The organism is Streptomyces atroolivaceus, from assembly GCF_000717025.1.
GTDB lineage: Bacteria > Actinomycetota > Actinomycetes > Streptomycetales > Streptomycetaceae > Streptomyces > Streptomyces atroolivaceus.
Window position 1 is genome coordinate 276,570 of sequence record NZ_JNXG01000002.1, and the last position, 56,249, is coordinate 332,818.

Here is a 56,249-nt window from a genome sequence, read left to right on the forward strand (position 1 = left end):
CCAGGCCGTCCACACCCTGGGCGGAAACGGCCTCACCCGCGAGTACGGGCTCGCCTCCCTGATCACGGCCGCGCGTGTCTCCCGTATCGCACCGGTCAGCCGGGAAATGATCCTGAACTACGTCTCCCACCAGACCCTCGGCCTGCCGAAGTCGTACTGACACCTTCGGTCACGTCCCGGGTCTCCCCATCCGCCCCCGCAGGGGCGATTCTGGCTCTCCACCCGCGTCGAAGGGGACCGCCATGGTGTTCCACAGCGAGTACGCAGACGTCCAGCCCCTCGAAACACCCATCCACGAAGCCGTCCTCGGTAACGCCGCGGACTTCGGTGACACCCCGGCCCTGATCGACGGGACCAACGGGATGAGCGTCACGTACGGCCAGCTCGACACCTTCCACCGGCGCATCGCCGCCCACCTCGCCGCGGCGGGCCTGCGCAAGGGCGACGTCCTCGCCCTGCACAGCCCCAACACGATCGCCTATCCGCCCGTCTTCTACGGGGCTACCCGGGCCGGTGCCACCGTCACCACGATCCACCCGCTCGCCACCGCCGAGGAGTTCGCCAAACAGCTCAAGGACTCGGACGCCCGCTGGATCGTCACCGTGTCCCTGCTCCTCGACGTCGCCCGCCGGGCCGCCGAGATCGCGGGCGGCATCGAGGAGATCTACGTCTGCGACCAGGCCGAGGGCCACACCTCCGTACTCGACATGCTGGGCTCCACCGCCCCCGAACCCGACATCGCCTTCGACCCGGCCGAGGACATCGCCGTCCTCCCGTACTCCTCGGGCACCACCGGCACCCCCAAGGGCGTCATGCTCACCCACCGCTCCATCGCCACCAACCTGGAGCAGCTGCGGCCCTTCGTCCCCCTCGGCGAGAGCGACCGCATCCTGGCAGTTCTTCCCTTCTTCCACATCTACGGGCTGACCGCCCTCATGAACGGGCCGCTCCGCTACGGGGCCACGGTCGTCGTCCTGCCCCGCTTCGACCTCGCCCAGTTCCTCGAGACGATCCAGACCCACCGCATCACGGGCCTTTACGTCGCCCCGCCCATCGTCCTGGCCCTCGCCAAGCACCCGCTCGTCGGCGACTACGACCTCTCGTCGCTGGAGTACGTCGTCAGCGCCGCCGCACCGCTGGACGCCGAACTCGCGGCCGCGTGCTCCGCCCGGCTCGGCGTACCCGCCGTGCGGCAGGCCTACGGGATGACGGAGCTCTCGCCCGGCACCCATGTCGTGCCCCTCGACGTGGAGGACCCGCCGCCCGGCACCGTCGGAAAGCTGCTGCCCGGCACGGAGATGCGGATCGTCTCGCTCACCGACCCCGGCATCGACGTCGGCACCGGCACGGACGGTGAGATCCTCATCCGCGGCCCTCAGGTGATGAAGGGCTACCTGGGCCGCCCCGAGGCCACCGACGCCATGATCGACGAGGACGGCTGGCTGCACACCGGGGACGTCGGCCGGGTCGACACGGACGGCTGGCTGTACGTCGTCGACCGGGTGAAGGAACTCATCAAGTACAAGGGCTACCAGGTCGCCCCCGCCGACCTGGAGGCCCTCCTCCTCACCCACCCCGAGATCGCCGACGCAGCCGTCATCGGTGTGTACGACGCCGACGGCAACGAGGTCCCCAAGGCCTACGTGGTCCGGGGCCCCGGCGCGGGGGACCTCACGGAGGAGGACGTCATCGCCTACGTCGCCGACCGCGTCTCCCCGTACAAGAAGGTCAGACAGGCCGAGTTCATCGAAGCCGTACCGCGCGCGGTGTCCGGCAAGATCCTGCGGCGCGAGCTGCGCGACCGGGAGAAGCCGCGATGACCCTCGCACCCCCCGCCCACGAGCGGGGCGTCACCACCCTCACCCTCGACTCCCCGGCCAACCGCAACGCCCTGAGCGCACGGCTCGTGGGGGAACTCGCGGAGTCCCTCGACGCCTGTGCGGCCGACGACTCCGTGCGGGCCGTCGTCCTCACCCACACCGGCAACACGTTCTGCGCGGGCGCCGACCTCACCGCGCCGCCCGATCCGCACGACCTCGTCGCCCTCATGCGGAGCGTCATCGCCCTGCCCAAGCCCGTCGTCGCCCGGGTCACCGGGCACGTGCGGGCCGGCGGCCTCGGCCTGCTCGGGGCCTGCGACATCTCCGTCGCGGGACCCGAGTCCTCGTTCGCCCTCACCGAGTCCCGCCTGGGCCTCGCCCCCGCCGTGATCTCCCTGCCCCTGCTGCCCCGCCTCGATCCGCGCGCCGCAGCCCGCTACTACCTCACGGGGGAACGCTTCGACGCGGCGGAAGCGGCGCGGATCGGCCTCGTGAGCGTCGCCGCCGACGATGCGGACAAGGCGCTCGAACCGGTACTGGACGGACTGCGCAGAGCGTCACCACAGGGGCTGGCGGCATCGAAGGAGCTGGTCACGGCTACTGTGCTGCGGAGCTTCGACCAGTACGCCGAAGACCTCATCGCCCGCTCCGCGGCGCTCTTCGCCTCCGACGCAGCACGGGAGGGGATGACGGCCTTCCTGGAACGACGGGATCCCGCATGGGTGCTGTGACGCCCCCGAAGCAGGACAGGAGCCGCGCCACCCGGCAGCGGCTCCTGGCATCGGCGGTCGCCTGCCTCGCCGAACGCGGCTGGGCGGGCTCCACCGTCTCCGTCGTCGCCGAACACGCCGGGGTCTCGCGGGGCGCCGCCCAGCACCACTTCCCGACCCGGGAGGACCTGTTCACCGGCGCCGTCGAGTACGTCGCCGAGGAGCGCTCCGCCGCCCTGCGCGCCCTGCCCGTCCAGGGCCGCGCGGAGGTCGTCGCGGCGCTCGTCGACCTGTACACCGGACCGCTCTTCCGTGCGGCGCTCCAGCTCTGGGTCGCCGCGTCCAACGAGGCCCAGCTCCGGCCCCGCGTCACCGAACTCGAAGCGCGGGTGGGCCGCGAGACCCACCGCATCGCCGTGGAACTCCTGCGTGCCGACGAGACCCGGCCCGGGGTGCGCGAGACGGTGCAGGGCCTCCTCGACATGGCCCGGGGGCTCGGTCTCGCCAACCTGCTGACCGACGACACGGCCCGCCGGGGCAGGGTCGTGGAGCAGTGGGCGGCCCTCCTCGACGACGTACTGGACTGACCGGACCGGTCGGCTCAGCGTCCGGGCGGGGTGAACTCGGGCTGGTCGAGCACCCGCAGCCAGCTGCCGTCGGGCCGGCGCCGGACCACCTGGGCGCGGGCTCCCGACCCGTCCTTCGGCGGGGTCGAGGTCAGGGCGATGTCGCCGCTGACCAGAGTCGGCAGGGGCTGCTCCTGTTCGAAGTGCGGGCGGTCGGCCAGCACCTTCTCCCACAGCGCACGGATCGCCTCCCGTCCGACCGTCACCTCGCCCGGCGGGAAGGCCAGCACCGCCTCCTCCTCGTACAGTGCGGCCACCCCGGCCGCGTCGCCGGCGTTGGACCGCTCGACGAACAGGCGGGTGATGTCCTCGGGGCGCAGAGCCTTCTCGTACTCGGGCATGACTTCCTCGCTTCCTTGTGGGTCCGGTTCCTGTGTCTCCAGCGTGGACAGGGGCCTTCCAGAAGTCCAACAGATGGTTCTGATGGAAACTAGAATCTCCGGTCATGGAACTGAGACAGCTCGAGTACTTCGTCGCCGTCGCCGAGGAGCGCAACTTCACCCGGGCCGCCGAGCGGGTGCACATCAGCCAGTCCGGTGTCAGCGCCCAGATCCGCCGGCTGGAACGGGAGCTCGGCGCCGAGCTGTTCGACCGCTCGTCGCGCACCGCCGCCCTCACCGTCGCCGGGGAGGCCGCGCTCGTACACGCCCGTGCCGCGCTGGCGGCGGCCGATTCGGTGGGGCGGGCGGTGGGTGAGGTGACCGAGCTGATCCGGGGCCGGCTCACCGTCGGGATGGTCACCGGCTGCACCGTCACCCCGCTGTTCGACGCCCTCGCCGCGTTCCACCGGGCCCACCCCGGGGTCGAGATCTCGCTGCTGGAGGACACCTCCGACCGGCTCGTGGAGGGGGTGCGCACCGGCGCCGTCGACGTGGCCCTGATCGGGACCGCCGCGCCGGCCCCGGAAGGGCTGGAGGCCCTGACGATCATCAGCGAGCGGCTCGTCGCCGCCGTCCCGGAGGGGGACCCGCTGGCCCGTCGGTACCGGGTGACACTGCGCGACCTGGTGGCCCGGCGCCTCATCTGCATGCCGCCCGGCACCGGGCTGCGCACACTGCTCGACCGCGCCTGCGCCGCCCAGGGCCTCCAGCCCGTGATCGCGCTGCAGGCCGGCGCCGCGGACGCCATCGCGGACCTCGCCGCCCGTGGGCTCGGGGTCGCCGTCCTCAGCGCGTCGATGGCCGCGAGCTACGACGACCGGCTCACCGCCCGCACCATCGACGACGTCGAGACGCCGGCGCTCCTCGCGCTGGTGTGGAGGAGCACGGACAACCCCGCACTGCGCGAGCTGCTCGTGCACAGCCGGCAGGCTTTCGCCGTGCCCCCAGGGGGCGAGGAGGGCGTACCGGCGGCCGGCGTGTGAGCGGAGTTGTCGTCACCGGCTGCTAGAACAAGGGGAGTTGTAGCCGTTACACCACCTGAGGACGAATGTGATCGACCATGTGCAGCACCTCAACGGCCTGCCCGCCCTTACCTTCCCGCAGTTCACCCACAGCGCCCGCCTGCCCGCCGCCGGTGCCGCGGCCTGGCGGATCGAGCTCGAGGACAGAGACGGTGACGAGGCCTCCGACGTCTACTGGGAGCGTTTCCTCACGGCCATGCCGGCCGAGGACGTACGCGCGCTGATCATCGGCTACCCGTGGTACACGGAGCACGGCCTGGGCAGCATGACCGAGGAGATCACCGAGGCGAGCTCCCGGCTCGTCAACCTGGAGGCCCTGTTCCTCGGCGACATCGTCTCCGAACAGTCCGAGCTCTCCTGGATGGAGCAGTCCGACGTCGCCCCCGTCCTCGAGGCGTACCCACGGCTGCGGGAGCTCGCGGTGCGGGGCAGCTCCGGCCTGGCGTTCCCGGCCGTCCGTCACGAGGCCCTGCGCACCCTGCGCTTCGAGTGCGGTGGACTGCCCGCCGAGGTGGTGCGCGGTGTCCTGGACTCCGACCTGCCGGCCCTGGAGCACCTGGAGCTGTGGCTGGGCGACGAGTACTACGGCTGCGACACGACCCTGGAGGACCTCGCACCGCTGCTGGACGGCACGCGCTTCCCCGCGCTGCGGCATCTGGGGCTGCAGAACAGCACCTTCCAGGACGACATAGCCGCCGCCGTGGCGCACGCACCCGTCGTCGCCCGGCTGGAGTCGCTCAGCCTGTCGTTGGGGACGCTCGGTGACACCGGGGCGGAGGCGCTGCTGAACGGCCAGCCGCTCACCCACCTGCGCTCGCTCGACCTGCACCACCACTTCCTGAGCGACGCCATGATGCTGCGGATCTGGGAGGCCCTCGAACCCGCGGGAGTACGGGTCGACCTGTCCGGCCGGGAGGACGCCGACGAGGACGAGGACGACGACGGCGGGCGCTACGTCGCCGCCGCCGAATGACCTCCCTCCCCGGACACCGCACCCGTGAAAGGCTCCCCGTGCCGCACACCTCCGACGCCTACGACCCCGACGCGAAGCTCCTCACCAGCGCCCACCTGGACCGCCGTGCACCCTGGCTGGCCCCTGGCGAACCCGTGCCGCCGTACCACCTCCTGCAAGCGGCCGTCACCACCGGCCGCACCGCCGCCGAGGTCAGGGACCGGTTCGCCGAACTCGGCCACCAGGTGCCCTCGGCCGAGGAACTGGCCGCGCTCCCGGCCGACGCCATGAAGCTGGTCAGCTGCAACCTCGACGGGGTCTCCCCCTGGATGCGGCCGCACTTCGCTCCCAGGATGCGGGCCCACATCCTCTGGGCGGCCGCACAGCTGAAACGTTCCCCTGCCGAGCTCGCGAGCGAGTACGCCGCCCTCGGCCTCCCGGTGCGAGACCCCGGCCGCTTCCCCGCCTCGGTGGACGAGGACGACCTGATCCTGGTCAGCGACAGGCTGTCCGGCGAGTGGCCCTGGTACGAGGAGACCGACCCCGCCACGATGCGGGGCCGCATCCTCCGGACCGCCGAACGGCTGGAGGTGCCGCCCGCGGAGGTCGCGGCCCGGTACGCCGGGCTGGGCTACCGGACGCCCGCCCTGGGAAGCGCGCCGGAGCGCGTACGACGCCGCGAACTCCGCCTGGCCAGCGACCGCGTGGACGGCAGCGCACCCTGGCTCGCCGACGACGCCCCCGTGCCGCTCCGACAGATACTGCTGATCGTCGACCGCACCGAGGACGACACGAAGGACTTGGAGAGGACGACGGCCGCGGCCGTCCTGGCATGCCGGGACCTCACCGCCCTCGGCTACCGGATCGAGCCCGGCGTCGCGGGGCTCATCACCGAGGACCTCCTGCTCGTCAGCCAGGAGATGAACGGCGTTCCACCCTGGCTGGACGAGGCCGCCCCCGTGCCGGTCGATCACGTCCTGCGCTTCGCGGAGAAGCACGGCCGCAACCCCAACGCGCTCGTCATCCGGCTCACCCGCCTCGGATACCGGGAGGTGCCCACAGGCTCACTGGCCGACCGGGTGGACGCCGCGGAACTGTCCCTGGCCGCGACCACCCGCATGGACCGGCCGGACGACCTCACGCAGCGATGGCTCCGGCAGGACGACCCCCACTGGCTGTCCCACGTCCTGAAGGTCGCCGTCCGGACCGGGAGACCTCCGGCCGAGGTCATGGCCCGCCTGCGGGCGCTCGGCTTCCGTATCCCCGGAGCGGCGCTGCCCGCCACCGTGTCCGCCGAGGACGTACGCCTGGTCAGCAGGTCCCTCGACGGCGACGCGCCCTGGCTCGATCCCACGGCGCCGGTGTCGGTCGCCCACGTCCTGCGGGCCGCGCACACCACGGGCGCGTCCGTCCGGGAGGTCCTGGCCCGGCTGGAGGAGCTGGGTCTCACCCGGCTGCCCGCCGTCCCGGACCGGGCCGTCACCGAGGAGGACCTCCAGCTCGTCAGCGTGGACGGACGGGCACGGACCTCCGGCAGGTGGCTGGGCAGCACCGTGCCGTACGGGCGTGTCCTGTACGCGGCCGCCACCACGGGAAGGGGTGTCCAGGAGATCGCGGACCGGTACCGGGAGCTCGGCCACACCGACCTCGCCCTCCCGGAGACCCCGCTGCCCGAGTCGGTGTCCGAGGACGACCTCTCCCTGTTCCGGCTCGGGTCCCACACCTGGGCACCCGACTGGCCGGGCCTGGACGAGGAGATCCCGCTCCCGCACATCCTCCTGCGGGCGAGTGCCGAGGGCGTCGCCCCCGCCGAGATCGGCCGTAGGCTGCGCACCTTGGGCTTCCGCGGCCTTCCCGCCCCGCTGCCCGACACCCCCTTCCCCGGCGACCCCGTCCTGATCAGTGGCGCGCAACGCCCCACGGCCCCCTGGCTCGCCCCGCACACCACCGTGTCGACGGATCATGTCTGGGCGGCAGCCCGGGCGTCGGGCGTCAGCCCGTACGACGTCGCGAACCGGCTCCTCGCCCTGGGCTTCGGGCTCCCGTTCACCCTGCGGCCCGAGGACCGCCTGATCGTCGGTCCCGACGCCGACGGCGGCGCGCCCAGGTCGCGGTACGCCGGCCTCGGACCCGTCCTGCTCGCCGCGAAGACCCTCGGCCGGACCCCCACCGAGATCGCCACCCGCAGGGCCGAGCTGGGCTGCGCCTGGCAGGACCTGCCGGAGACGGCGGGCCCCGACGACGAGGACATCCTCGTGCTCAGCGAGAACCTCGACTCCCGGGCACCCTGGCTCGAGCGGAACAGCACCCCGTCGCTGCTCCACGTGCTGCGCGCGGCACGGGCGACCGGCCGCACTCCCCAGGAGACCGCCGGCAGACTGACCCGGCTCGGTCACGACGTCACCCTGCCCGGACCGGTCGGCCCGGAGGACATCCCCCTGCTGGAGGCCGTGGGCCGGATCCGGCAGGTCACGGAGGTCGAGCACGTCCTGACCGTCGCGAGCAGAACCGGCCGGAGCCCCGCCGAGGTGGCCGCGAGCCTGTCCGCGCTGGGCTTCGACGTGCGGGCCGCCGCCTATCCGGCCCGACGCCCCGCTCCCGGCCGGCCGCGCAGGCCCTGACCGTGTGCCGGGGCCTGGGAGCTGCCTCCCGGGCCCCGGCCCGCCCCGTCAGTTCCCCAGGTCCGCCAGCTGGTCGTACCCCTCGATCGAGCGGGGGTCGCGCGAGCCCGGGCCGACGTACGTCGCCGAGGGGCGCACCAGGCGGCCGGTCCGCTTCTGCTCCAGGATGTGCGCCGACCAGCCGGCCGTGCGGGCGCAGCTGAACATCGAGGTGAACATGTGCGCCGGGACCTCGGCGAAGTCCAGGACGATCGCCGCCCAGAACTCGACGTTCGTCGCCAGGACGCGGTCCGGACGGCGGGCGTGGAGCTCCTCCAGGGCCGCCTTCTCCAGGGCCTCCGCCACCTCGAAGCGCGGGGCGGCCAGCTCGCGGGCGGTGCGTCGCAGGACGCGGGCCCGGGGGTCCTCGGCGCGGTAGACGCGGTGGCCGAAGCCCATCAGGCGCTCGCCCTTGTCCAGCGCCTGCTTCACGTACGCCCTGGCGTCGCCCGTCCGCTCGATCTCCTCGATCATGCCGAGCACGCGGGACGGTGCCCCGCCGTGCAGGGGACCGGACATGGCGCCCACCGCCCCGGACAGCGCCGCCGAGACGTCGGCGCCGGTCGACGCGATGACGCGGGCGGTGAACGTCGAGGCGTTCATGCCGTGTTCGGCGGCCGACGTCCAGTAGGCGTCGACGGCCTTGACGTGCCTCGGGTCGGGCTCACCACGCCAGCGGATCATGAACCGCTCCACCACGGACTCCGCCTTGTCGATCTCGCTCTGCGGAACCATCGGCAGGCCCTGGCCACGGGCCGACTGGGCGACGTACGACAGGGCCATCACGGCGGCCCGCGCCAGGTCGTCGCGCGCGGTCTCCTCGTCGATGTCGAGCAGCGGTTTCAGGCCCCACACCGGCGCCAGCATGGCGAGCGCGGACTGCACGTCGACGCGGATGTCGCCCGAGTGCACGGGGATCGGGAACGGTTCGGCGGGCGGCAGGCCGGGGTTGAACGCCCCGTCCACCAGCAGACCCCAGACGTTGCCGAACGACACATGGCCGACGAGGTCCTCGATGTCGACGCCGCGGTAACGGAGCGAGCCGCCTTCCTTGTCGGGCTCGGCGATCTCCGTCTCGAACGCGACGACTCCTTCAAGTCCGGGTACGAAGTCGGACATCGGGCGGCTCCCTCGGCTCGGCGGCTGTGTGACGGCCACGAAGGCCTGTCCACGAATACTGGCGGGTTACCACGACGCGGGGAAGGGTGACGTCCGGCACAGCCTCCCGGCTCGCGGACCGGCGGTAGCGCCCCTCCCGGCGGGGAACCGGCCCGCTGCGGCAGGATGGCCCCGTGCCCACAGCAGATGCCACTCCGACTTCCGCTTCCGCCTCCTCTCGCGTCCCGTCATCCGATTGCACCACCGATCCGGCGGCGATGCGCGAGCAGTACCGCTCCGAGGACTTCACCGAGAAGGATCTCGCCGCGGACCCCATGGACCAGTTCGCCCACTGGTTCCGCCAGGTCGCCGGGGGCGGCGCCCTCCACGAGCCCAACGCGATGGTGGTCTCCACCGCCGACTCACGGGGCCGGCCGTCCTCCCGGACGGTGCTGCTGAAGCACTACGACGACCGCGGCTTCGTCTTCTTCACCAACTACGGCTCCCGCAAGGGCCGCGAGCTGACGGCCAACCCGTACGTCTCGCTGCTCTTCCCCTGGCACCCGCTCGCCCGCCAGGTCGTCGTCACCGGCACCGCGGCCCGCGTCGGGCGTGAGGAGACGGTCGCGTACTTCCGTACCCGCCCCCACGGCTCCCAGCTGGGTGCCTGGGCCAGCGACCAGTCGACGGTGGTCGGCTCCCGTGAGGAGCTGACCACCCGCTACGAGGAGCTCGCCGCCCGCTATCCGGAGGGCGAGAAGGTCCCCGCGCCCCCGCAGTGGGGCGGCTTCCGCGTCGTGCCGGACGCGATCGAGTTCTGGCAGGGCCGTGAGAACCGGCTGCACGACAGGCTGCGATACGTCCGGGAGAGCCCGGCCGCCCCCTGGCGGGTGGAGCGGCTCTGCCCGTGACCCGTCAGCCCGCCTCCCCGGCGGACGGCCCGGGAGGCGGCGGCAGGAGACGTACGAGATCGAGGAGATCGTCCTCGGTGGTCTCCTGCCCCAGGAACACGGTCCGGTAGACGAGGTAGCCGACCCAGCTGTCCACGACCGCCTCCACCGGCACGCTTCGGGGCAGCCGGCCCCGCGCCACGCCGGCCCGCAGCAGCTGCGCGGCCGGTCCGGCCTGCGCCTTGAGCAGGTCCCGCAGCTCGGCGCGCCCCGGCTCCCCGCGCTCGGTCAGGGCACCCGTCACCACACTGGGGTCGCCGAGCAGGGTCAGGGTCCGCACCAGCCCGCGCAGCCACAGCAGCGCGTACGCCACGGTCATCCCGATCGACGGCGGCCAGTCCGAGCAGCACTGACGGCGACGGGCGCCCGGCCCGGACACGCAGAAACCCGCAGGCTCTGGTTCCTCCTCACGGAGGAGCCGGCCGGACTTACCGGCGAGCCTGCGGGCGGTGACTGCTTGGGATTGGCCGGCGACCGGCCTGCACTGCAAAGAGCGCGACGACGGGCGTCAGCCCGCAGTCACCTCACGAGTCCGAAAAGAAATCACTTCCGGAACACCTCCTTTCGCGTGTGGTTCCACCATAGGAACCCGTCCGGGACGGGACAAGCGATTTATCCGTGAGAGGAAGAACGGCCCGGACGGGAACAGGCCGCCACGGTCAGCCGGAGAGCTCCAGCGTCTCGGAGCCCCGTCACCGAAGAAGGGGACGCGCAGGTCACTGATGCCGGCCGGGAAGGCGGAGTCCAGCCCGGCGCGGAAGCGGAGGGCGCGTTCCGCACCCTCGGCGAGGGAACCCCGGGCCGGCTCCGCCGTGTATCCGGTGCCGTCGGCACGGCCCACCGGCTTCCACCCACCGGCTTCGTACACGGACACCTGGATGTCCCCCGGAGAGTTCTCCGGGACGTGTGTGACGGGTGGTCGGAGGCTGTTCCCCGTCCGTCCTGCGGGGCCCTCCCGTGGTCCGCGGCCCCGATTTCCGGAAAGGGGCTGTGCTCTCCGTCGGGTTCGAGTTGAATGGGGGCCTGACGTGCGAAGACGTGCGGGGGTACGGGATGAGTCCTTCCAGCAGCAGCGGGACCACTGTCCCCGGCGGTCCGGGCGGGCCCGAGGGCGCGGAGCTGCTCGCCGCGCTGCTCGACGGCATGGACGCCGCGCTCTGCGCGTTCGACGCGCGCGGCACCATCACCCACTGGAACCGCGAGGCCGAACGGATCCTCGGCTGGACCGCCGCAGAGGCCGTGGGGCGGCGCGGCTTCGCTGGGTGGGCCGTGCGGAGCGCGGACGCGGAGGACGTGCAGGGGCGGCTGCTCGCCGCCATGGACGCACCGGGCAGGCAGGTCCACGAGTTCGCGCTGCTGCGCAAGGACGGCGGGCGCGTCCTGGTCAGGACCCAGTCGTCGGGGGTGCGCGGTGAGGACGGGAAGCCCGCGGGGGTGTACTGCGCGTTCAGCGAGGTGCACGCGCAGATCGATCTGGAGCGGTCCATCGCGCTCAGCGAGGCCCTCTTCGAGGACGCGTCCTGGGGTGTGGTCGCCGTAGACGTCGATCTGCGCCCGACGGTGGTCAACGCCTACGCGGCCCGGGCGCTGGGCGGCGGGCGCACCACGCTGCTGGGCCGGCCGCTGGGCGAGCTGATCGTCCAGGGCGTCGAGGATCTCGAGGGCGCGCTGCAGCACGTCCTCGCCGAGGGCGCGCCGCCCGCCCCGGCCGAGCTGTGGGTGACCCTGCGGACCGCCGACGGCGACCGGCGGCGCTGCTGGCGCAGCGGGTTCCTGAGGCTTTTCTCGCCGCTGGCGCAGGAACCGGTGCCGCTCGGGGTCGGCTGGCTGTTCCGGGACGTCACCGTGGCGAAGCTCGCGGAGCAGGAGGCCGACCGGGTGCGGTTCCGCGCGAACCAGCTGCACCGTGCCGCCCGGCAGGCTGCCGAGTGCGAGGACCCCATGGAGGCGGTGACCACGTCGCTGGACTACGCCCTGGCCGGATTCGCCGACCACGTGGTCGTCGACCTGATGGCGGACCTGGCGGCGGGGGAGCGGCTGGTGCGTGCGGCGGCCACTCCCTCGGACGCGCCGGGTCCGTGCCTGCCGGTCTCCGGTGGCCCGCTCCCCGCACGGTACGCGCCGGGGCACCCGGCTCTGCAGGCGGTGGAGCGTACGGATTCCGTCCGTGCCGCCGCGCCGGCGGGTGCGGGCGAGGCGTGGGCGGTGGAGCACCGGTGGCCCGGTGACTCGGTGCACGCCCTGTGCGCGGTGCTGCGCAGCCGGGGGCGGACGCTGGGCGTGGTGACGTTCCTGCGGGCGTCGCACCGCAGGGCGTTCGAACGTCCCGACGTGACGTACGCGGAAAGTGTGGCTGTCAGGGTCGCCTCGGCGGTCGACCTGGCCCGGCTGACGGCCGATCCGGGGGTCTGAGCCCGCTCCCGGCCCGTTCGCCGTGCGCGCGTGCGGGCCGGGAGCGGGGGGCCTCCCTCCGACGCGTCGCACCCGTCGGCGTGACGCCTGCCCGCGCGACGTCCGCGATCGTCGCCCGGACCGGATCCGCGGGGCCGCCGCGTCACGGGCGCCGGGCGGTGCCCGGGACGCCGCTCAGTGCCGGTAGAAGATGCGGTCGCCGTACTCACGCATCACGCGTCCGTTCCACTCGTGCCCGCCGTCCACGTTGCCCGAGCGCAGCAGCGGCGGTTCGGTCCCCCGGGCGGCGAGCTCCTCCGCCGCGGCGGCCATCATGGCCTGCATCAACGCGCTGGTGACGACCGTCGACGCGGGCGCGAACGGGGCGTCGACGCCCTCCGTCCTCAGCTCCGCGTCGCCGATCGCGATCTTGCTGTCGAGCACGATGTCGCAGTGGTCCCGGAGGAATCCGCCCGAGGCGTGCCGGGACCTGGTGCCCTTCGTGTACGCGACCGAGGTGACCCCGACGACCGTCAGACCGAGCGCCCGCGCGTTCTGCGCCATCTCCACGGGCAGGGCGTTGCGCCCGGAGAGGGAGATGATCACGAGGAGGTCGCCTGCGCGTGCCGGGCTGGAGTCGAGCACGGCACTCGCGAGGCCGTCCACCCGCTCCAGCGCGGAGCCGAGCGTCGCCGGCATGACGTCGACGCCGACGGTGCCGGGCACCGCGAGCAGGTTCATCAAGGCGAGACCGCCCGCCCGGTAGACGACGTCCTGTGCGGCGAGCGAGGAGTGCCCGGCGCCGAAGGCGAAGAGCCGGCCGCCCGCGGAGACGGTGTCCGCGATCGCGGCCCCCGCGGCGGCGATCGCTCCGGACTCCTCGTCGCGCACCCGCTCCAGCAGGCCGATCGCTGCGTCGAAGAACTGACCGGCGAGCTTGCTGTCGCTCATCGAGGAGGCCTTTCCTGCGGGGGCGGGGACCCGTGCGGTGCCCGTGTCGCGGATCACGTTGCGGTCTGGACCAGTGGGCTGTCAATAGCGCTCGGGGCGGGCCGTCGGCACGGACTCCCGACGGCGGGGCACGGTTGCCGGTGGTATGCGTCAGAATTGGTGGAGGGCCATCGCACGACGATTTCATGTCACAGCATCGAGGGGCACGTATGTCCGGACTGATCGACACAACGGAGATGTATCTCCGCACCATCCTCGAGCTCGAAGAGGAAGGCGTGGTCCCCATGCGCGCCCGGATCGCCGAACGGCTGGACCAGAGTGGTCCGACGGTCAGCCAGACGGTGGCGCGCATGGAGCGGGACGGGCTGGTCCAGGTCGCGGGCGACCGCCACCTGGAGCTGACCGAGGAGGGGCGCCGCCTGGCGACACGGGTGATGCGCAAGCACCGGCTCGCCGAGTGTCTGCTCGTCGACGTCATCGGCCTGGAGTGGGAGCAGGTCCACGCCGAGGCCTGTCGCTGGGAACACGTGATGAGCGAGGCCGTGGAGCGCCGGGTGCTGGAGCTGCTGCGGCACCCGACGGAGTCTCCGTACGGCAATCCGATCCCGGGCCTGGAGGAGCTGGGCGAGAAGTCCGAGGCGGACCCGTTCCTGGACGAGGGCATGGTGAGCCTGGCCGAGCTCGACCCGGGTGCGGAGGGCAAGACCGTGGTGGTGCGCCGGATCGGAGAGCCCATCCAGACCGACGCCCAGCTGATGTACACGTTGCGGCGGGCCGGCGTGCAGCCCGGTTCCGTCGTCAGTGTGACGGAGTCGGCCGGCGGGGTGCTGGTCGGTTCCAGCGGGGAGGCGGCCGAACTGGACGCCGATGTGGCCTCGCACGTGTTCGTCGCGAAGCGCTGAGCAGCGCGTTCTTGTGCACCGGTGCCTGGCCGCAAGTGCAGGCGCCGGTGCGGATGCACGTGCAGATGTGAACCGGTAAAGCCCGCTTTTTGTTTTCCGCCCGGAATCGCAGCGCCCGGGCGAAACGCGTGCCAGGCTGTGGCCAGGCATATGACCTGAGGGGCGCCGGCAGAGCCTGCCGGGCGGTCGGGAGGGAGCAGGGATTGCGCCCGTCGCACTGGCACGAGCAGCGTGAGGCCGCTGCTGGGCTGTCCCGCGCCTTCACGCCTTCCGGCGCCTCCGTGAACCGCCGGGGTGTTCGAATCGCGGCACCAGGTCCGCGCGCGGCCCGGGTGGTCCGTGGGGCGGCCCCGTCCGGTCGGGGAGCGGCCCGGGTGGGTGTGTCCACCGCCCCGCCGTCGGCCGGCCGGACGACGTCCGCGGTCCGCCGTGAGCGCGGACCCATGTGTTCCGTAACAGGGGACGGCCCCGGCGCCCGAAGGCGCCGGGGCCGGTCCTCCCCTGCGCTGACCCGGAGCCCCGAGCTCTCGAGGTCAGTCCCCGCGGACCCCTGTCCCCGAGTGGTCCGCTTCCCGGAGAAGGTCTCCCCTGAGAGGCCGTCATCAATCCTGAACCGCTGTCACTCAAACGTGGGATGTTGCGAGGCGGAAGCGCGTTTTCGAATACAAGTTCGATAGTCTGGGCTCGCACGAACACACGGTGATCGAGGACCAGAAGGGGGTGCCAGAACCTATGGTGCGGCGCATCGATGTGACCGGGTCGGAGGGCGTACGCCTCGCGGCCTGGGAGTTCGCGGATCCGCCCAAAGGGCGTGCGGAGGCCGGGCAGGCCCCTGGGATTTTACTGCTCCACGGGCTGATGGGCCGGGCCGCGCACTGGGCCTCCACCGCCCGCTGGCTCTCCGAGCGCCACCGCCCGGTCGGCCTCGACCAGCGTGGCCACGGGCGCAGCGAGAAACCGGCCGAGGGCCCCTACACCCGCGACGCCTACGTCGCGGACGCCGAGGCCGCGATCGAACAGCTCGACCTCGGCCCCGTCACCCTCATCGGACACTCGATGGGCGCGCTCACCGCATGGCAGCTGGCCGCGAAGCGCCCCGATCTGGTCAAGGCGCTGATCATCTGCGACATGCGGGCCTCCGCTCTGGGGGCGGCTTCGCAGCGCGAGTGGGAGGACTGGTTCAGGACCTGGCCGCTCCCTTTCGCGACGCTCGCGGAGGTGCGGAAGTGGTTCGGTGAGGACGACCCCTGGGTCGAGCGGCCCAATCCCTCCCGCGGGGAGTTCTTCGCGGAGGTGATGGCCGAGAGCTCCGACGGATGGCGGCCCGTCTTCTCCCAGGAGCAGATGCTGACCTCCCGGGCCACCTGGGTCTACGACGCCCACTGGGAAGAGCTGGCGCAGGTGCGCTGCCCCACCCTGGTCCTGCGCGGCATCGACGGAGAGCTGGGCAGGGCCGAGGCCCAGGAGATGGTCCGCGTCCTGCCGCGCGGGCAGTACGCAGAGGTCGAGGACGCCGGCCACCTCGTCCACTACGACCGTCCGGAGGGGTGGCGCAGGGCGGTGGAGCCCTTCCTGGAGCAACTCGCCGAGGACTTCCGGGGCGACAGGGAGCCCGTCAGCCCCTGATACCGGACACCCCGTCCCCGTCAGCACCTGATACCGCACGCCCCGTCCCCGTCGGCCCTGGAGCCCGCACGCTCCGTACCCTCAGCCCTGGAGCCCGCACGCCGCGCAGGCCCCACAGGCGGCCCCCTCCTGATCCGGCCTCAGCCCTTGCTGACCGCGGCCAGGATCTCCGGGAGCCGGTCCGCGGTGAGCGGCGCCGCCAGCCGTACGCCCAGCCACGCGAGGAACGTCCCGTACGCCGCTCCCGCCGGCAACAGCAGCCACAGCTGGTCCTGGTGGCCCGCCATGTGCAGCCAGACGGTCAGCCCGATCACGGGGCCGCTCAGCACCGCGGCCGCCACCATGCCGCCGAGGAGGGAGATCCAGGCGAGCCCGGCCTGCCCTGGCACGACGTTCTTGAACGCCCCGTCCTGCGGAATCGAGTACGGGAACATCGCAGAGGCCAGGGCGCCCGTCGCCAGCATCGCGCCGAGCAGGGCGAAGGACAGCCCCATGACGCCCGGCAGGGCCGCCCAGTCCCCGAGCACCGCCGCGGTCACCACCGTCACCAGGACCGTGTAGGGCAGGGTGATCAGCAGCAACGCCAGCGCCCGCGCACGCAGTTCGACATAGGCGTCCCGGGCCGACGAGACCGACAGCGCCACCATCCAGAAGGCGGAGGTGTCCTGTCCGAACTGGTTGTACATCTGCATGCCGAGCATTCCGGCCGCGAAGCACGCGAAGTAGATGGACCCGGACCCCTGCGCTGCGTTGAGCACCGGCACGATCAGGCCGATCGCCAGCGCGGTCACCCAGGACGCCTTGGTCTTCGGATCCCGCACGACATACCGCAGACTCCGCTCCATCACCGTGCCCGTCCTCCCCTCCGGGAGCAGTGAGAAGAGCCCGGAGCGGTCCCCTCCCGACCGGTCGGCCGACCGGTCGGCGGCGGCGATCGTGGAGCCGTCCGGAGACGTCATCAGCTTCACCAGGCTCCGCTGCCACAGCCACATCAGTGCGCCCAGCGCGAGCGCCGAGATCACGAGCTGCCCGAGCGCGGTCCCGTAGGAACCCTCGGAGGCGGACCCCACCGCCCCGAGAGCGGAGGCGGGCGGCAGCCAGCGCACCACGTCCGCGACCGGTTCGAGCGACGACAGCCCGCCGGCCCGGCCGAGGTGCTGGGCGCCGAAGCTGACGAACTGGACGCCCACCGCGATCACCAGCCCGCTGAGCACCGCGAGGTCGCGGCCCTTGCGCGAGGTCAGCAGCCGGATGTTGGCGGTGACCACGGACCGTGCCAGCGCCACGCAGACCAGCAGGGTCAGCGGCACCGCGATCACACCGACCGCCACCGCGGCCGCACCGTGCGCCACCGCGATCACCGATCCCAGGGCCAGTGCGAGCGTGAAGAGCGGCCCGATGCCGATCAGCGACGCCGCCAGCAGCGCCCCCATGAGCGGGCGGGGCCGCAGCGGCAGCATCACCAGCCGGCTCGGGTCCAGGGTCTCGTCGCCGCTCGGGAAGTACAGCGGCATGACCGCCCAGCCGAGCGCCACCACCGCGGTCAGCAGCACGGCCACGGTGCCCGCCTGCCCGTGACCGCGGAGCGCGACCAGGCCGATCACCTGGCCGGCCGCGAACAGCAGGGTGAGGACCAGGGAGGCGACATAGGCGGCCCGCCGCCCGGACGACTGGCGCAGGCCGTTGCGGAGCAGCGTCAGCTTGAGCCGTACGAAGACGGGGACGAGGCCCTGACGGGGCACGGCCGGGACCGCGGAACCCGCCGGGGCGTCCAGCACCGTCATCGGGCACCGCCCAGCCAGTCCAGGGAGTCCCCGGTGTCCCGGACACCCGCGCCGACCAGCTCGAGGAAGGCGTCCTGCAGGGAGGCCGCCTCGCCGCGTACCTCCGTCAGCGTGCCCCGCGCCCGGATCCGTCCCGCGGCCATGACGGCCACCCAGTCGCAGAGCGACTCGACGAGCTCCATCACATGGCTGGAGAAGACCACGGTCGCGCCGGAGCGGGTGTAACGCTCCAGCACCCCGCGGATGGTCTGTGCCGACACCGGGTCGACGCCCTCGAACGGCTCGTCGAGGAAGAGGACTTCGGGGTTGTGCAGCAGCGCGGACGCCAGCCCGATCTTCTTGCGCATCCCGGTCGAGTAGTCCACGACCAGCTTGTGCTGTGCCCCCGCGAGGTCGAGGACGTCGAGCAGCTGGGTGGCCCGCTTGTCCACCTCGGCGCCGGGCAGCCCGCGCAACCGGCCGTTGTACGCCAGGAGTTCGCGCCCCGAGAGCCGCTCGAAGAGCCGCAGCCCCTCCGGGAGCACCCCGATGCGGGACTTCACCTCGACCGGGTCCCGCCACACGTCGTGGCCGGCGACCTCAATCCGGCCCATGTCAGGCCTGAGGAGCCCGGTCACCATCGAGAGCGTGGTGGTCTTCCCCGCGCCGTTGGGGCCCACCAGGCCGATGAACTTGCCGGCGGGGAGCTCCAGATCGATCCCGGCGACCGCGACCTGCTCGCCGAACCGCTTCCACAGCCCCTCCACCCGCACGGCGGGAGGTGGCGTCGGAGCCACACCCGCTGTCTCCGTCCCGCCCGCACTGTCCGCCTGGTCCGGCATGGCACTGCCTTTCGATATCCCCACGTGTGGGGAACACCCTACGAAAGACGTGCGCGGGCGTCGGCGGCCTCACGCGCGCAGGCGTAGGCGAGCGGGCTGATCAGCTCGTCCGCCTCGGGCAGCCACAGGTTGGCCCGGGAGGGACGGCGGGCCCACTGCACGGCGCCGCGCCCGGCCAGCCGGGTGGGCGGCCCGGCCACGTAGTCACCCTCGCCACGTCCCACGAGACCGACCGACCGCGCGTCCCAGCCCAGTCGCCGTACGAGCTCGGGCGCCTTGGCCGCGGCGCCCGGCAGGGCGAAGAACAGCATCCGGCGGTCCGGGGTACGGGTCACCGGGCCGAGCGTGAGCCCCATCCGCTCCATCCGGGCCAGGGCCAGGAAACCGGCGGACTCCGGTACGTCCAGGGCGTCGAAGGTCCGGCCGGCGGGCATGAGGACAGACGACCCGGGCTGCTTCGACCACATCCGGCGGGCCGCCGCGGCGCTGCCCGTCGCCTGGCCCGCCCAGTCCGGCCGGGTCGGATGGGCTCCCGGGGCGGCGCAGCCGGCGTCACCGCACGAGCAGCGCTCCGCCCCTCCGACGGCCTCCAGCCAGGTACCCGGGAACACGTCCCAGTGCCGCTCCTGGGCGTACCAGGCGGCGGCCTCGAGCAGCTGCTCACCTCGCTGTCGGGGGACTGGTGCGGGTTCCGTCACTCCGATGGGCTCTTCCACGCCCCACTCAACTACCGGCGCCACCTCGGGTTACGGGCGCACGGGCGCCCGCCGCGGTGGATCGATCCTGCATGCGGGGCGCACGGAGGCATGGGCGGGGGCGCGCGCGAGGACGCGCACCGATGCGGGGTAACCACTTGCAGGACCGCGCCAACTCACCGTCGTCCGTACCCGATACAGATGAATATGCGCATTTCTTCTGCCGTGCCGGGCAGTGATGCCTTCACCGACCTACTGCGGTCCCAGGGGGAAATATGGCAGCCAGGCCTCTCGTCGCCCGCCAGCCGAACGAACGGCTCCAGACGCTCATCCAGGAGGCGGCGTGCTCCAACGCCGGCCTCGCACGCCGGGTCAACATGGTCGGGGCGGAGCGGGGGCTCGATCTCCGCTACGACAAGACCTCCGTGGCCCGCTGGCTGCGCGGACAGCAACCGCGGGGCAGGGCACCGGGGATCATCGCCGAGGCGATCGGGCGCAAGCTCGGCCGCACGGTCACGATCGACGAGATCGGCATGGCCAACGGCAAGAGCCTGGCCTCCGGCGTCGGTCTCCAGTTCGCGCCCACCGTGCTCGGCGCCATCGAGCAGGTCTGCGAGCTGTGGCGCAGCGACGTGGGGCGCCGTGACCTGCTCTCCGGATCGACGGTCGCCGCCTCCGCCCTGGTCGAGCCCAGCCGTGACTGGCTGATCTCGGGCGCCGACCCGCAGGTGGCGCGGACGGCCGGGAGCAGGGTCGGCATGCCGGACGTCGCCGCGGTGCGTGCGATGACGGCCGCGCTCGTCGACCTGGACCACCGGTTCGGCAGCGGACATGTGCGGCCCGTACTGGTGCACTACCTCAACAGCGTCGTGTCCGGGCTCCTTTCGGGGTCGTACCGCGAATCGGTCGGCCGTGAGCTCTTCGGCGCGGTCGCCAGACTCACCGAGCTCGCCGGATACATGGCCGTCGACACCGGCCAGCCGGGACTGGCCCAGCGGTACTACATCCAGGCGCTGCGCCTGGCCCAGGCCGCGGGGGACCGGGCCTACGGGGGCTATGTGCTGGCCGCCTCGATGAGCCACCTCGCGGCGCAGCTGGGCAACCCGCGCGAGATCGCGCAGCTGGCGCGGGCCGCGCAGGAGGGCGCGCGGGGGCGGGTGACTCCGCGGGCCGAGGCCATGTTCCACGCGGCGGAGGCCCGGGGCCACGCCCTGATGGGTGATGCCCGCACCTGCCAGGCCGCGGCGGGCCGGGCGCTGGCAGCGCTGGAGCAGGCCGACCCGGAGAAGGGCGACGACCCCGCCTGGATCGCGCACTTCGACGCGGGCTACCTCGCCGACGAGCTGGCGCACTGCCACCGGGACCTGGGACAGGGCGAGCCGGCCGCCCGCCGCGCGAAGGAAGCCCTGGCCGCCCTCCCGGAGTCCAGGACCCGGCGCCGGGGCATCGGTCTGGTGCTGCTGGCCACGGCGCAGGTGCAGCAGCGTGAGGTCGAGCAGGCGTGCCACACGGGTCTGCGGGCGATGGAACTGCTGGGGACGGTCCGTTCCAGCCGGGGTGCCGAATATCTCGACGACCTGCAGCAGCGGTTCGAGCCGTACGCGGACGAACCGGCGGTCCGGGAGTTCGGTGCCAGGATGGAGCTCCAGGCCGCCTGACCGGCTCCTCCGTCGAGTTGACCAAGAACAGCGTCGTGCGTGCCTCTGGTGTTACCCGCCGTGTGAAGGGGTGGTGAGCGCTCTCGGGCGCTTGGCGCCGGGCTCCGGGCACCCGGTAGCGTGAGCCGACGATTCCGTAGGTTTACACGTAGGAGTCCCGGTGACGCAGAGCGGACAGGGTGACGAGCGGCAGCTTCCTGCTGTACGGCCCGCGCACGAAGGTGTCGTGCTGCCCGCGGAGGGTGGTGCCCCCTGGAACGCGGGGGGGCCGGCGGGCGGACAGCCGGACCAGGCCGTCCCCGCGGGCGGGCAGCCGTGGGGCCAGTCCTGGGGGTCTCAGGGCTCGCACCAGGACGGCCCGCCACCGGGGCAACTGCCGCCGGAGCAGCACCAGCAGGGTGTGTACCAGCAGGGTCAGTACCCGGGCTCGCAGCAGCAGGGTCAGTACCCGACCTCGCAGCAGCAGGGTCAGTACCCGCAGCCCCCGCAGGCGCAGGGGCAGTTCCAGCAGCCCTCGCAGCAGCAGGGCCAGTACCCGCCCCCGCAGCAGCGGTACGCACCTCAGCGGGACCCGTACCAGCAGCCGTACGCCCAGCCCCTGCCCCCCGAGGCCGCCCCCGCGGGGCAGGGCGGGGACGCGGACGCCACGCAGTACATCGCGCCCGTCCCCGGCGGCCCCCTCCCCGGAGGGCTGCCGCCCGAGCGCCATGCGGAATCCACCCAGTACCTCGGCCGGTCCGCCGCCCCCGGGCAGCCGTCCGACGCCGACGCGACCCAGTACATACCCCCGGTGCCCGGCGGGGCCCCGTACGGCATCCGGCCGGGCGCCCCGGGCGACCGGCAGCCGCCCGCGGAGTTCGACAGCCTCTTCCGCAGCGAGGAGCCCGCGGGCGCCACACAGCAGATGCCCCGCTTGGCAGGGCACCAGCAGCCCCGGCAGCCCCATCAGGGCGCGCAGGGCGCCCAGCCGCCGCCACAGGGCGCCCAGCCCTACCGGTCGGGCCCCCAGGGCCTCCAGGAGGGTGACGGCGCGCAGGAGCCGGACCAGGGCCGCGACGCACCCCGCAGACGGTCGGCGCACATTCCGCTGATCGCGGCCGTGGTCGTCGGCTGCGCCGTCGTCGGGCTCGGCGCCGGCGCCCTGATGAGCGGGGGTGACGACAGCCCGTCGGACGACAAGCAGCCGGTGGCCGCGCAGAGTTCACCCTCGGGTGACACCTCCGGACCGGCGGCCGACCCCGCGAAGCCGCAGGCCGAGGCGCTCGACAAACTGCTCGCGGACAGCAACGACAGCCGCTCGGCGGTGATCAGCGCGGTGGAGAAGATCAAGGGCTGCCGGGCGCTCGACCAGGCGGCCACCGACCTGACGGGCGCCGCCGCGCAGCGCCGCGGGCTGGTCACCCGGCTCGAGGCGCTGAGCGTCGACCAGCTCCCCGGCCACGCCGAGCTGAAGGACTCCCTGACCAAGGCCTGGCAGGCGTCGGCGGAGGCCGACGACCACTACGCCACGTGGGCCGGCCAGGCCAAGAACGACAAGAAGGTCTGCAAGGGCGGGAAGGCCCGTTCGACCGGAGCGACCGCGCAGGCCGGTGCGTCGAGCAACGAGGCCACCATCCAGAAGCGCAAGGCCTCGGGACTCTGGAACAGCATCGCGCGGAAGTACGGGCTGACCGAGCACACCCCCACGCAGCTCTGACGCGGCGGCCTCCGGCCCGGGTCCGCCCCGGGCCGGAGGCCGGAGCGTGTGTCAGCCGCTCGGGCGGGCGTTCACCAAGGTCTCCGTGACGTCCACGAAGCCCTTCTTCTCAGCCGTGATACGCCCGCCGCGGACCACCTGGAACGTCACCCGCCCATTGACGATGCGACCGTAGGCGGCGGTGCCGACCATGTCCTGGAAGCGCCAGCGCAGGACCGGGGTGAGGCCGCCGGTGTCCACCTCGGTGCCGCGGTTGAGGCTGACGGAGATCCCGCCCGCCGCGATGTCCGGCCGGTCCATCGCCTCGACGACCGCCTTGAGCGCCGTGTAGGCGATCCAGGTCGTCTGCACGCCCGTGTCCGACGGGTCGATCCGGTTGTCCCCGAAGGCGTACTTCCGGATCACCTCGCGCATCTCGTTCCAGCGGGGGTCGTCGGATTCCGGGTACCAGCCGGTGACGAGGGCACCCTCGAAGGGGCTGTTCGGCCCGCCCGTGCGGTTGACGAGGCTCTGGCCGACGCTGCCGAGCACGGACGAGATCCGTACCTCGCCGCCCTTGGGCGCGAGTCTGCGGAAGGAGTCGAAGAACGTCTCCGTACCCTTGCCGAGCACCGCGGTCACACAGCCGTCGCCCGCCTTGTCGAGCGCCTCGGCCGCCTCGGCGTCGTACGAGGTGGCCTCCTCGGCCGCGCTGATGTCGTAGGAGGCGGGGCGGTCGCTCCGGCTGAGGCTCGTGTCGAGGAGCCCGGGCATGGAGTCGCCGACCAGGCTGTCGGGGCGCACGAGTGAGACCCGTTCACAACCGGCGGCCAGCTGCTCGCCGTTGCCCGCGACCAGCGCCGGCTGGCCGCCGTTGACCGGGTAGGAGAGATAGCTGGTGAACTCGTCGGCGGAGGCGCCGTACCCGCCGATGTACGGGATCCCGGCGGCCTCCAGCGGAGCAAGGAACGCCCGCCCGTACCTGCTGTACGAGCCGACGACCGCGGCCACGTTCTCGTCGGCCGCCCGGCGGGCGCACTTCGAGGCCCCGGCCGCGCTGTCCTGCTCGTTGCAGGTGAGCACCCGGAGCTCGTGGCCGTCGATCCCGCCCTTCTCGTTGATCCAGCGGGCGTACGTCCTCGCCATGGCCGGCATGCCCGCCATGTTCACCGCGTCGGCTCCGGTGGTGTCGGGAGCCCACGTCATCACGGTGACGGGCTCCCTGGAGCCCCCCGAGGCTCCAGGGAGGACGCCGCAGCCCGATACCAGCAGTGCCCCGGCCGCCACCGATGTGAGGAGCTTGTAGGGGCGGGGGGAGGAGAGGCGTCGCCGTCCGGTCATGGTCATGAACTTTTGCGGTTCACGGGTAACGCCGCAGTGTGCCGTGGTCAACGCACGGTGACGTGGAGGTGAATTGCGGGGGGCCGCGCACGGCCTCGGCGAGGGAACGTACGATCGGCAACCGTGCAGCAAGGTTCGGAGAACACTTCCCGTCGCGGCCGTCGCTCCTCCACCATGGGCGGCATGCCGCTCAACGACATGCCCTGGTGGCGCTGGCGCAGCAACGTGCGCTCGGCGCTGCACATGCTCTCCGACCCCGTCTTCCACCACGAGTGCTGGCTGGCCGGCCGGGAAGGGTACGGCGACGTCACCGATGCCGTGTACCGCCTGGTCGAGGACACCTGGCTGGACAACTGGTCCGCCGAGAAGTACGTCGGAACGATCTTCCGTGACTCCGCCGAGGCCGCCCTCGTGGACGTCGCCGCCCTGCGGGTGCTGCGCATCATGCACCAGATAGGCGCCGACGCCCCCGTCTCCGCGTACCTGGAGCACCCGGGCTGGCAGGAGGCGGTCGTGGCCGCCCGCGAGGCCCATGTGATGCTCGCCACCAACGACGCCGAGGACCCGGACACCCCGCCGCGCTCCCTGGACGTGCTCCGCATCATGACCAGATCGGCGTGACCGGCTGGCGGTGTGGCACCCTACGGGAATGACCGCGCCGCACCCCGCCGAATCCGTACCCGCTGCCTCGGACAGCAACGCCGAGCAGTACGTCCTCACGCTCTCCTGCCCCGACAAGCAGGGGATCGTGCACGCCGTGTCGAGCTATCTCTTCATGACCGGCTGCAACATCGAGGACAGCCAGCAGTTCGGCGACCACGACACCGGTCTCTTCTTCATGCGCGTCCACTTCTCGGCGGACGCCACGGTCACCGTGGACAAGCTGCGCGCCAGCTTCGCCGCGATCGGTGACTCCTTCCGGATGGACTGGCAGATCCACCGGGTGAGCGACCGGATGCGGATCGTGCTGATGGTCAGCAAGTTCGGGCACTGCCTCAACGACCTGCTGTTCCGCTCCCGCACCGGCGCCCTGCCGGTCGAGATCGTGGCGGTCGTCTCCAACCACACGGACTTCGCCGAGCTCGTCGCCTCGTACGGCATCCCCTTCCGGCACATCCCCGTGAACAGGGAGAACAAGCCGGAGGCCGAGGCTCAGCTGCTGGAGCTGGTCCGGGGCGAGAACGTCGAACTCGTCGTCCTGGCCCGGTACATGCAGGTGCTCTCGGACGACCTCTGCAAGCAGCTGAGCGGCCGGATCATCAACATCCACCACTCCTTCCTCCCGAGCTTCAAGGGCGCGAAGCCCTACCACCAGGCCCATGCGCGCGGTGTGAAGCTGATCGGTGCGACGGCGCACTACGTGACCGCCGACCTCGACGAGGGGCCGATCATCGAGCAGGAGGTCGAGCGCGTCGGGCACGGCGTCACGCCGGACCAGCTCGTCGCCGTCGGCCGCGACGTGGAGTGCCAGGCGCTCGCGCGGGCGGTCAAGTGGCACGCGGAACGGCGCATCCTGCTCAACGGCCGCCGTACGGTCGTCTTCCCGTGAGGGCCGTGCTCAGAGCCGGCTGAGGGAGGCCGCGGCGAACAGCACGTCGCGGATCGCCTCGCGGTCGCCCTCCTGGCCGGCCGCCGCCTCGACCGGCGGCACGTGGCCGGCGACCAGCCGGCAGAACTCCACCCCGTCGAGCGCGACCTGCGCGACCGTGTGGTCGGCGGAGCCGAGGGCGGCCGGGGAGTCCAGCGCGATGTACCAGTCGCCGCCCCCGCGGCCCTCGACCTCCAGGTGGAGGGAGCGGCCGGGAGACCCCGCGGTGACCAGATGACGGGCCGGTGCGGCCAGGCCCACGCGGCGGCGTTCGGAGAGAGTGGCGGGGAGCAGCCGGGCCGCCAGGTCGATCATCCGTTGGAGATGGGCTGCGGCGGGCGGCTCGTACGGGTAGTCCACCGCGTCCGCGATGTCACCGCCGTGCACCCAGCACTCGAAAGCCCGCTCCAGCAGCGAGTCCTGCAGCGGCAGGGCGAAGTCCCCGTACGGGACGGACATCTCCGCGACGCCGCGGCCCGCGAACGACACCGTGCGGACGAGGGAGTGGCTCTGGTCACGCCACGGCTCCCGTACCGTCCGGGTGGGCGGCCGGAGAGCGGCCGACCAGTACGCCTCGGTGCGCCCGGTCGGTGTCGGAGGCGGGGAGCCGTCGCCCTTTCCCAGCGGGTCGTCCAGGCCGAGGGCCGTGGACACCAGACCGTCGACGGCCATCAGATGCCCGATCACCCCGGCGACCGTCGTGCGGCGGTTCACCTGCTGGTCGCCCTCGAACCACTTCAGCCGTACCGGCGCGTGCCACTCCGAGTCGCGGATGTCCCGCAGCAGGGCGTCGAGCCGTGCGGTCTCCGCGTCGTACGGCGCGGCCCACGAGGGGACGGGGATGCGCGCCGGGCGGCGGCCCAGACAGCCCTCCAGGACGCGGGACCGGAGCATCGGGTCCAGGTCCAGGGTGCCGTCGGTGTGCAGCAGCCCCACCGCGTCGCGCAGCCGCAGCGCCTCGTCGGCGCACCGGGCGCAGGAGGTGAGGTGCTCCTCCACGGCGGCGGTCTCCTCGGCGGAGCAGGCGGCGAGGGCCCAGGCCCCCAGGAGGGACTTGAGCACCCTGTGGGGGAGTGGCGGGGCGGATGGTCCGGGCGGATCCGGTGGTTCGGGCGGCTCCGGCGGCTCCGAGCCCCTGTGCCGGACCGGAGGCAGGCTCTCCTGGTCGTCCGCCGCCGCCCGGGGCCCTGGTATACGCCGCTCGGCCGGCTGTTCCCCGTCGCGGCCGTCCCCGCCGTGGTCCCCGTTCACGGCGTCGGTCCGTATCCGGGCGGCGCCGAGTCCGCCGACGGCCGCGTGTTCGCGGTGGAGAGCAGCTGGAGGCCGAGACGCAGCCGGCGCCTGGCCTCGTCCCCGGTCACGCCGAGGTCGGCGGCGGCCTGCCGGTAGTCCCGCCGCTGGACGTACGCCAGCTCCAGGGCGGCGCGCAGCGGAGCGGGCATGGAGGCGACGATGTAGTCGGCGCGGGCCGCGGCGGTCGCCTTGAGCACCCGGTGCTCCAGGTCGGCGGCCCGGGCGTCCGTGTCGGTCCCGTGGTCGACACCGTGCTCGCTCCGGAGCCGCTGCACGGACCGGCGGTGGGTGAGCCGCGCCACCCACGAGCGCATGGAGCCGTGCTTGGGGTCGTACGCGTCGGGGTTCTCCCAGACGTAGCCGAAGACCTCGCGTGTCACCTGGTCCGCCGCGTCCTCGTCGTCGAGCATGCGGTGGGCCTGACTGTGCACGAGGGCGGCGAACCGGTCGTAGAGCTCACCGAGGGCCGCCGCCTCGCCACGCGCCAGCCGCTGCTGCATCCGGCGGTCCCAGCGCGGTGGTGCGTCCCTTGCCATCAAGCCCCCAGCCCTGTGCCTCTCGTCACGTCGAATGTAGTCGGCGGCATAGTCCAAGCACGCACCTTTCCGGCAAGACGGTCACGTGAGTGGCGCCGCATGATAGAGAATGCTTAACCCCTTGCCTCTTCCTGATCGCGTAAACGATCCTGAAGTGATCACTTCAGGATGCATCCTGCGCCGGGCCGAGGGGTGGAAGAGGGTTTCGCGGGCGGGCGTCGCGGGCAGCCGCGAGGAGGAACGGAAACTTCCGGATCCTCCGGAGTCCCCGGAACGAGAGGCCGAGTCGCGTGACGCTGAAGGTGTACGAGACCGAGCAGGACGCGTGGACCGTGCTGCGGATCCACGGCGAACTCGATCTCGTGAGCTCACCCACCGTGCGTCAGTCCGTCCACGGGGCGGTGGCCGCGGGGCAGCACGACGTGGTCCTCGACCTCTCCGGCGTCCTCTTCTGCGACTCCAGCGGCGTCGGCGTCCTGATCGCCTCCCGCCGTCTCATGAAGTCCTGCGGCGGCCGGCTGCGGCTGATCCTCCCGGCCCGCGGCGCCGTCGACGGCTCGCACGTCAACAAGGTGCTCGGCGCCCTGGGCGTACGCCGGCTCTTCGACGTCTACCCCGACGCGGACGCGGCCACCGACGACGAATCCCAACCGCTCACCGCGTGACACGCCGGTCCGGCGCGAGGTTGTCACACCACTGAGGGGAGTTGGTGACACGTGACGCCGCTCGGCGTCGTACGCTCCCCGCATGGACAGCGCAGAGTACGAGCGCAAGATCGCCCACCGCTTCGCCGCCTTCGACCAGGACGGCAACGGCTACATCGATCGCGCCGATTTCAACGCCGCCGCGGCCCGTCTGCTCACCGAGTTCGGTACGACGGCCCGCTGCGACCGCGGCCAGTCGCTCTACACGGGGGCCGAGGCCTTCTGGCAGGGCATGGCGGGCATCGCCGACGTGGACGGGGACCAGCGCGTCACCCGTGAGGAGTTCATCGGCGGGGCCGTCAAACGCCTGCGGGACAACCCCGACCGCTTCGCGGAGATCGCACGCCCCTTCCTGCGTGCGGCGATCGCCGTCGCCGCCGGCGCGGACCCCGAGGGCGCCGAGCCCGCCTCCGCCCCGGTCGCGGCGGTGGAGCGGGCCCTGCGGGTCCTGGGTGCCGCGGACGACATCGCGAGCGTCGCCGCCAGGAGCCTGGACACCGACAAGGACGGCCGGATCGCCGAAGCGGAAGCGGTCGCCGCCTTCTCCGCCTACTTCACGGTGATCGAACCGGACGCGTAGAACCGCGGTTCCGCCCCCGGACGCGTGTCTCCGTGATCCGCCCCGGCGGGCGGCTCGCGCGTCAACACGCCGAAGGATGTGAGCAGTTCGTGCCCCGTCTTCGCCCGGCCCGTATGCCTGCGGGCCGGGCCCCGGTGCGGAGGCCGGTGCTGTCGTTGCTGACCGGGGGCGTGCGGACGGTGCGTCGCGGGTGACGCACCGCATCCGGAATCCTGGTTCGCCCCGGGCGCGGTCGGTGACCGGGCGGAGTCGACGGCCCGCGCTCGGGTACGCTCCGTTGGATGCGAGTGGTACTGGAACCGAAGGCTCCGGATGCGGCCCCCGTGGCCGCTCCGTGCGGCGCCAGGTGCCCTGCTCGCGACCCACGGAGCTGCGACGGGACTGCCGGGGACTCGGTCCCGCGGGTGGCGGCGCGCCTCTGTTCGACTCTCCGCAGCACGCGTCGCACAGTATGGACCACGCGTACTCCTTCGCGCTGGAATATGCCCGAAGCGCTTGTTGCGGTGACTGTACGTCAACCATGCTGTCTCGTATGGGAGTCACGTTCCGTGACCCTGAGGAGGCGCTAGGCGATGTGTCCGCCGGTTCGGATGGTGTGAGCGGTGCAGGTGCTTCAGGTTCAGCTGGAGGTCGGGCCGGATCCCGCGGAAGTGGGACGCGCCCGCAGATGGGCGCGGTCGCGGCTGATCGGGTCCGGGATGGAGGACGACGAGCCGCTCGCGGAAACGCTCATCCTGCTGATCTCGGAGCTCGTCACCAACGCGGTGGTCCACACGGGCTGTCCGGCCGTGCTGCGGATGCTGTTCGGCCCCGCGAACCCCAGCGGTTCGGCGGGGACGGTGCGGGTCGAGGTCGCCGACAACAGCTGCCGTCCGCCCCAGCCGCGTCACGCGGCGGGTGAGGACACCGGCGGCCGCGGCCTGGAGCTGGTGGACGGCCTGGCGGACCGCTGGGGCTGGCAGCCGGAGGGCGCGGGCAAGCGCATCTGGTGCGAGATCGACCGCAGCGTGCCGGTGATGGTTCCGGTCGTCCAGGAGCAGCCCGGTGACCCGGCCCGACTCTGACGGGACCCTCAGCGCCTCGTGGACGCCGAGCGGAAAGTCCGCCGGTAGACGGTGGGCGACACCCCGAGCGCGGCCTGTACGTGCTGCCGCAGGGAGGTGGCCGTGCCGAAGCCGGCGTCCCGTGCCACCTGGTCGACCGACAGATCGGTGGACTCCAGCAGCTGCCTTGCCCGCTCCACCCTCTGCTGGGCGAGCCACTGCCCCGGGCTGATGCCCACCTCCTCGCGGAAGCGGCGGGTGAAGGTGCGCACGCTCATGGACTCCTGACGCGCCATGTCGCGCAGCAGGATCGGCTGTTCCAGCCGGCTCAGCGCCCACGCACGCGCCGTCGTCGTCGTGGCGAGTCCCGCTTCCGGCAGCGGGCGTCTGATGAACTGTGCCTGGCCGCCGTCGCGGTGCGGGGGGACGACCGTGCGGCGGGCGACGTCGTTGGCGACGGCGGTGCCGTGGTCGCGCCGCACGATGTGCAGGCACAGGTCGATCCCGGCGGCCACGCCGGCCGAGGTCAGCACGTCCCCGTCGTCGATGAACAGGACGTCCGGATCGACGCGGATCTTCGGGAACAGCCGCTGGAAGTGATCGGCCGAGGACCAGTGGGTGGTCGCGGGGCGCCCGTCGAGGAGTCCGGCCGCGGCGAGGACGTAACCGCCCGTGCAGATGGAGACCATACGGGTCCCCGGCCTGACGAGTCCGAGGGCGGCGGCCAGTTCGCCGGTGAGCCGGCCCTCCTCGTGGACGGGGCCGAGTTCGTAGGAGGCCGGGACGACGACCGTGTCGGCGGTGGCGAGTGCTTCCGGACCGTGCTCGGCCATGATGCTGAAGTCGGCGTCGGTGCGGACCGGACCCGGCGGGCGGACCGAGCAGGTCACCACCGTGTACAGCTTCTCGCCGGTGCCGGTCTGCGCGCGGCCGAAGATGCGCTGCGGGATGCCCAGTTCGAAGGGGATCACCCCGTCAAGGGCGAGCACGACGACACGGTGGCGCATCTCGGCTCCTGCTCTGCGACGGATTGGGTGGGGCCCGGTACTGCCTGATAAACGTACCGGCCATGAAGAGCAAGCAGACCGCCCGCGCCTCCGTTCCCGGGGCCGTCGTCATCCGCGTCACCGCTGTGGCCGCGGCACTCGTGACCGTTGCGGCGGGTCTGGGTGTCCGCTCGACGGCGGGCGGGGACGGGGCGAAGTACGCGGGTGACGCCCTCTACACCGTGCTGATCCACGCACTCGTGGTCCTCCTCGTGCCCCGGGTGCGGCCGTTGCCGGCCGCGGGTGTCGCGCTGGCCGTGAGCTGGGCGGTGGAACTGGCCCAGCTCACGGGCGTGCCGGCGGGACTGGCACGGCAGAGCGCGGTGGCGCGGCTGGTGCTCGGCTCCACGTTCAACGCCCCGGACCTGTTCTGGTACGCGGTGGGAGCGGCCCTGGCCTGGGCCGTTCACAGCCTGCTGACGGGCGGGCGTTCCCCCGACCGGCACTGACCCGGGTGGCCCGATTCCTGCGAAGGGTGTCTGTCCAGCCACTCGTGCGGGGATGGCCACCGGCCGGATGCTGAGCGGCGTGAACCGGCCAACCGACAGAACGACGACCGAGTACGCCCCCCGCCCCCGCCCTCGCTCCCGTCCCCGGATACACCGTGCCTGGATCGTCGCAGCCGTCACCTTCGTGACGATCGTCGGCGGCGCGGCCTTCAACTCCCTGCCGGGCCTCTTCGTCGAGCCCCTCCACGACGAATTCGGCTGGACGTACGGCGAGATCGGTCTCGCCGTCTCCATCGACATGGCGCTGTACGGGCTGACCGCGCCGTTCGCGGCCGCCCTCATGGACCGGTTCGGCATCCGCCGGGTCGTGGTCGTCGCGCTCGGCGCGGTCGCGGCCGGGGCACTGGCGAGTTACTGGATGACGGCGGCCTGGCAGCTGATGCTCTACTGGGGCCTGCTCGTCGGCCTGGGTACCGGCTCGATGGCGATGGCGTTCTCGGCGACCGTCACCCACCGCTGGTTCGCCGCCCGCCGCGGACTGGTCACCGGGATCCTCACCGCGGCCGGGGCCTCGGGCCAGCTGGTCTTCCTGCCGCTGTGTGCCTGGATCGTCGACGAGCACGGCTGGCGACCGGCCACGCTCACGGTGGCGCTGGCGGCGCTCGTCGTCGTCCCGTTCGTCTGGCTCCTGATGCGGGACCACCCGGCCGACGTGGGCCTCGCCCCGTACGGCGGCACGTACGTGGAGAAGCCGGCACCCGCGAGGGGCGCCGCGCGCCGGACCGTGCGCGTGCTGTTCGACGCGGCCCGCACGGGCCCGTTCTGGCTGCTCGCGGGCTCGTTCGCGATCTGCGGCGCGTCCACGAACGGCCTGATGCGCACCCACTTCATCCCCTCGGCCCATGAGCACGGCATGCAGATCACCGCGGCGGCCTCGCTGCTGGCCGTCATCGGTGTCTTCGACATCATCGGCACGATCTTCAGCGGCTGGCTCACGGACCGGTTCGACGCCCGCAGACTGCTGGCCGTCTACTACGCGCTGCGCGGCGTCTCGCTGCTCTTCCTGCCGATGCTGATGGCTCCGACGGTGCGTCCGTCGATGGTCTTCTTCATCGTCTTCTACGGACTCGACTGGGTCGCCACGGTCCCGCCGACCCTGGCCCTGTGCCGGCAGCAGTACGGCGAGGACAGTGCGATCGTCTTCGGCTGGGTCCTGGCGTCGCACCAGGTCGGGGCGGCCCTGGTGGCGTTCCTGGGCGGGGTCGTCCGGGACGTGACCGGCTCGTACGACCTGGTCTGGTACGCCTCCGGAGCGCTGTGCGCGACGGCCGCCCTGATGGCCCTGGTGATCCGCGGAAAACAGGCTGCCACCCTGTGACACCCGGGGCCGGCGGCCACCGCTATGGTGACTGCCCGTCCAGGGGCGGGCGGGTCGGACGGGGGTGCGGCGCACGATGCGTGGACGCGGTGCGGGCGGATCGGTGCCCATGGGGCGGGACGGCACCGTGGCCATGCTGGCCTGCGCCGGACAACTGGGGGCCCTGCTGGCCGGCTTCGTCGTGGTGCAGTTCGGCCGCACGGACGAGTACGGGAGGCCGCCGGGCGCGCTGCTGGGCCTGCTGTGCGTGGTGGTCTTCGGCCCGCCGCTGCTGCTCCTCCTCGGAGCGCTCCACACGTTCGTCGTGACGGCGCCCGTGGCCCTCGCGGCCGGCGTGGTGGCTCGGCGCACGCGGGGCCCGGTGTGGCAGTGGCAGGTGGCGCTCCTCATGGTGCTGGCGGCGGTGTACGCGCTCGCGGTGGCCCAGGCCGGCGCCCCGTACGTCCCCGCCTGGGCCTGGATCGCGGGGAGCGGCGTCCTGCCGCTGCTCGGCGTCGGCCTGTTCCGGCGGAGCGAGCGCGGGCGGGACGCGCCGGTCGGCACGGGAGCCCTGTGGTTCCTCTCGCTCACCGCGGGGGCGCTGCTCACCGTGGTGTCCGTGGTGTCCTGTGTGGTCGCCCTCGCCACCGGGCTCATCGGGGACTACTCGCCGCCGCAGCTCACCAGGGCGCAGCTGGTCGGTGTATGGAAGGGCGACGGAGGGGCCGAGATCCGGCTGGACGACGGGGGCGGTGCGGTTCTCACGGCGGTGCCGTACGAGTTCATGGACGACGAGGGCCGCTGCGACGGCCGGAGCTCGTGGAGGTATGTCCCCGGGGACGGCACCGCCGGAGGGACGGTCGAGTTCGAGCCCGTGGGGGCCTGTGTCCTGGACACCTGGACGGTCGGAGGCACCGCCGAACGGCCCGAGCTCTACGAACTGGTCGGTGACCCGGACGCGGGCGACGTCCGGATCCTGGTGCGTCAGGACGCACCCTGACCCCGGACGCGCCCGTCACCCCGTCCTGGCCAGCCGCCCGGCTATCTTCCGCGCGTCCCGGGCGATCTCGCGGAGCATGCCGCTGATCGGGTTGGTGAAGCCGGTGAAGTGGAGGTTCGGTGCCGCGTCCGGGGTGCGGGCGCCGTGCACCACGGGGCGGCCCCTGCGGTCCAGTACGCCGAGATGGCCGACCAGGCCCTCCAGGGCGCGTTCGTAGCCGGTCGCCGCGACGACCGCGTCCGGGGTGATCCGCGTTCCGTCCGCCAGCACCACGGCGTCACCGTCGAACGACTCGACCGCCGCCACGGGGACCACCCGGCCTTTCTTCACCGCGTTGATCAGCCCGACGTCCTGGACGGGAATCGCGCCTTCCTTCACCCGGGAGTAAAGGCCCGTGTCCGGGCGGGGGAGGCCTTGCGCCGCGAGGTCGGGGACGGAGACGCGGCACATCAGGCGGCCTGCCCGGTCGACGAGCCGGACCGGCAGCCGGCGGACCAGGACGGCGGTCGCCTGGGCGGGCCAGCCGGCGGTGGAGCGGCGCACGATGTGCGGGGCCGTGCGGACCGCGATCCGCACCCGGGAGGCACCGCCCTCGACCAGGTCCACGGCGATCTCCGCCCCGGTGTTGCCGATACCGACGACGAGGACGTCCTTGCCGGCGTAGGGGGCCGGGCTGCGGTACTCCGCGGCGTGCAGCAGTTCGCCGGTGAAGCCCTCGCGGCCCGGCCACAGGGGGATCTTCGGGGTGTGGTTGAAGCCGGTGGCCACCACGACCGCCCGGCCGGTCAGCACCCGGCCGCCCGTCGCGCTCAGCTGCCAGCCCGTGCCGTCGCCGGTCCGGTCGATCCGGGACACCTCGACGCCCGTCACCACCTCCAGCTCGTGGTGCTCGGCGTACTTCTCCAGGTAGCGCACCATGTCGTCGCGCGACACCCAGCGCCCGAACCTGCGGGGCATCGCCAGCCCCGGCAGCGCCGACCAGCGCCGGGTCGTGTGGAGGTGCAGCCGGTCGTAGTGGCGGCGCCAGGACGCCCCGACGCGGCCGGACTTCTCCAGGACCACCGCCCGCACGCCCTGCTCCCGCAGGGCCGCCGCGACAGCGAGGCCGCCCGGACCGCCGCCGATCACGTAGACCGGCCGGCCGTCGGTGCGGTCGACGGGGGCGGTGGGGACATCACCGGGTGCGGGGGTGCGTTCGGGCATGGTTCGGAGCGTAATGGGACATGGACATGATGGGTTCCGGTACGGGTGGAAATCGGTTGCGAAATGATCACGGGGCCGGAGGGCCGGCCCTCCTCAGAGCCCCGGCGCACCCCACACCGGGAACCAGCGCGCGAGGTCGCCCTCCACCCGGAGGTCGTCACCGAGCACGGCCCGCACCTGGAGCTCCAGCTGGTTGTCCCGTCTCTCCCCGCCGCCCGGAGAGGGGGCGAACGGATAGAACGTGCCCCGCTTGTAGAGGTAGACGAGCGCCAGCGGACGCCCTTCCGGATTCCGGAACCCGATCATCGAGCAGAGCAGATGCGGGCCGAAGCCACCTTCCTGGAGGAGGGTGTTGACCGCGTGCAGGTCGTTGACCAGGGCAGCCGTGTCGTCGGGCTCCTGGCGGGCGAGCAGCCATGTGTACCCGTAGGTGTCCTGGCCGAACTCGACCGGGATCCCGCCGCGTCGGGTGTCCGCGTCGAGCAACTCCCGTACGTCCTGCCGGATACGGGCGAACGTGCCGCCCTCCACCCCCGCGAAGCACACCGAACCGAGCCCCGTCGGCGTGAAACCGGTGCCCGCCCGGAGCGTGAGCGCGGCGGACGGCACGGCGAAGAGCTGGTCGAGGTCGGGGCGGACCGGTTTGCTGCGTCCCAGGATGCTGTCGAGCAGACCCACAGGAGCTCCTTACGGGTGGGACAGGCCGGCGGAGATGCGGGCCAGCTGGTCCAGACGCTGTTCGAGGGGCGGGTGCGAGGAGAGCAGCCGCCCCAGGCTCTCCTTGGCGGCGAAGGCGGGCACGAAGTAGAAGGCGTTGTACGGCTCCGCCTTCCGCAGGTCCTCCGTCGGGATCCTCGCCATCTGGCCGCTGACCTTGGTCAGGGCGGAGGCGAGCGCCGAGGGGCGGCCGGTGAGGAGGGCGGCCGTGCGGTCGGCGGAGAGCTCGCGGTAGCGGGAGAGCAGCCGGGTCAGCAGGAAGCTCAGGGCGTAGACGACCGCGCTGACGAGTGGGATGAGCATGAGGAGGACGCCCGCGGGGTCGTTGCCCCGGCTGTTGCGGGCCAGGCCGCCCCACAGGGCGACCCGGGTCACGATGCCGGCGAGGACCCCGAGGAAGGACGCGATCGTCATCACGGCCACATCGCGGTGCGCGACGTGTGACATCTCGTGGGCCAGGACGCCTTCGAGCTCCTCGGGCTCCAGTCTGCGCAGCAGCCCGGTCGTGGCGCAGACCAGGGCGGTCCGCTCGCTGCGGCCGGTCGCGAAGGCGTTCGGCACGTCGCTCCGTGCGACGGCCACCCGGGGCTTGGGCATGTCGGCGAGGGCGCAGATCCGGTCGATCGCGCCGTGCAGCTCCGGTGCCTCCTGCGGGGTGACCTCCCGGGCGCCCATGCCGTACGCCGCTATGCGGTCGCTGAACCAGAACTGGGCGACGAACAGGCCGCCCGCGACGACCAGGACGACGGGCCAGGCGCCGCGCAGGACGGCCAGCAGCACGCCCACGAGGACCACGTACAGCAGGCCGATGAAGAACATCGTGCTCACCATGCGGGTGGTCAGGCCGCGGTCCGGGGCGTAACGGGAACGGGTCCGTGCCATGGGTGCCTCCAGCAGCTCACCTGTCTCCCATAGTGCCCCCTTCCCGTGGAAACCGGGTGAAAGCGGTTCAGGGCCAGAGGAGCTCGCGGGTCCAGCCCGTACCCTCCCGGCGGTAGCGCAACCGCACGTGCCGACGCCGGTCGTCGCCCTGGAAGAACTCCACCTCCTGCGGCTCGACCACGTACCGCGTCCAGGTCTCCGCCTCGGCGCCGGGTTCCGCCCGCGCGCGCTCCCAGGCCGCCTCGGAGGCCCGTACGAGGTCCTCGTGCGCGGGCAGCACCTCACTCTGCGACCCGGTCAGCGCGGCGGCCAGTGCGCCGGTGGACCTGGCATGCAGATCGGCCTGGCTCTCCTCACGGCTCCCGGGGACCGCAGTACCCCGTACGCGCACCTGGCGGCCCTGGGCGGGCCAGTAGAAGCCGAGCGCCGCGTAGGGGTGGCCGGCGAGCTGGCGGCCCTTCGCGCTGGTGGCGTGGGTGGCGAAGTGCCAGCCGCGCTCGTCCGCGTCGTGCAGCATCAGCGTGCGCACATCGGGCCGGCCCCCGGCGTCGGCGGTCGCCAGGCTCATGGTGTGCGGTTCGCTCTGTCCGGCCGCCACCGCCTCGGCGAACCAGGCGTGGAAGAGGGGGAGCGGGGCGGCGGGCGCCGCGGAAGGGTCGAAGCGCGGAAGGGGTGCGTCCCAGACGCGCTGGGCGTGAAGCAGGTCGCGGAAGTCGTTCTGTGCGTCGCTCATGTGCCCATTGCACCGCGTCCCCGGCCGGTGCGGAAACGCCGGCGGCGGACCACCGGAGTGGTCCGCCGTCGGTGAGACAGGACGTGGAGGCCCACGGAAGGTGCGGCGCCCGGCGCGTGGGGAGGAGGCGGGGCTGCCGGGGCCTACCTGACCGGCTTCTTGCCGGTGATGCCCAGATGGACCAGCAGGGCCAGGTTGGGACGGAGATCGGCCTGCTTCACGCCCCAGGTGGTGAAGCCCTTCTGGTGCGAGGCGACCCCCGACAGCATGACGACCAGGGAGCCCGCCACCGCGGCGGGGCTGACGTCCTTGTCCACCCTGCCCTTGGACTGGAGCTCCTTGACCGCGTCCGTCAGGGAGTTGGTGACCGAGTTCAGGACCTTCATGCGGATCTTGTAGAACCGCTTGTCGCCCTCGGCGGCGCCGAGATCGACGACGCGGAGGATCGCGTCGTGGCGTCGCCAGAAGTCGAGGAAGCCTTCTACGAGTTCCTCGGAAGCCTGCCAGGCGGCCTTGCCGACCCAGGAGCGGCCGCCGACCAGTTCGGTCAGTCCGGCGCCTTCCTTGGCCATTTCCTCTGCGAGTTCGAGAACGGCGCCCTCGACATCGGGGAAATACTGGTAGAAAGTCGCGGGTGAAGTCCCCGCCTTCCGGGCCACGTCGATGACTTTGACGTCCCGGTACGGCGAGGAGCTGAGCATCTCGCTGAGGCAGTCGAGCAGCTTCTGCCGCGTCGCCTGACCTCGCCGACCAGCCACGCGGCCGTCGACGGTGCGTACTTGTCCTGTCATGCCGTCAGCTTACCGAGGGGTGATCCGGGCGCTATCTGACCGACTGCAAATGGGGAACGCCTCAGTGCGGGCGGGGTCGAAAGCGTAATTCCCGGTGATGCCGGCTCGCTTTTCCGTGGGGGATGCGGCGTTTAGTGAATTGCTCCTCCCCCACGTCCCGCCACGTCCCGTCGTCACGGTGCGATGTTGTTATCAACAGCCTGTGGATAACTTCGGTGGACAACCTTCGTCCATGCAGGACGCAGACCTTCACGATTCGGGCAAAGGTTCTATTCAGGCCCTCGAAGCGCGCCGCGGGGCCTCCGACGTTACGTTGAGTGTGACGGGCGTCACGGCTGCCCGGCCGCGGTCCACACGGTGTCCACAGGGACGTGCGGCCACCGCCGCCGCGGCATCTTCGAGGTTTCCTCACGACCTCCGCGACCTCCGCGACCTCACAGCGACGGAAGGACCGGGCCATGGCGGCATTCGCGCAGTCCGCGCCGTGCTGGGTGGATGTGCAGCTCTCCGACCTCGAGGCCGGCAAGCGCTTCTACGGCGGGCTCTTCGGCTGGACCTTCCACGCGGGCGACGGCATGCCCTTCGCCGACGCCTACCGCGACAACGAACTCGTCGCCGCGCTCGCCGCCAAACAGGACGGCCGCATGCCCACGACCTGGGGCGTCTACTTCTCCACCGACGACATCCGCGCCACCGTCGCCCTGGTCAGGAAGTCGGGCGGGCAGGTGATCACCGAACCGGTGCGGGCCGGCGGGGCCGGGATCCTCGCCCAGGCGGCCGACCCCGGCGGCGCGGTCTTCGGCCTCTGGCAGGCCGGCGCGCGCGCCGGCTTCGAGAAGCAGAACGCGCCGGGCTCCTTCTGCTGGACCGAGCTCTACACCCGGCAGCCGGAGCGCGTGGACGTCTTCTACGAGGAGGTCTTCGGCTTCCAGGGGACCGACATCGATCTGCCGGGCGAGGCCGGAACCCCGGAACCGTTCCGCATCTGGTCCCCCGCCGGGACCGAGCCGGGCGAGGACACCGCGGTCGGCGGGCGCGCGCTGATCTCGGACGCGTTCCCCGCCATGCTGCCCAGCTACTTCCTCAGCTACTTCGCCGTAGCCGACTGCGACCGCACCGTCGAGACCGCGACACGCCTCGGTGGCCGGATCACGGCCCCGCCCCTGGACATCCCGTACGGACGGATGGCGGTCCTCCAGGACGACCAGGGGGCGGCTTTCGCCGTACTCCAGCCGACCGAGCTGCTGCCCTGACCGTCCCGGACGTGTCCTGAAAGGGGTGGAGTGTTACAAGACACCCCGATCCGCCCCCGGGTTCGCAACCAGGCCCCGGGACAGGAAGAATCAGGGTGCGCACCGCCAAGTGGTGCCCAGTGGTGAGACGCTGCACAGGGCGGGATTTCGCGGGCTTCTGTTTCCTGAGGTCCGTACGGGGAGGTGGCAGGCAAGTGGAGCAGCTGACGCAGCATGACCCGAGGCGGATCGGCCCGTTCGAGGTGCTGGGACGGCTCGGGGCCGGCGGCATGGGGCTGGTCTATCTGGCGCGATCGGCGTCGGGCCGACGGGTGGCGATCAAGACGGTCCGTACGGAACTGGCCGAGGACCAGCTGTTCCGGGTCCGCTTCACGCGTGAGGTGGAGGCCGCTCGCGCGGTCAGCGGTTTCTACACGGCCGCCGTGGTCGACGCCGATCCGAGGGCTGCCGTGCCCTGGCTGGCGACCGCCTACGTCCCCGCTCCCTCCCTCGAGGAGATAGTGAGTGAGTGCGGACCGATGCCGACGCAGGCCGTGCGCTGGCTGGCCGCCGGCATCGCCGAGGCCCTCCAGTCGATCCACGGTGCCGGTCTCGTGCACCGTGACCTGAAGCCGTCCAACGTCCTCGTGGTCGAGGACGGGCCGCGGGTGATCGACTTCGGCATCGCGTCCGGCGTCTCCAACACCCGGCTGACCATGACGAACGTCGCGGTGGGCACGCCCGCGTACATGTCTCCGGAACAGGCCCGCGACTCGCGCAGCGTGACGGGCGCCAGCGACGTGTTCTCGCTCGGATCGACCCTCGTCTTCGCGGCGACGGGGCACGCGCCCTTCCACGGGGCGAATCCGGTCGAGACCGTGTTCATGCTGCTGAGGGAGGGCCCGGACACGGAAGGGCTCCCCGACGACCTTCGTCCGCTCATCGAGTCGTGCATGCAGATGGACGCGTCACGACGGCCCAGCCCCGCGGATCTGCAGTCCCAGCTGGCCCCGCACCTGTTCGCCTCCGGCAGCGACGACAGCGGCACGGCGTCCGCCTGGCTGCCGACCGTCGCCACGGCGATGATCGAGCAGCGCCGCGGCGGCGGCCGCACCGTCGCCGCCGCGCCGGCCCCCGTGGTCATCCCTCCGCCCCCGCAGCAGCCGCCACCGGGTGCCGACCGGGGGGCGTGGCGCGGGGACGACCTGCGGACCGCCCCGGTCCCCGCACCGATGCCGGCGCCAGCCCCGGACGGCGGCCCCGTGCGGCTGCCCGGTGCAAAGGTGCCGATCGGTCCCGGGCCGCGCCCGGTGGACGTACGCGGCCCCGCCGCCGCGCACGCCGACCCGGCCACCGGCTGGGTGCGCGCGCCCGGCGGGCACACCGCGGCCGCTCCGGCCGCTCCCGTGCCCGCCCCCGCTTCACCCCCGGACGCGGCTCCCGCAGCGCCGGAGCGCTGGCGGCCGTGGCGTTTCCGCATGTCGAACGACGTGTGGGGCACGCCCGTCGTGGTCGGCGACCTGTTGTACGTGACGTCCTTCGAGGTCCACGCCCTGGACGTGGGCAACGGGCGCCGCCAGTTCAAGACCCGCGACGTGGCCTGGTCGATGGCGGTCGACGGCGGCCGGATCCACGCGTCGGACGGCCCGTCCCTGTACGCGCTGGACGCCGCGACCGGGGCCGAGCGGTGGCGGCTCCGGACCGACGCCTGGGTGTACTCCCTCAAGGCCGACCGAGGCACCGTCCTGACCGGGACACGAGGCGGCGGCGTACAGGCGTGGGAGGCGTCCAGCGGCGAGAAGCTCTGGGAGGCCCGGGGTGTCCAGACGGACTTCGAGACGCCCGAGGCCGGTCCCGTCATCCACGACGGCACGGTGTTCCTGTGGCAGGACGCCAGGCTGCGGGCCGTCGACGCGCGCACCGGTACGGAGCGGTGGTCGTACCCCATCGGTGACGCCGCCTCCTGTGGCGGGGTACCGGTCCGGGTGACCCCCGCGCCCGACGGCTTCGTGTACGTCGCGGCGGGGACCCGGGTGCTGGCCGTGGACGCCGTCTCGGGCCGGGTGCGCTGGCACTTCGAGTCGCCGGCGGTCTTCCTCTCCCCGCCCGCGTTCGCGCCTGGCCCGGCGGTCACGGGCGGCGGGGTCTACCTCGCCGACTACCTGGGCACCGTGTACGCGCTGGACGCCTCCACCGGCAAGGACCGCTGGCGGATCGCGACGGAGTCCCGTCAGTCCATCGAGCCCGTGCTGGTCACCGCCGGGAACGTGCACGTCGGCAGCGGCAGCGCCCTGTACACCCTCGACGCGGTGACCGGGACACCGAAGTGGCGCTTCGCGGCGGGCGGCGAGGTGGTCGGCGCCCCGGTGGTCGCGGACGGCCGGGTCCACTTCGGTTCCGCGGACCACGTTCTCTACACCCTGGACGCGGCGGGTGGCCAGCTCCGCTGGAAGCTGGCCACGGGCGGCGAGATCACGGGCTCCCCGGTGGCGCAGGCGGGCGTCGTGTACGCGTGCAGCAAGGACCGCTGCGTGTACGCCCTGGACGCGCTGAAGGGCACGGGGACGGGGAACAGGGCCAGGGCCTGAGGCCTCAGGGGCGGCTCAGGGGTGGGGCGGGTGATACCGGTCCCGGCCCTGCCGGTCGTCCTGATCGGGAGGGGTGTTCCCGTCCTGCACCGGATACGGGGCGGTGTCCTCGTCGGCGGGGGCCGCCCGGTGCCGGCCGGGCCCGGTGTACGGATCCGCCTCGGGCTCCGGCCCGGGGGACGTGTACGCGGCCGGACCCGGCTCCTGCGTCGGCGGCCAGGTGTCCGGATGGTCGTCCGGCGGTACGGGATAGGGGTCCGGCCCGGCGGTACGCCTCGTCCGTGCGGCTCGCCGACGCCCCGACATCAGCAGCGCGCCCAGCAGGAGCAGGAGACCGCCGGCCAGCGCCTGTGCCACGCCCCAGCGGAGCCCGCCGCCGTCACCGTCGACCGTCAGGCTTCCGGCGTCCTGCCCCTGCCGGACCATCCACAGCACGGTGAAGCCGATCACGATCAGGCCGGCGAGGGCCACCACCCAGCGCGAGCGGAGCACGACTCCCACGAGGGTCACCAGTGCGGCGAAGAGGAACGGCAGGAGGATCGAGCCCATCACGGACGACGAGACGCCGGTGATGCCGCCGAAGAGGTCCTGGATGCGGTAGTCCCGCCCGAGGCGGTCGTCGTACCAGCTGTGGAAGGGGCTCTGTACGGCCGCGGCGGCGCCCACGAGAGCGACGACGGAGCCGAGGACATTGCGGATCATCGACAGCCTCCCGGGCCTTGGCGCACGGCTGTGCGCACCGCTCCCCGGACCGACGCTACGCCGGGCCGATCTGCCCTGCCATCGGAGACCAGTGCGAGACCGTGACAGGGTCATGACGCGACCATGGGTGAGTGCCCGGAATGCTGTGCGTTACGGTGTCGCGCGGCCGTGCGGCGGCCGAGGAAGCCGACTACAGCTAGGGGGGCTGCATCGATGATGCGGCGGCAGATCAGGTTCGCGGCGGTGCTGGTCGTGGTGGTGCTCGCGCTCACCGGATTCTCCACGGCCAGCCACGGCGGCAGGAGCGGGAAGAGCAGCGGCGGCTCCGGCGGTGGGGGCTGCTCCAGCTCCAAGAAGAGCAACAACGGCTACCGCGACTACGACCACGACAGCTCGTCGAGCTCGTCCGGCGGCTCCACGTACGAGTCGGCCACCCCGGAGGCGACGGCCTCGGACGCCCCTTCCCTGCGCGTCGTCCGCTGTGCCCAGCCCAAGAAGGGCAAGCGCAGGGCGCAGACCTCCTCGTCGATCGAGATCCGTTCGACCGCGATGACCACGCAGGTGTACGAGGTGGACGTGACGTTCGTCGACGCCAAGGGGCTGACCGTCGACACGGGCGAGGCCGAGGTCGAGCTCGGCGCCGGTGACTCCACGATCATCTCCGTCCCCATGGACAGCCCCCGCCTGGTCTCCCGCGTGAAGCGCTGCCAGGTCGCGGCGGAGTCGCGCTACTGACGTCGTTCGGCATGGTGCCTGGTACGGCAACCAAGAAGTACACGGTCACGCTGCCCGAGGAGCTCGCCGAGGAGATCCGGAGCGAGGACGACATGCGCAAGCTGTGCCGGGCGGAGGTGCAGGTCCGGGCGTTGTGAGCCGGGAGCGCGGACGAGGGCCCGAGCCGGTCGGCTCGGGCCCTCGTGCTGTACGACCGCGGACGTACAGCGGCCGCGACGGCTCCCCCTCCGCGCCGCCGCGGCCGCTCCCCGTGCGGGTGAGGTCTACTTGGGCGTCGGGGCCGACGCGTGGTTGTCCAGCGTGGTGATCTCGCCGCCCGACGCGTGGTTGTCCTGCGTGGTGGCGACGCCGGCGTCGGCGTCGGACGCGTGGTTGTCCTGCGGCTTGAGGAGGTCGTCCTTGGCTTTCTTCGCTTCGCTCATCGTCAGCTCCCGTTCGTCATTCCATGCAAAGGTCGGCGATGCCCGCCCGGCAATTCCCCCGTGGATCGCCGGGCGGGCATCTCAGGGCCGCTCACCCTACTGGGACGGCCGTACCCTCGATCCGCCTGCCCCCCGACGCGACGGCTCGATGAACTACAGACTGGCGGCCGGCGATAAACGAACGATGAACGCCGCAGCTACGCCGCGGCCACAGGCGTCAGCAGGAGGCGTGTCTCCTCCGCCTCGGGTGCGCCCAACTGGTCGTAGATGGCGAGGGCTTCGTGCCAGCAGGCCCGTGCGCGGTCAGGCTGGCCGATGCTGTCGAGAGCTTTGCCGAGCACGGTCAGTACCGTGCCGCGGCGCCACTCGCCGCCGATACCCCGGAGCGCGATCGCCTGCTCCGCGTGAGCAGCCGCCAGGGTGGGACGATGCGCGGCGAGGTGAGCCTCAGCCAGCCGGAAGTGCGTGACGCCTTCCCACAGTGGCTGCCGGTTGTCGTGGAAGAGCGCCAGCGCTTCGGTGAGCTGGTTCAGGGCTTCGGGCAGCCGGCCCGCTCGGGTCAGTGCGATGCCCAGGGCGTACCGGCCGTTGGCCAGACGGAGGCTCAGGCCCATCCGGTCGTAGATGTCGATTCCCTGCTGCGCGAGCTCTATCGCGCTCGGGATGCGGCCGAGGGACACATGGATCCGGGAGAGATTGCAGAGGGCGCTGGCCTGGCCGACGTAGTTGTTGTCGGCTCGGAAATTCTCGATGGCCTGGAGGAGGTGCCGCTCGCCTTCTTCGTGCCGCCCCTGATAGATGGCGATCACTCCCCGGTCGTTGGGTGCCCAGCAATTGGGAACCGGGTCATCGGCCGCACGTGCCAGCTGCATGGCTCGCTGCGCCTCGGCGTCGGCTTCGTCGAAACGGCCCGCCACGATGTGGACGTTGGTGATGGTGGTCCGGGCACGGCCCTCGGCATGTGCGTCACCGTAGCTCTGGGCTGCGTCCCGCGTCGTCAGGGCCGCCGACTCGTACTGCTTCGAGTTCGCCCCTGACTCCGCCAGGTCCTTCGCGGCCCACAACAGGTCGACCGCTCTGCGGAGCATGCTGTGGCCCGTGGACTGCTGTGCGCAGGCCAGGAGGCAGTTCGCTTCGGAGTAGAGCCAGTCCAGTGCGGAATGGCGGTCCTCGAACGTGATCCCCGGGTGCCGCGTCGGCTCCAGGTGGGCGACCAGCCGGTCCCCCGGCCGCTCCAGCGCGTACACCCCCGCCGCCGTGGCCAGGTAGAAGTCCAGCAGCCGCGACAGCGCCAGCTCCCGTTCCACCGGCGGCTGTTCGTCGCGTTCGGCGCACGCACGCGCGTAGAGGCGGACCAGGTCGTGGTAGCGGTAGCGGCCCGGGGCCGCCGACTCCAGGAGGCTGGTGTCGACCAGGGACTCCAGGAGGTCCTCCGCCGTGTGGTGGTCCAGGTTCAGGACCGCTGCCGCCGCCGCGAGGGAGATGTCCGGGCCGTCCGCCAGGCCCAGGAGGCGGAAGGCGCGGGCCTGGGCCGGCTCCAGCTGGCCGTAGCCGAGCTCGAAGGTGGCCTTCACCGCGAGGTCGCCCGCCTGGAGTTCGTCGAGGCGGCGGCGCTCGTCCGCCAGCTTCGCGGCCAGCACCGAGACCGTCCAGGTGCGGCGCGCGGCCAGCCGGGAGGCGGCGATGCGGATGGCCAGTGGCAGGAAGCCGCACGCGGCCACCACGTCCAGGGCCGCCTCGCGCTCCGAGCGGACGCGTTCGTCGCCGACGATGCGGGTGAAGAGCTGCAGCGCCTCCTCCGGGGACATCACGTCCAGGTCCACCAGGTGCGCGCCGGCCAGGTCGACCATGCGGACGCGGCTGGTGACCAGCGCCGCACAGCCCTCGGTGCCGGGGAGCAGGGGCCGGATCTGGGCCGCGTCATGGGCGTTGTCCAGCAGGACCAGGATGCGGCGGCCGTCGAGGGCGGAGCGGTAGAGGGCGGCCCGCTCGTCCAGGGAGTCAGGGATCGCGGAGTCGGCGGTGCCCAGCGCGCGCAGGAACGCGCCCAGGACCGTCTCGGGTTCGGCGGCCCTGGCATCCGCGCCCTGGAGGTCGACGTACAGCTGGCCGTCCGGGAAGTGCGGGCGCGCCTGGTGGGCGACGTGCACCGCGAGGGTCGTCTTGCCGACGCCGCCGATGCCGGCGAGCGCGGAGACGGCCATGACGGAGCCCTCCGAGGCCACGAGCAGGTCGCCCAGCTCGCGTACGAACGCGGCGCGGCCCGTGAAGTCCGGGACGGTGGCCGGGAGCTGTGCCGGGCGGACCGGGACGGAAGCGGGCGCCGGCTCGTCGGCCGGGCGGGCCAGCTCCTCGTCGGCCCTGAGGATCCGCTGCTGGAGCTGGGCGAGCTCGGGGCGCGGGTCGACGCCCAGCTCCTCCGCGAGCAGGCGGCGGGTGTCGGCGTACACCGCGAGGGCCTCGGCCTGCCGGCCGCTGCGGTACAGGGCGATCATCAGCAGCTCGCGCAGCCGTTCGCGCAAGGGCTGTGCCGCGGTGAGCGCGGTCAGTTCCGAGACGGCCTCCGCGTGGCAGCCGGCCTCCAGGTCCAGGTCCAGGCGGGTCTCGGTGAGCTGGAGGCGCCACTCCTCCAGGCTGGTGCGCTGGTTCTCGGCGTACGGCCCGGGGAGGGAGGCCAGTGCCTCACCGTCCCAGAGGCCGAGCAGCTTGTTGATCAGGGCGCGCGCCTGACCGCGGTCCCCGCTCCTGGCCTTCTCCGCCTCGGACGCCAGGTCCTGAGCGAGAGTCAGGTCGAGGGCCTCGCGTGGGATCCGGACCGCGTAGCCTCCGGACTCGCTGACCAGGGTGTCCTGGCCCAGGACCTTGCGGAGCCGGGACGCGTACGTCCGTACCGTGGCCAGCGCCTGGGACGGGGGGTCGTCGCCCCAGAGGGCGTCGATGAGTTCGGCGGCGGTGGCCGTGCGGCCGTCGCGCAGGAGCAGGGCCGCCAGCAGGGCCCGTTGCTGCGGGGAACCGGACGGCAGGAGCTCGCTGCCGCGCCAGGCGCGTACCGGGCCGAGTACGGTGAAACGCAGATCGGTGCCGGCCACCCGTTCCCGCGGAGCGCGTTGCTCCGGAACGCGCACGCCAGGTCCGTTGTCGCGGTCCATGATGCCCCCTGTCCTGCTTGCCCCGCCGGCGCCGCCGATCCCGCCCTGCTCCGTACCGCTGGTATCGCGCTCAACAGTCTGCCTTGTAACGGGCGGACTCGTCAGCATCGGGTGACCCTCTGCACAGGGCCTCGACAACGACTGGGGGCGAAGGGGACGCGCAGGGCGTACGGCGATGTGGCGGGTGGGGCACCAGAGGCGCGATCGGCCTGCGGCCGCGGCAGGAGCGGAGCCGGAAGAAGGCAGGAGCCCCGTTCCTCCGCCGAAGCGGGGGAGCGGGGCTCCTTGGGTACTGCTCACTCGGCCGCGATCGGCCGACCCGGGCAACTAGGCCGGGGTGACGTTCTCAGCCTGCGGACCCTTGGGTCCCTGAGTGACGTCGAAGTTCACGACCTGGTTCTCCTCGAGGGAGCGGAACCCGGACGCGTTGATCGCGGAGTAGTGGACGAAGACATCCGGGCCGCCGCCGTCCTGGGCGATGAAGCCGAAGCCCTTTTCAGCGTTGAACCACTTGACGGTTCCGGTAGCCATAAGCCCTCCTTGGGCCAAAGGGTTGCCCTGCTCCAGAACCTGCAAACAAGTCTGAAAACTACAAAAGCCTGCGGGTTACATGCTCCGCAGGCTCTGTACTGCAAGGGAAACCAAACTGCAACTTGCGGCGAGCCTAGCACGCAGTCCGCGGGGAGCGGTAGAGGGAAAGATCACTTCACTCGCAGGTTCGGCCGGGCCGCCCGAGAGGTGACTGACAGGGCTCCCGGGGGTGACCCGGGCGTCCCGACGAGACCGGCCCGCCGCCCCGATGATGCCGGCCGGTGGGGGCGGGTCTAGCCTCGCGATGTGGACAATTCAACCGTCTCTCCCGTAGAAGGCGACGACCGTCGCACCAGGCCGCGAGTCGGCCACATCCAGTTCCTGAACTGCCTCCCCCTCTACTGGGGCCTGGCACGGACCGGAACCCTGCTCGACCTGGAGCTCTCGAAGGACACCCCGGAAAGACTCAGCGAGCAGCTGGTCAGGGGGGATCTGGACATCGGTCCCGTCACCCTGGTCGAGTTCCTGCGCAACGCCGACGAACTGGTCGCCCTCCCCGACATCGCCGTCGGCTGCGACGGCCCCGTCATGTCGTGCGTGATCGTTTCGCAGCTCCCCCTGGAGCAGCTGGACGGGGCCCGGGTGGCCCTCGGCTCGACCTCGCGCACCTCCGTGCGGCTGGCCCAGTTGCTGCTCGCCGAGCGGTACGGCGTCACACCCGACTACTACACCTGCCCGCCCGACCTCGGCCTGATGATGCAGGAGGCCGAAGCGGCCGTCCTCATCGGTGACGCCGCCCTGCGCGCGAACCTGCACGACGCCCCCAGGCTCGGGCTGCAGGTCCATGACCTGGGACAGATGTGGAAGGAATGGACGGGGCTCCCGTTCGTCTTCGCGGTCTGGGCGGCGCGCAAGGACTACCTGGCCACGCACCCCGACCACGTGGAGAAGGTGCACGAGGCGTTCCTGGCCTCCCGCGACCTCTCGCTGGAGGAGGTCACCAAGGTGGCCGAGCAGGCGGCGCGCTGGGAGAGCTTCGACGCCGAGGTGCTGGAGCGCTACTTCACGACCCTGGACTTCCGCTTCGGCCCGGACCAGCTGGCGGGCGTCCGCGAGTTCGCCCGGCGGACCGGCCCGACGACCGGCTTCCCGGCCGACGTCAGGATCGAACTGCTCGGCGGCTGACACCGGCGGCGCGCGGGAATGGTGCGGGAAAGATGAATCCCGTACTTTCCCCGGCCTTCCTTCCCCGTGCCGTCCTTTACCCGTGCCGTGTGGCTCCGGCATTCCTTTCCGTGAAAGGGCGCGCACGCCGGGAGTTCTGCCGAGCAGTCCTCTCGGCGGACGCCCGGTGAATTGTGGATGCCTCCCCGGACGCCTTCCGGTTTCCCCCCGGTGAACCCCTTTCGGCGCGGAAGAACGACGTATTCGCGCCTTTCCGTGTGGCGAAATCCCTGCTTCGTGCCCATAGGGGCGAAATCGGCGGAAGGGGTGTGTGTGACCGTGCGACCCGGGCCCCCTAGGCTGCCGTCCGAGTCCCGGGGTCCACAGGGGGAGACCGTATGCAGCCGCTGGAAGCCGGCGAACCGCACACCATCGGCGCCTACCGGCTGCTCGGCAGACTCGGTGCCGGCGGGATGGGCCGGGTCTACCTGGGCCGCAGCGCGGGCGGACGCACGGTCGCGGTCAAGGTAGTCCACCCGCACTTCGCCCTCGACGAGCAGTTCCGCGAGAGGTTCCGCCGCGAGGTGGACGCCGCGCGGCGTCTCGGGGCCCAGTGGACCGCCCCGGTGCTCGACGCCGACCCCGACGCGCCCGTGCCGTGGGTGGCCACCGGCTACGTGGCCGGGCCGCCGCTCTCCGACGCGGTCACCCGCCACGGCCCGCTGCCCGAGTACGCGGTGCGCACCCTGGGGGCCGGGCTCGGCGAGGCCCTCGACGCCGTACACGCGCACGGTCTCATCCACCGGGACGTGAAGCCGTCCAACGTCCTTCTCGCCCTCGACGGCCCCCGGCTGATCGACTTCGGCATCGCCCGGGCGCTCGGTGCCACCGTCTCCCTCACCTCGACCGGCGTCTCCGTCGGCTCCCCCGGTTACATGGCGCCCGAGCAGATCCGTGGCCTGGACATCTCCGGCGCCGCCGACGTCTTCTCGCTCGGCGCGGTCCTCGCCTACGCGGCGACCGGCAACGCGCCCTTCCACGGCGACTCGTCCGCCGTACTCCTCTACAAGGTGGTGCACGAGGAGCCCGAGCTCGGGGACCTGGAGGGGGAACTGCGCGAGCTCGTGGCCCTGTGCCTCGCCAAGGACCCCGCCCGCCGGCCCGCCCCCTCCGAACTCGCCCGCAGGCTCGCGCCGGGCGGGGCCGCCGCACTGGTGGCGCCCGGCTGGCTGCCGGGCCCTCTGGTGCGTGAGGTCAGCAGGTCGGCGGTGGCCCTGCTGGACCTGGAGCCGCAGGACGCGCCGGTGCAGTCCGGCCCGGTGCCCTTCAGCAACGCGTCGCTGGGGAGCGTGACGCCCGGGACGTTCGGCCCGCCGCTGCCGCCCCCGCCGGCGGAGCCGCCGGCCGCCGCGGACACGTCGGGGGAGCGGGGATCCGGTGCCCGCGTCGCCGTCACGCTGGACACCGGCCCGCAGTCCGGTGCGCGCCGGGGGCGACGGGTCAGCTGCACCGTCGCGCTGGCCGTCGCCGGCGCGCTCGCCGCGGTGACCGTCGGCGTCGCGATGACGGGGGACCTGTTCACGGGCGGTGGCGGCGACAACGACCAGGGCAACGACGCCGCGCAGCAGCCCCCCGCTGCCACCGGGCCGGCGACCCCGTCGGACTCCGCGTCGGAACCCCCCGCGGCTTCCGCGCCCGTGAGCGCGCTGCCCGAGGCGTTCGCCGGCACGTGGAAGGGCCCCACGACCGAACGCAGCGGAGCGCCGCACGGCACGGTCACCGCCGTCTTCGTCGAGGGCGGGAAGGGGGAGGAGGTGGTCCGGCTCTCGTACCGCTTCGACGCACTCGGGACGACCGTCGTCTGCAAGGGCATCGGCACGCTCGTCTCCGGCACCGCCACCGAGCTCAAGGTCCGGGAACGCGCCGACCCCGACGCCCGCACCGGCGCGCTGTGCACCGGCGGCGAGGCCGACCTGGACTTCACCCTCACCTCCGACGGCACCCTGCGCTACGAGTCCCACGAGGAGGCCGCGGGCACGCCGAAGGGCACGCTCACCCGGTCCGACGGCTGACGCCGGCAAGGGCTGGCGTAGGCTGGATCGGTCCGTGGAACCGCAGAAGAACCGCCGAAAGGTGACAGCCCGGTGACCGAGAAGGCCGACCTTCAGCCCGTCCTCGACCGCGCCGCCGAAGGCGGGCGGATCTCCCCGGAGGAGGCGCTCGACCTGTACAGGTCGGCACCGCTGCACGCGCTGGGGGCCGCCGCCGACGCCGTGCGCCGCCGCCGCTACGCCGGCACGGAGCACATCGCGACGTACATCATCGAGCGCAACATCAACTACACCAACGTCTGCGTCACGGCCTGCAAGTTCTGCGCGTTCTACGCCCCTCCCAAGGACACCGCCAAGGGCTGGTCCCGCGACCTCGACGACATCCTGCGCCGCTGCGCGGAGACCGTCGAGCTGGGCGGTACCCAGATCATGTTTCAGGGCGGTCACCACCCGGACTACGGCGTGGAGTACTACGAGGAGCACTTCTCCGCGATCAAGAAGGCGTTCCCGCAGCTGGTCATCCACTCGCTGGGCGCCTCCGAGATCGAGCACATGGCGCGCATCTCGGGCGTCTCCGCGGAGGAGGCCATCAAGCGGATCCACGCCGCGGGCCTCGACTCCTTCGCGGGAGCCGGCGCCGAACTCCTGCCCGCCCGGCCGCGTACGGCGATCGCCCCGCTCAAGGAGTCCGGCGAGCGCTGGCTGGAGATCATGGAGATCGCCCACGGCCTCGGCGTCGAGTCCACCTCGACCATGCTGATGGGCACCGGCGAGACCAACGCCGAACGCATCGAGCACCTGCGGATGATCCGTGACGTGCAGGACCGCACCGGCGGCTTCCGCGCCTTCATCCCGTACACCTACCAGCCCGAGAACAACAAGCTGAAGGGGCAGACGCAGGCCACGCTCTTCGAGTACCTGCGGATGATCGCCATCGCCCGGCTCTTCCTCGACAACGTCGCCCACATCCAGGGCTCCTGGCTGACCACCGGCAAGGAGGTCGGCCAGCTGTCCCTGCACTACGGCGCGGACGACCTCGGCTCGATCATGCTGGAGGAGAACGTCGTCTCCTCGGCCGGTGCCAAGCACCGCTCGAACCGGCTCGAGATCATCGACCTGATCCGCAAGGCGGGCCGCGTCCCCGCCCAGCGCGCCACGACCTACGAGCACCTGGTCGTCCACGACGACCCGGCGGACGACCCGGCGGACGAGCGCGTCGTCTCGCACATCTCCTCGACGGCGATCGCGGGCGGGACCGCGCACCCGGAGCTGAAGCTCCTCGACGCCAACTGAGCCACCGGTGCTGACCGTTCACGCCGCGCCGCTGGTCCTCCCGGTCGGCGCGGCCGGCATCGAGGAGGGCGCGGTCGCGGTGGACGGCGACCGGATCGTGGCCCTCGGGCCGTACGACGTGGTGGTGGCCGCGCACGCGGCGGCGCGGGTCCGCCGATGGCCGGGTGTCCTCACCCCCGGCCTGCGCCAGTGGGACGGCGTCCCGCTGCTGACCCGCTGCTACCACCCCGACCCGCGCGAGGCGGACGAGCTCGGCGAGCAGCCTCTCACCGGGGCCGGTCTCGAGCGGCTGGCCGGACAGATGGACGAGCCCCGCCGGGCCGGCAGCGTACGCCGAGGGCTGCAGCGGATGCTGCGCCACGGCACCACCCACGTCGCGGGGGCGTTCGCCGAACCCGCCGTACGCACCGCCGTGGGCCGCGCGGGCCTCACGGTGGTGCCGCCGGCCGGGGCCCCGGCCGGGGAACCGGACCTCGACCCCTTCGCCAGGGGACACGGCCTCGCGGGCACGGTGTACGGCCCGCTCGCCGTCGGCGGCCGTGCGGACCTCGCGGTCTTCGACGTGCCGGACGAGGCGGCGCTGTGCGCGGCGGGCGCCGTCACCTGTGTCGCCACGGTGCTCGGCGGACGCCTGGTGTACCGGCGGCGATGACGCCCGGTGCACCGGCGGCGGTGACGGCCGCGCACCGTGCGGGCTACGGGACCGAGGGCCCGCCCAGGTAGCGGCCGTTCGCGTCGTACGGCCAGGCGTTGGACCTGCAGCCCTTCAGCCCCTTGATCTGCTGCATCATGGCGGGCGCCGGCTTGCCGGGACCCGGGCAGGTCTCGTGCCCGTGCCCGAGCCAGTGGCCGACCTCGTGATTGATGATCAGGGCCCGGTACTCGGTCGCCGGGCCGTCGAAGGTCGGTGAACCGAGCTGCCACCGGGCCAGGTTGACCATGACGTTCTCCCCGCCGCGGCAGTTCACCTCGCCCCGGGTGTTCAGTCCGTACCGACCGCAGAGCCGGTCGGTGGTCTTCGGCGTCCCTATCCGGATCACCAGCCCGGCCGACCTGTCGTCGACCTGCCGGAACGTACGGGTCCCGCCCTTGCTCCAGCCCCGGGGGTCGGCGAGTATCTCCGCGATGTCCTCGGCGGCGCTGTCCGGGTCCACCCCGATACCGTCCTCCACCTCGACGCGGTAGCGGCTGCCACCACCCTCGGACGAGACGCCCTCGCGGGCCACGGTGAAGGTCCCGGGGCCCGACTCCGGGACGGAGTCCGGATCGACGGGTTCCTCGGCGCTCGGGGGCGGGGAGCTGCCCGCCGGGGACTCCGACGGCTCGGGGCTCGCCGCCACCTTCGGCGAGACCGCGGGGCGCGGGGAGGCCGGGGCCGTCTCCTGGCCGGCCGCGACCGCGGCGCCGTCGTCCTGCCACGGCGGGTCGACGTAGAGGAACGCCGCCACGGCGGCCACCGCGATCACCGCACCGGTGAACCCGGCGCGCCGGCGCCGCACCTGTCTTCGGCGGGCCATGGAGCGCTTCCGGGACTGTGCGCGGGAGGGCCGGGCCCCCGGAGCGGGCCTCCCGGCGGTCCGGCGGGCACCGGTGGCGTTCCGTATGCGAGGTACGTCGTCGCTGTGCATGGTCTGGTGAACATCCGTGGTCTCGGTGTGGCCGCGCGGAGGCGCGGTCCATCCGCCCCCGTACGTTGATCTGCTTCTCGGGCACCGGGTGCCCGTCCGCGTACCGCACGACGTCCAGCAGTCCGTTCTCCCGTGAGCCGTCCGGGAGTTACTGGGTGGTCGCCGGCGCGGAAACCCCTTTCCCCTCGTCGGGTGAGACGTAGATCAGGACGGTGCTGTTCCCGAAATCGAGGATGATCGGGATGAACGTGGCGGCGGGGAGCGGCGCGGAGACCCGCAGGCCCGCCCCGACCGGCTCCGTGAGCCGTGCCGTCTCGCAGGTCAGCCGCTTCGCCGGCACGCCCCGGCGGCCTCACCGTCGCGCGGCCCCTCCACGAGTGCTGCCGGCGGCGAAAGACCGGAGCCGGTCCACGCCGCCGCCGGAGGCCGGGGCCGGGGCTGCTTGAATGGGGGAGTGACCCGAGCATCCCTGGACAAGCAGCCGCACGAAGTCGCCTCGATGTTCGACGACGTGGCGGCGAACTACGACCTCACCAACGACGTGCTGTCGCTCGGACAGGCGCGGCTCTGGCGCAGGGAAGTCGCCCGGGCCGTCGACGCCCGGCCGGCCCAGAAGATCCTGGACCTGGCAGCGGGCACGGCCACCTCCTCGCAGCCGTTCGCACGGGCCGGCGCCTACGTGGTGCCGTGCGACTTCTCGATCGGGATGCTCAGGGTCGGCAAGGAGCGCCACCCGTGGATGCCCTTCACCGCGGGCGACGGCACGAGGCTCCCCTTCAAGGACGAGACCTTCGACGCGGTCACGATCTCCTTCGGGCTGCGCAACATCCAGGACACCAGCGCCGCGCTGAGCGAGCTGTACCGGGTCACCAAGCCCGGCGGCCGTGTGGTGATCTGCGAGTTCTCCCAGCCGACGTGGACCCCCTTCCGGACCGTCTACACCGAGTACCTGATGCGCGCCCTGCCGCCGGTGGCGCGGGCGGTGTCGTCCAACCCGGACGCCTACGTCTACCTCGCGGAGTCGATCCGCGCCTGGCCCGACCAGGCCGGCCTCGCGACGCTGCTGCAGGAGGCCGGCTGGTCGAAGGTGGCCTGGCGCAACCTCACCGGCGGTGTGGTGGCGCTCCACCGGGGCGTGCGCGACTGACCCGGCGGGAGCTCAGAGCTCCAGCCGGAAGCAGTACGCCTCCTGCTTGGTCACCGGGCTCGTGTACGTCTCGGCCTGCCGCATGCCGAGACGTACGGCCACCGCCACCGAGCGGGCGTTCCGCGTATTGATCATCGCCACGACCTCCCGCACCCCGAGCGCCTTTATCCGCTCCAGCGTGGTCCGGGCGGCCGCGGTCGCGTAGCCGTGCCCCCACGCGGCCCGGCCCAGCCGCCAGCCGATCTCGATCTCGCCCACCGGGCCGAACGACGCGTGGGGCCACGGCTGGGCGCCCGTGAAGCCGAGCACCTCCCCGGCGTCGTCCAGCACCGTCCACAGGCAGTGGCCCAGCTCCGCGTCGTGCCGTCGCTGGCGGGCGGTCAGCTCCTCGTAGACGGAGTACTCCGCCGGGCGGCCGCCGTGGAACTCCATCACCTCCGGGTCGGCGAACACCCGGTACCAGGCCATGGTGTCCTCGTCGGTGGGGACACGCAGATGTACGGAGGGAGTCGGGTCAGGCGCGTGCGGCATCGGGGAGCCCTTCGGAAGGTTGATCAGCAGGCACCCATAGACTGCACGCGACATGTGCCGCGCGGCACGCGAATTCGAGTCTTCGGGAGATCCGACCGTGACCGAGCCCCTCTCCGAACACAGCGCGGACGTGATCGTCGTCGGAGCGGGCCCAGCCGGCTCCACGACCGCGTACTACCTCGCCAAGGCCGGACTCGACGTCCTCCTCCTGGAGAAGACGGCCTTCCCGCGTGAGAAGGTCTGCGGCGACGGTCTCACCCCGCGCGCCACCAAGCAGCTCGTCTCCATGGGCATCGACATCTCCGAAGAGGCAGGCTGGCTGCGCAACAAGGGCCTGCGCATCATCGGCGGCGGTGTCCGCCTCCAGCTCGACTGGCCGGATCTCGCCTCGTACCCGGACTACGGTCTGGTCCGCAAGCGCGACGACTTCGACGAGCAGCTGGCCCGCCAGGCCGAGAAGGCGGGCGCCCGGCTGCACGAGCGCTGCAACGTCGGTGAGCCGATCAAGGACGAACGCACCGGCCGCATCACCGGCGTCCACGCGAAGCTCGGCGAGGAGAAGACCCCGGTCACCTTCCACGCCCCTCTCGTCGTCGCCGCCGACGGCAACTCCACCCGGCTCTCCCTCAACATGGGCCTGCACCGCCGTGAGGACCGCCCGATGGGCGTCGCGGTCAGGACGTACTTCACGTCGCCCCGGCACGACGACGACTACCTGGAGTCCTGGCTGGAACTCTGGGACCGCCGTGGCGCCGAGGACCGTCTGCTGCCCGGCTACGGCTGGATCTTCGGGATGGGCGACGGCACGTCCAACGTCGGCCTCGGCATCCTGAACTCCTCGTCGGCCTTCAAGGAGCTCGACTGGCGCGAGGTGCTCAAGGCCTGGTGCGCCTCCATGCCGGAGGACTGGGGCTACACCCCCGAGAACATGACGATGCCGATCCGCGGCGCCGCGCTCCCGATGGCCTTCAACCGCCAGCCGCACTACACCAAGGGCCTGCTGCTCGTCGGTGACGCGGGCGGGCTCGTCAACCCCTTCAACGGCGAAGGCATCGCGTACGCCATGGAGTCGGGCCAGATCGCCGCGGACGT

54 protein-coding genes (2 of these 54 cut by a window edge) are annotated in these 56,249 nt (G+C 72.4%); 31 read left to right on the top strand and 23 right to left on the bottom strand.

What is annotated here, in order from left to right; genetic code table 11:
- The 4 genes from OO67_RS04500 to OO67_RS04515 form a co-directional block, all read left to right on the top strand.
- Positions 1–160: the 3' portion of an acyl-CoA dehydrogenase family protein gene (locus OO67_RS04500; RefSeq protein ID WP_033297468.1), read on the top strand. Its footprint begins 1,007 nt before the window's first position; the window shows 160 of its 1,167 coding nt (coding positions 1,008–1,167); the start codon falls outside the window, past its left edge; its stop codon occupies positions 158–160.
- Between the two features lie 82 nt (positions 161–242).
- Positions 243–1,820 (top strand): 4-coumarate--CoA ligase family protein, encoded by a 1,578-nt coding sequence (locus OO67_RS04505; RefSeq protein ID WP_033297469.1) that lies wholly within the window; start codon positions 243–245, stop codon positions 1,818–1,820.
- Positions 1,817–2,551: an enoyl-CoA hydratase family protein gene (locus OO67_RS04510; RefSeq protein ID WP_033297470.1), complete on the top strand. Its 735-nt coding sequence runs from the start codon at positions 1,817–1,819 to the stop codon at positions 2,549–2,551. The genes OO67_RS04505 and OO67_RS04510 overlap by 4 nt, the downstream gene beginning before the upstream one ends.
- The gene (locus OO67_RS04515; RefSeq protein ID WP_033297471.1) at positions 2,539–3,117 is read left to right on the top strand and encodes a TetR/AcrR family transcriptional regulator; all 579 of its coding nucleotides are present in this window, start codon (positions 2,539–2,541) and stop codon (positions 3,115–3,117) included. Before OO67_RS04510 ends, OO67_RS04515 begins: the two co-directional genes overlap by 13 nt.
- A 14-nt stretch (positions 3,118–3,131) precedes the next feature.
- Here OO67_RS04515 and OO67_RS04520 read toward each other — a convergent pair whose 3' ends face one another.
- The gene (locus OO67_RS04520) at positions 3,132–3,497 is read right to left on the bottom strand and encodes a YybH family protein (RefSeq protein ID WP_033297472.1); all 366 of its coding nucleotides are present in this window, start codon (positions 3,495–3,497) and stop codon (positions 3,132–3,134) included.
- 104 nt (positions 3,498–3,601) lie between these two features.
- Here OO67_RS04520 and OO67_RS04525 point away from each other — a divergent pair, with 104 nt between their 5' ends.
- From OO67_RS04525 to OO67_RS04535, 3 genes are all read left to right on the top strand, one after another.
- Positions 3,602–4,519, top strand: coding sequence for a LysR family transcriptional regulator (locus OO67_RS04525; RefSeq protein WP_033297473.1), 918 nt, complete (start codon positions 3,602–3,604; stop codon positions 4,517–4,519).
- Positions 4,520–4,589: 70 nt separating this feature from the next.
- Positions 4,590–5,531 carry an STM4015 family protein gene (locus tag OO67_RS04530; RefSeq protein WP_208860984.1) on the top strand — a complete coding sequence of 314 codons (942 nt, stop codon included), beginning with the start codon at positions 4,590–4,592 and terminating at the stop codon, positions 5,529–5,531.
- Positions 5,532–5,569: 38 nt separating this feature from the next.
- Positions 5,570–8,131: a wHTH domain-containing protein gene (locus tag OO67_RS04535; protein ID WP_157841651.1), complete on the top strand. Its 2,562-nt coding sequence runs from the start codon at positions 5,570–5,572 to the stop codon at positions 8,129–8,131.
- Between the two features lie 48 nt (positions 8,132–8,179).
- Here the strand turns inward: OO67_RS04535 and OO67_RS04540 are convergent, their stop codons facing one another.
- On the bottom strand, positions 8,180–9,289 hold the full coding sequence (locus tag OO67_RS04540; protein ID WP_033297476.1) for a citrate synthase 2: 1,110 nt from the start codon (positions 9,287–9,289) through the stop codon (positions 8,180–8,182).
- Between the two features lie 257 nt (positions 9,290–9,546).
- Between OO67_RS04540 and pdxH the strand changes: the two genes are divergently transcribed.
- Positions 9,547–10,179: a pyridoxamine 5'-phosphate oxidase gene (gene pdxH, locus OO67_RS04545; RefSeq protein ID WP_033297477.1), complete on the top strand. Its 633-nt coding sequence runs from the start codon at positions 9,547–9,549 to the stop codon at positions 10,177–10,179.
- Positions 10,180–10,183: 4 nt separating this feature from the next.
- On the opposite strand, the gene OO67_RS04550 is transcribed toward pdxH, so the two are convergent.
- The gene (locus tag OO67_RS04550) at positions 10,184–10,537 is read right to left on the bottom strand and encodes a TetR/AcrR family transcriptional regulator C-terminal ligand-binding domain-containing protein (RefSeq protein WP_078597631.1); all 354 of its coding nucleotides are present in this window, start codon (positions 10,535–10,537) and stop codon (positions 10,184–10,186) included.
- Between the two features lie 734 nt (positions 10,538–11,271).
- Between OO67_RS04550 and OO67_RS04555 the strand changes: the two genes are divergently transcribed.
- Positions 11,272–12,630: a PAS domain S-box protein gene (locus OO67_RS04555; RefSeq protein ID WP_033297478.1), complete on the top strand. Its 1,359-nt coding sequence runs from the start codon at positions 11,272–11,274 to the stop codon at positions 12,628–12,630.
- Positions 12,631–12,804: 174 nt separating this feature from the next.
- Here OO67_RS04555 and OO67_RS04560 read toward each other — a convergent pair whose 3' ends face one another.
- On the bottom strand, positions 12,805–13,560 hold the full coding sequence (locus OO67_RS04560; protein WP_033297479.1) for an SIS domain-containing protein: 756 nt from the start codon (positions 13,558–13,560) through the stop codon (positions 12,805–12,807).
- A gap of 209 nt (positions 13,561–13,769) precedes the next feature.
- Between OO67_RS04560 and OO67_RS04565 the strand changes: the two genes are divergently transcribed.
- Together OO67_RS04565 and OO67_RS04570 are read left to right on the top strand one after the other, a co-directional pair.
- Complete coding sequence (locus tag OO67_RS04565; protein WP_033297480.1) at positions 13,770–14,462, top strand: iron-dependent transcriptional repressor DtxR; 693 nt, start codon at positions 13,770–13,772, stop codon at positions 14,460–14,462.
- Positions 14,463–15,194: 732 nt separating this feature from the next.
- Positions 15,195–16,088 (top strand): alpha/beta fold hydrolase, encoded by an 894-nt coding sequence (locus OO67_RS04570; protein ID WP_033297481.1) that lies wholly within the window; start codon positions 15,195–15,197, stop codon positions 16,086–16,088.
- A gap of 140 nt (positions 16,089–16,228) precedes the next feature.
- Here OO67_RS04570 and OO67_RS04575 read toward each other — a convergent pair whose 3' ends face one another.
- The 3 genes from OO67_RS04575 to OO67_RS04585 are packed head-to-tail and all read right to left on the bottom strand — an operon-like array spanning position 16,229 to position 19,409.
- Positions 16,229–17,872: a hypothetical protein gene (locus OO67_RS04575; RefSeq protein WP_033297482.1), complete on the bottom strand. Its 1,644-nt coding sequence runs from the start codon at positions 17,870–17,872 to the stop codon at positions 16,229–16,231.
- Entirely contained in the window at positions 17,869–18,693 is an 825-nt protein-coding gene (locus OO67_RS04580; protein WP_033297483.1) for an ABC transporter ATP-binding protein, read from the bottom strand. Before OO67_RS04580 ends, OO67_RS04575 begins: the two co-directional genes overlap by 4 nt.
- Before the next feature lie 38 nt (positions 18,694–18,731).
- On the bottom strand, positions 18,732–19,409 hold the full coding sequence (locus tag OO67_RS04585; RefSeq protein WP_033297484.1) for a bifunctional DNA primase/polymerase: 678 nt from the start codon (positions 19,407–19,409) through the stop codon (positions 18,732–18,734).
- Positions 19,410–19,663: 254 nt separating this feature from the next.
- Between OO67_RS04585 and OO67_RS04590 the strand changes: the two genes are divergently transcribed.
- The gene (locus tag OO67_RS04590; protein ID WP_033297485.1) at positions 19,664–21,046 is read left to right on the top strand and encodes an NsdA family TPR-like regulatory protein; all 1,383 of its coding nucleotides are present in this window, start codon (positions 19,664–19,666) and stop codon (positions 21,044–21,046) included.
- Between the two features lie 160 nt (positions 21,047–21,206).
- Positions 21,207–22,742, top strand: coding sequence for a hypothetical protein (locus OO67_RS04595; RefSeq protein ID WP_033297486.1), 1,536 nt, complete (start codon positions 21,207–21,209; stop codon positions 22,740–22,742).
- 51 nt (positions 22,743–22,793) lie between these two features.
- Here OO67_RS04595 and OO67_RS04600 read toward each other — a convergent pair whose 3' ends face one another.
- Complete coding sequence (locus OO67_RS04600; protein WP_033298677.1) at positions 22,794–24,062, bottom strand: ABC transporter substrate-binding protein; 1,269 nt, start codon at positions 24,060–24,062, stop codon at positions 22,794–22,796.
- Between the two features lie 174 nt (positions 24,063–24,236).
- Here OO67_RS04600 and OO67_RS04605 point away from each other — a divergent pair, with 174 nt between their 5' ends.
- Positions 24,237–24,683 (top strand): SCO4402 family protein, encoded by a 447-nt coding sequence (locus OO67_RS04605; protein ID WP_033297487.1) that lies wholly within the window; start codon positions 24,237–24,239, stop codon positions 24,681–24,683.
- Positions 24,684–24,711: 28 nt separating this feature from the next.
- Complete coding sequence (gene purU / locus OO67_RS04610; RefSeq protein WP_033297488.1) at positions 24,712–25,611, top strand: formyltetrahydrofolate deformylase; 900 nt, start codon at positions 24,712–24,714, stop codon at positions 25,609–25,611.
- A 9-nt stretch (positions 25,612–25,620) separates the two neighbouring features.
- Here the strand turns inward: purU and OO67_RS04615 are convergent, their stop codons facing one another.
- Together OO67_RS04615 and OO67_RS04620 are read right to left on the bottom strand one after the other, a co-directional pair.
- Positions 25,621–26,901, bottom strand: coding sequence for a zf-HC2 domain-containing protein (locus OO67_RS04615; RefSeq protein ID WP_033297489.1), 1,281 nt, complete (start codon positions 26,899–26,901; stop codon positions 25,621–25,623).
- Complete coding sequence (locus tag OO67_RS04620; protein ID WP_051709123.1) at positions 26,898–27,479, bottom strand: RNA polymerase sigma factor; 582 nt, start codon at positions 27,477–27,479, stop codon at positions 26,898–26,900. Before OO67_RS04620 ends, OO67_RS04615 begins: the two co-directional genes overlap by 4 nt.
- Positions 27,480–27,769: 290 nt before the next feature.
- Between OO67_RS04620 and OO67_RS04625 the strand changes: the two genes are divergently transcribed.
- The 3 genes from OO67_RS04625 to OO67_RS04635 all read left to right on the top strand — a co-directional run bounded on the left by OO67_RS04625 (position 27,770) and on the right by OO67_RS04635 (position 29,827).
- Positions 27,770–28,144, top strand: a complete 375-nt coding sequence (locus OO67_RS04625; RefSeq protein ID WP_033297491.1) for an STAS domain-containing protein — start codon at positions 27,770–27,772, stop codon at positions 28,142–28,144.
- 82 nt (positions 28,145–28,226) lie between these two features.
- The gene (locus OO67_RS04630; protein WP_033297492.1) at positions 28,227–28,763 is read left to right on the top strand and encodes an EF-hand domain-containing protein; all 537 of its coding nucleotides are present in this window, start codon (positions 28,227–28,229) and stop codon (positions 28,761–28,763) included.
- A 602-nt stretch (positions 28,764–29,365) separates the two neighbouring features.
- Complete coding sequence (locus OO67_RS04635) at positions 29,366–29,827, top strand: ATP-binding protein (RefSeq protein WP_033297493.1); 462 nt, start codon at positions 29,366–29,368, stop codon at positions 29,825–29,827.
- A gap of 8 nt (positions 29,828–29,835) precedes the next feature.
- Here the strand turns inward: OO67_RS04635 and OO67_RS04640 are convergent, their stop codons facing one another.
- Entirely contained in the window at positions 29,836–30,813 is a 978-nt protein-coding gene (locus OO67_RS04640; protein ID WP_033297494.1) for a GlxA family transcriptional regulator, read from the bottom strand.
- Positions 30,814–30,875: 62 nt separating this feature from the next.
- On the opposite strand from OO67_RS04640, the gene OO67_RS04645 reads away from it, so the two are divergent.
- The 3 genes from OO67_RS04645 to OO67_RS04655 all read left to right on the top strand — a co-directional run bounded on the left by OO67_RS04645 (position 30,876) and on the right by OO67_RS04655 (position 33,658).
- Complete coding sequence (locus OO67_RS04645; RefSeq protein ID WP_033297495.1) at positions 30,876–31,301, top strand: ribosomal maturation YjgA family protein; 426 nt, start codon at positions 30,876–30,878, stop codon at positions 31,299–31,301.
- A gap of 67 nt (positions 31,302–31,368) precedes the next feature.
- Complete coding sequence (locus OO67_RS04650; protein ID WP_078597755.1) at positions 31,369–32,679, top strand: MFS transporter; 1,311 nt, start codon at positions 31,369–31,371, stop codon at positions 32,677–32,679.
- 76 nt (positions 32,680–32,755) lie between these two features.
- Positions 32,756–33,658 (top strand): hypothetical protein, encoded by a 903-nt coding sequence (locus OO67_RS04655; protein WP_157841652.1) that lies wholly within the window; start codon positions 32,756–32,758, stop codon positions 33,656–33,658.
- A 15-nt stretch (positions 33,659–33,673) separates the two neighbouring features.
- On the opposite strand, the gene OO67_RS04660 is transcribed toward OO67_RS04655, so the two are convergent.
- From OO67_RS04660 to OO67_RS04680, 5 genes are all read right to left on the bottom strand, one after another.
- A complete protein-coding gene (locus OO67_RS04660) occupies positions 33,674–34,861 on the bottom strand; it encodes a flavin-containing monooxygenase (RefSeq protein ID WP_033297496.1) in 1,188 nt (395 codons plus the stop codon).
- Positions 34,862–34,954: 93 nt separating this feature from the next.
- A complete protein-coding gene (gene pspAB / locus OO67_RS04665) occupies positions 34,955–35,539 on the bottom strand; it encodes a PspA-associated protein PspAB (RefSeq protein WP_033297497.1) in 585 nt (194 codons plus the stop codon).
- Positions 35,540–35,548: 9 nt separating this feature from the next.
- A complete protein-coding gene (gene htpX, locus OO67_RS04670) occupies positions 35,549–36,460 on the bottom strand; it encodes a zinc metalloprotease HtpX (protein ID WP_033297498.1) in 912 nt (303 codons plus the stop codon).
- Between the two features lie 67 nt (positions 36,461–36,527).
- Positions 36,528–37,193, bottom strand: a complete 666-nt coding sequence (locus OO67_RS04675) for a pyridoxine/pyridoxamine 5'-phosphate oxidase (protein ID WP_033297499.1) — start codon at positions 37,191–37,193, stop codon at positions 36,528–36,530.
- A gap of 143 nt (positions 37,194–37,336) precedes the next feature.
- Positions 37,337–37,984 carry a TetR family transcriptional regulator gene (locus OO67_RS04680; RefSeq protein ID WP_078597635.1) on the bottom strand — a complete coding sequence of 216 codons (648 nt, stop codon included), beginning with the start codon at positions 37,982–37,984 and terminating at the stop codon, positions 37,337–37,339.
- A 458-nt stretch (positions 37,985–38,442) separates the two neighbouring features.
- Here OO67_RS04680 and OO67_RS04685 point away from each other — a divergent pair, with 458 nt between their 5' ends.
- Both OO67_RS04685 and afsK read left to right on the top strand, forming a co-directional pair.
- Positions 38,443–39,237, top strand: a complete 795-nt coding sequence (locus OO67_RS04685) for a VOC family protein (protein WP_033297501.1) — start codon at positions 38,443–38,445, stop codon at positions 39,235–39,237.
- A 194-nt stretch (positions 39,238–39,431) separates the two neighbouring features.
- A complete protein-coding gene (gene afsK / locus OO67_RS04690) occupies positions 39,432–41,804 on the top strand; it encodes a protein serine/threonine kinase AfsK (protein ID WP_033297502.1) in 2,373 nt (790 codons plus the stop codon).
- Between the two features lie 15 nt (positions 41,805–41,819).
- On the opposite strand, the gene OO67_RS04695 is transcribed toward afsK, so the two are convergent.
- Positions 41,820–42,506, bottom strand: a complete 687-nt coding sequence (locus OO67_RS04695; protein WP_033297503.1) for a hypothetical protein — start codon at positions 42,504–42,506, stop codon at positions 41,820–41,822.
- A 213-nt stretch (positions 42,507–42,719) separates the two neighbouring features.
- Between OO67_RS04695 and OO67_RS04700 the strand changes: the two genes are divergently transcribed.
- Together OO67_RS04700 and OO67_RS40430 are read left to right on the top strand one after the other, a co-directional pair.
- Entirely contained in the window at positions 42,720–43,241 is a 522-nt protein-coding gene (locus OO67_RS04700) for a hypothetical protein (protein ID WP_033297504.1), read from the top strand.
- Between the two features lie 11 nt (positions 43,242–43,252).
- A complete protein-coding gene (locus OO67_RS40430) occupies positions 43,253–43,378 on the top strand; it encodes a hypothetical protein (RefSeq protein WP_279626890.1) in 126 nt (41 codons plus the stop codon).
- Between the two features lie 126 nt (positions 43,379–43,504).
- Here OO67_RS40430 and OO67_RS04705 read toward each other — a convergent pair whose 3' ends face one another.
- The 3 genes from OO67_RS04705 to OO67_RS04715 form a co-directional block, all read right to left on the bottom strand.
- A complete protein-coding gene (locus OO67_RS04705) occupies positions 43,505–43,663 on the bottom strand; it encodes a hypothetical protein (protein WP_033297505.1) in 159 nt (52 codons plus the stop codon).
- Positions 43,664–43,860: 197 nt separating this feature from the next.
- Entirely contained in the window at positions 43,861–46,812 is a 2,952-nt protein-coding gene (gene afsR, locus OO67_RS04710; protein ID WP_033297506.1) for an SARP-family global regulator AfsR, read from the bottom strand.
- Positions 46,813–47,139: 327 nt separating this feature from the next.
- On the bottom strand, positions 47,140–47,343 hold the full coding sequence (locus tag OO67_RS04715; protein ID WP_003967102.1) for a cold-shock protein: 204 nt from the start codon (positions 47,341–47,343) through the stop codon (positions 47,140–47,142).
- 306 nt (positions 47,344–47,649) lie between these two features.
- Between OO67_RS04715 and OO67_RS04720 the strand changes: the two genes are divergently transcribed.
- The 4 genes from OO67_RS04720 (at position 47,650) to OO67_RS04735 (ending at position 52,503) form a co-directional block, all read left to right on the top strand.
- Positions 47,650–48,528 carry a menaquinone biosynthetic enzyme MqnA/MqnD family protein gene (locus OO67_RS04720; protein WP_033297507.1) on the top strand — a complete coding sequence of 293 codons (879 nt, stop codon included), beginning with the start codon at positions 47,650–47,652 and terminating at the stop codon, positions 48,526–48,528.
- Positions 48,529–48,905: 377 nt separating this feature from the next.
- Positions 48,906–50,579, top strand: a complete 1,674-nt coding sequence (locus OO67_RS04725; RefSeq protein WP_033297508.1) for a serine/threonine-protein kinase — start codon at positions 48,906–48,908, stop codon at positions 50,577–50,579.
- 72 nt (positions 50,580–50,651) lie between these two features.
- Complete coding sequence (gene mqnC, locus OO67_RS04730; RefSeq protein ID WP_033297509.1) at positions 50,652–51,851, top strand: cyclic dehypoxanthinyl futalosine synthase; 1,200 nt, start codon at positions 50,652–50,654, stop codon at positions 51,849–51,851.
- Between the two features lie 7 nt (positions 51,852–51,858).
- Positions 51,859–52,503 carry an imidazolonepropionase-like domain-containing protein gene (locus OO67_RS04735; RefSeq protein WP_033297510.1) on the top strand — a complete coding sequence of 215 codons (645 nt, stop codon included), beginning with the start codon at positions 51,859–51,861 and terminating at the stop codon, positions 52,501–52,503.
- A gap of 43 nt (positions 52,504–52,546) precedes the next feature.
- On the opposite strand, the gene OO67_RS04740 is transcribed toward OO67_RS04735, so the two are convergent.
- A complete protein-coding gene (locus OO67_RS04740) occupies positions 52,547–53,479 on the bottom strand; it encodes a DUF3152 domain-containing protein (protein ID WP_078597637.1) in 933 nt (310 codons plus the stop codon).
- 148 nt (positions 53,480–53,627) lie between these two features.
- Positions 53,628–53,819, bottom strand: a complete 192-nt coding sequence (locus OO67_RS04745; protein WP_033297512.1) for a hypothetical protein — start codon at positions 53,817–53,819, stop codon at positions 53,628–53,630.
- Between the two features lie 114 nt (positions 53,820–53,933).
- Here OO67_RS04745 and OO67_RS04750 point away from each other — a divergent pair, with 114 nt between their 5' ends.
- Positions 53,934–54,626 (top strand): demethylmenaquinone methyltransferase, encoded by a 693-nt coding sequence (locus OO67_RS04750; protein WP_033297513.1) that lies wholly within the window; start codon positions 53,934–53,936, stop codon positions 54,624–54,626.
- 12 nt (positions 54,627–54,638) lie between these two features.
- Here the strand turns inward: OO67_RS04750 and OO67_RS04755 are convergent, their stop codons facing one another.
- Complete coding sequence (locus OO67_RS04755) at positions 54,639–55,157, bottom strand: GNAT family N-acetyltransferase (RefSeq protein ID WP_033297514.1); 519 nt, start codon at positions 55,155–55,157, stop codon at positions 54,639–54,641.
- Between the two features lie 97 nt (positions 55,158–55,254).
- Between OO67_RS04755 and OO67_RS04760 the strand changes: the two genes are divergently transcribed.
- A protein-coding gene (locus OO67_RS04760) for a geranylgeranyl reductase family protein (protein WP_033297515.1) crosses the window boundary here: on the top strand, positions 55,255–56,249 show its 5' portion. It continues 289 nt past the right edge of the window; the window shows 995 of its 1,284 coding nt (coding positions 1–995); it begins with the start codon at positions 55,255–55,257; its stop codon lies off the right edge, out of view.

Coding starts and splice junctions, on each gene's coding strand:
- OO67_RS04505 (WP_033297469.1), top strand. CDS start 243: ATGGTGTTCCACAGCGAGTACGCAGACGTCCAGCCCCTCGAAACACCC.
- OO67_RS04510 (WP_033297470.1), top strand. CDS start 1,817: ATGACCCTCGCACCCCCCGCCCACGAGCGGGGCGTCACCACCCTCACC.
- OO67_RS04515 (WP_033297471.1), top strand. CDS start 2,539: ATGGGTGCTGTGACGCCCCCGAAGCAGGACAGGAGCCGCGCCACCCGG.
- OO67_RS04520 (WP_033297472.1), bottom strand. CDS start 3,497: ATGCCCGAGTACGAGAAGGCTCTGCGCCCCGAGGACATCACCCGCCTG.
- OO67_RS04525 (WP_033297473.1), top strand. CDS start 3,602: ATGGAACTGAGACAGCTCGAGTACTTCGTCGCCGTCGCCGAGGAGCGC.
- OO67_RS04540 (WP_033297476.1), bottom strand. CDS start 9,289: ATGTCCGACTTCGTACCCGGACTTGAAGGAGTCGTCGCGTTCGAGACG.
- pdxH (WP_033297477.1), top strand. CDS start 9,547: ATGCGCGAGCAGTACCGCTCCGAGGACTTCACCGAGAAGGATCTCGCC.
- OO67_RS04550 (WP_078597631.1), bottom strand. CDS start 10,537: ATGACCGTGGCGTACGCGCTGCTGTGGCTGCGCGGGCTGGTGCGGACC.
- OO67_RS04555 (WP_033297478.1), top strand. CDS start 11,272: ATGAGTCCTTCCAGCAGCAGCGGGACCACTGTCCCCGGCGGTCCGGGC.
- OO67_RS04560 (WP_033297479.1), bottom strand. CDS start 13,560: ATGAGCGACAGCAAGCTCGCCGGTCAGTTCTTCGACGCAGCGATCGGC.
- OO67_RS04565 (WP_033297480.1), top strand. CDS start 13,770: ATGTCCGGACTGATCGACACAACGGAGATGTATCTCCGCACCATCCTC.
- OO67_RS04570 (WP_033297481.1), top strand. CDS start 15,195: ATGGTGCGGCGCATCGATGTGACCGGGTCGGAGGGCGTACGCCTCGCG.
- OO67_RS04575 (WP_033297482.1), bottom strand. CDS start 17,872: ATGACGGTGCTGGACGCCCCGGCGGGTTCCGCGGTCCCGGCCGTGCCC.
- OO67_RS04580 (WP_033297483.1), bottom strand. CDS start 18,693: ATGCCGGACCAGGCGGACAGTGCGGGCGGGACGGAGACAGCGGGTGTG.
- OO67_RS04590 (WP_033297485.1), top strand. CDS start 19,664: ATGGCAGCCAGGCCTCTCGTCGCCCGCCAGCCGAACGAACGGCTCCAG.
- OO67_RS04600 (WP_033298677.1), bottom strand. CDS start 24,062: ATGACCGGACGGCGACGCCTCTCCTCCCCCCGCCCCTACAAGCTCCTC.
- OO67_RS04605 (WP_033297487.1), top strand. CDS start 24,237: ATGGGCGGCATGCCGCTCAACGACATGCCCTGGTGGCGCTGGCGCAGC.
- purU (WP_033297488.1), top strand. CDS start 24,712: ATGACCGCGCCGCACCCCGCCGAATCCGTACCCGCTGCCTCGGACAGC.
- OO67_RS04620 (WP_051709123.1), bottom strand. CDS start 27,479: ATGGCAAGGGACGCACCACCGCGCTGGGACCGCCGGATGCAGCAGCGG.
- OO67_RS04630 (WP_033297492.1), top strand. CDS start 28,227: ATGGACAGCGCAGAGTACGAGCGCAAGATCGCCCACCGCTTCGCCGCC.
- OO67_RS04640 (WP_033297494.1), bottom strand. CDS start 30,813: ATGCGCCACCGTGTCGTCGTGCTCGCCCTTGACGGGGTGATCCCCTTC.
- OO67_RS04645 (WP_033297495.1), top strand. CDS start 30,876: ATGAAGAGCAAGCAGACCGCCCGCGCCTCCGTTCCCGGGGCCGTCGTC.
- OO67_RS04650 (WP_078597755.1), top strand. CDS start 31,369: ATGCTGAGCGGCGTGAACCGGCCAACCGACAGAACGACGACCGAGTAC.
- OO67_RS04655 (WP_157841652.1), top strand. CDS start 32,756: ATGCGTGGACGCGGTGCGGGCGGATCGGTGCCCATGGGGCGGGACGGC.
- OO67_RS04660 (WP_033297496.1), bottom strand. CDS start 34,861: ATGCCCGAACGCACCCCCGCACCCGGTGATGTCCCCACCGCCCCCGTC.
- htpX (WP_033297498.1), bottom strand. CDS start 36,460: ATGGCACGGACCCGTTCCCGTTACGCCCCGGACCGCGGCCTGACCACC.
- OO67_RS04675 (WP_033297499.1), bottom strand. CDS start 37,193: ATGAGCGACGCACAGAACGACTTCCGCGACCTGCTTCACGCCCAGCGC.
- OO67_RS04680 (WP_078597635.1), bottom strand. CDS start 37,984: ATGACAGGACAAGTACGCACCGTCGACGGCCGCGTGGCTGGTCGGCGA.
- OO67_RS04685 (WP_033297501.1), top strand. CDS start 38,443: ATGGCGGCATTCGCGCAGTCCGCGCCGTGCTGGGTGGATGTGCAGCTC.
- OO67_RS04695 (WP_033297503.1), bottom strand. CDS start 42,506: ATGATCCGCAATGTCCTCGGCTCCGTCGTCGCTCTCGTGGGCGCCGCC.
- OO67_RS04700 (WP_033297504.1), top strand. CDS start 42,720: ATGATGCGGCGGCAGATCAGGTTCGCGGCGGTGCTGGTCGTGGTGGTG.
- OO67_RS40430 (WP_279626890.1), top strand. CDS start 43,253: ATGGTGCCTGGTACGGCAACCAAGAAGTACACGGTCACGCTGCCCGAG.
- OO67_RS04705 (WP_033297505.1), bottom strand. CDS start 43,663: ATGAGCGAAGCGAAGAAAGCCAAGGACGACCTCCTCAAGCCGCAGGAC.
- afsR (WP_033297506.1), bottom strand. CDS start 46,812: ATGGACCGCGACAACGGACCTGGCGTGCGCGTTCCGGAGCAACGCGCT.
- OO67_RS04715 (WP_003967102.1), bottom strand. CDS start 47,343: ATGGCTACCGGAACCGTCAAGTGGTTCAACGCTGAAAAGGGCTTCGGC.
- OO67_RS04725 (WP_033297508.1), top strand. CDS start 48,906: ATGCAGCCGCTGGAAGCCGGCGAACCGCACACCATCGGCGCCTACCGG.
- OO67_RS04740 (WP_078597637.1), bottom strand. CDS start 53,479: ATGCACAGCGACGACGTACCTCGCATACGGAACGCCACCGGTGCCCGC.
- OO67_RS04755 (WP_033297514.1), bottom strand. CDS start 55,157: ATGCCGCACGCGCCTGACCCGACTCCCTCCGTACATCTGCGTGTCCCC.